General features: G+C 72.2%; 47 protein-coding genes and 5 pseudogenes (1 of these 52 only partly in view). 25 read left to right on the forward strand and 27 right to left on the reverse strand.

Annotated features, from left to right (window positions below; all coding sequences use genetic code 11):
• Positions 1-37: 37 nt before the first annotated feature.
• Positions 38-397 carry a hypothetical protein gene (locus JHAT_RS21595; protein WP_077799897.1) on the reverse strand — a complete coding sequence of 120 codons (360 nt, stop codon included), beginning with the start codon at positions 395-397 and terminating at the stop codon, positions 38-40.
• A gap of 193 nt (positions 398-590) precedes the next feature.
• Positions 591-1,445, reverse strand: coding sequence for an SGNH/GDSL hydrolase family protein (locus JHAT_RS21600; protein ID WP_216353437.1), 855 nt, complete (start codon positions 1,443-1,445; stop codon positions 591-593).
• Positions 1,446-1,786: 341 nt separating this feature from the next.
• On the opposite strand from JHAT_RS21600, the gene JHAT_RS21605 reads away from it, so the two are divergent.
• On the forward strand, positions 1,787-3,415 hold the full coding sequence (locus JHAT_RS21605) for a multicopper oxidase family protein (protein ID WP_077799898.1): 1,629 nt from the start codon (positions 1,787-1,789) through the stop codon (positions 3,413-3,415).
• A 208-nt stretch (positions 3,416-3,623) separates the two neighbouring features.
• On the opposite strand, the gene JHAT_RS21610 is transcribed toward JHAT_RS21605, so the two are convergent.
• From JHAT_RS21610 to hutH, 3 genes are all read right to left on the reverse strand, one after another.
• A complete protein-coding gene (locus tag JHAT_RS21610) occupies positions 3,624-5,375 on the reverse strand; it encodes a lysyl oxidase family protein (RefSeq protein WP_077799899.1) in 1,752 nt (583 codons plus the stop codon).
• Between the two features lie 545 nt (positions 5,376-5,920).
• Complete coding sequence (locus tag JHAT_RS33980; protein WP_107481982.1) at positions 5,921-6,913, reverse strand: DUF6215 domain-containing protein; 993 nt, start codon at positions 6,911-6,913, stop codon at positions 5,921-5,923.
• A 238-nt stretch (positions 6,914-7,151) separates the two neighbouring features.
• A complete protein-coding gene (hutH, locus tag JHAT_RS21620; protein ID WP_077799957.1) occupies positions 7,152-8,687 on the reverse strand; it encodes a histidine ammonia-lyase in 1,536 nt (511 codons plus the stop codon).
• 139 nt (positions 8,688-8,826) lie between these two features.
• Here hutH and JHAT_RS21625 point away from each other — a divergent pair, with 139 nt between their 5' ends.
• Entirely contained in the window at positions 8,827-9,612 is a 786-nt protein-coding gene (locus tag JHAT_RS21625; protein WP_077799900.1) for an IclR family transcriptional regulator, read from the forward strand.
• A gap of 347 nt (positions 9,613-9,959) precedes the next feature.
• Here the strand turns inward: JHAT_RS21625 and JHAT_RS21635 are convergent, their stop codons facing one another.
• The 9 genes from JHAT_RS21635 to rhaI form a co-directional block, all read right to left on the reverse strand.
• Entirely contained in the window at positions 9,960-10,628 is a 669-nt protein-coding gene (locus tag JHAT_RS21635) for a phosphoribosyltransferase (RefSeq protein ID WP_077799902.1), read from the reverse strand.
• 36 nt (positions 10,629-10,664) lie between these two features.
• Positions 10,665-11,336: a dienelactone hydrolase family protein gene (locus JHAT_RS21640; RefSeq protein WP_077799903.1), complete on the reverse strand. Its 672-nt coding sequence runs from the start codon at positions 11,334-11,336 to the stop codon at positions 10,665-10,667.
• Between the two features lie 156 nt (positions 11,337-11,492).
• Positions 11,493-12,065, reverse strand: coding sequence for a chloramphenicol phosphotransferase CPT family protein (locus tag JHAT_RS21645; RefSeq protein ID WP_077799904.1), 573 nt, complete (start codon positions 12,063-12,065; stop codon positions 11,493-11,495).
• A gap of 29 nt (positions 12,066-12,094) precedes the next feature.
• A complete protein-coding gene (locus tag JHAT_RS21650; RefSeq protein WP_253195569.1) occupies positions 12,095-12,931 on the reverse strand; it encodes an endonuclease/exonuclease/phosphatase family protein in 837 nt (278 codons plus the stop codon).
• Between the two features lie 50 nt (positions 12,932-12,981).
• Positions 12,982-13,167, reverse strand: coding sequence for a hypothetical protein (locus JHAT_RS21655; protein WP_077799906.1), 186 nt, complete (start codon positions 13,165-13,167; stop codon positions 12,982-12,984).
• Positions 13,164-13,436, reverse strand: a complete 273-nt coding sequence (locus JHAT_RS35970; RefSeq protein ID WP_077799907.1) for a heterodisulfide reductase-related iron-sulfur binding cluster — start codon at positions 13,434-13,436, stop codon at positions 13,164-13,166. The genes JHAT_RS21655 and JHAT_RS35970 overlap by 4 nt, the downstream gene beginning before the upstream one ends.
• A 42-nt stretch (positions 13,437-13,478) precedes the next feature.
• A complete protein-coding gene (locus JHAT_RS21665; RefSeq protein ID WP_077799908.1) occupies positions 13,479-14,987 on the reverse strand; it encodes a rhamnulokinase family protein in 1,509 nt (502 codons plus the stop codon).
• Positions 14,988-15,158: 171 nt separating this feature from the next.
• Positions 15,159-17,204 carry a bifunctional rhamnulose-1-phosphate aldolase/short-chain dehydrogenase gene (locus tag JHAT_RS21670; protein WP_077799909.1) on the reverse strand — a complete coding sequence of 682 codons (2,046 nt, stop codon included), beginning with the start codon at positions 17,202-17,204 and terminating at the stop codon, positions 15,159-15,161.
• Positions 17,205-17,260: 56 nt separating this feature from the next.
• Complete coding sequence (gene rhaI, locus JHAT_RS21675) at positions 17,261-18,427, reverse strand: L-rhamnose isomerase (protein ID WP_077799910.1); 1,167 nt, start codon at positions 18,425-18,427, stop codon at positions 17,261-17,263.
• Positions 18,428-18,865: 438 nt separating this feature from the next.
• Here rhaI and JHAT_RS33985 point away from each other — a divergent pair.
• From JHAT_RS33985 to JHAT_RS35395, 6 genes and pseudogenes are all read left to right on the forward strand, one after another.
• Positions 18,866-19,021 (forward strand): annotated as a pseudogene (locus tag JHAT_RS33985) (D-xylose ABC transporter ATP-binding protein); the annotation flags it as partial.
• Positions 19,021-19,341: an L-rhamnose mutarotase gene (locus JHAT_RS21685; RefSeq protein WP_077799912.1), complete on the forward strand. Its 321-nt coding sequence runs from the start codon at positions 19,021-19,023 to the stop codon at positions 19,339-19,341. The pseudogene JHAT_RS33985 and the gene JHAT_RS21685, both read left to right, overlap by 1 nt.
• A gap of 10 nt (positions 19,342-19,351) precedes the next feature.
• A pseudogene (locus JHAT_RS21690) lies at positions 19,352-19,621 on the forward strand (substrate-binding domain-containing protein); the annotation flags it as partial.
• On the forward strand, positions 19,598-20,242 hold the full coding sequence (locus tag JHAT_RS35975; RefSeq protein ID WP_375603579.1) for a DUF3592 domain-containing protein: 645 nt from the start codon (positions 19,598-19,600) through the stop codon (positions 20,240-20,242). The pseudogene JHAT_RS21690 and the gene JHAT_RS35975, both read left to right, overlap by 24 nt.
• Positions 20,212-20,520 (forward strand): annotated as a pseudogene (locus JHAT_RS35980) (FAD-dependent oxidoreductase); the annotation flags it as partial. The gene JHAT_RS35975 and the pseudogene JHAT_RS35980, both read left to right, overlap by 31 nt.
• A 55-nt stretch (positions 20,521-20,575) precedes the next feature.
• Positions 20,576-20,698: pseudogene (locus JHAT_RS35395) on the forward strand (IS5/IS1182 family transposase); the annotation flags it as partial.
• A 675-nt stretch (positions 20,699-21,373) separates the two neighbouring features.
• Here JHAT_RS35395 and JHAT_RS21710 read toward each other — a convergent pair.
• The 3 genes from JHAT_RS21710 to JHAT_RS21720 form a co-directional block, all read right to left on the reverse strand.
• Positions 21,374-22,093 carry an SGNH/GDSL hydrolase family protein gene (locus JHAT_RS21710; protein WP_077799913.1) on the reverse strand — a complete coding sequence of 240 codons (720 nt, stop codon included), beginning with the start codon at positions 22,091-22,093 and terminating at the stop codon, positions 21,374-21,376.
• Complete coding sequence (locus JHAT_RS21715) at positions 22,090-22,557, reverse strand: cupin domain-containing protein (RefSeq protein ID WP_077799914.1); 468 nt, start codon at positions 22,555-22,557, stop codon at positions 22,090-22,092. Before JHAT_RS21715 ends, JHAT_RS21710 begins: the two co-directional genes overlap by 4 nt.
• A gap of 82 nt (positions 22,558-22,639) precedes the next feature.
• On the reverse strand, positions 22,640-23,476 hold the full coding sequence (locus tag JHAT_RS21720) for an AraC family transcriptional regulator (protein WP_077799915.1): 837 nt from the start codon (positions 23,474-23,476) through the stop codon (positions 22,640-22,642).
• Positions 23,477-23,627: 151 nt separating this feature from the next.
• Here JHAT_RS21720 and JHAT_RS21725 point away from each other — a divergent pair.
• Positions 23,628-23,909, forward strand: a pseudogene (locus tag JHAT_RS21725) (transposase); the annotation flags it as partial.
• 15 nt (positions 23,910-23,924) lie between these two features.
• On the opposite strand, the gene JHAT_RS21730 reads toward JHAT_RS21725, so the two are convergent.
• Positions 23,925-24,452 carry a hypothetical protein gene (locus JHAT_RS21730; protein ID WP_077799916.1) on the reverse strand — a complete coding sequence of 176 codons (528 nt, stop codon included), beginning with the start codon at positions 24,450-24,452 and terminating at the stop codon, positions 23,925-23,927.
• Positions 24,453-24,737: 285 nt separating this feature from the next.
• On the opposite strand from JHAT_RS21730, the gene JHAT_RS21735 reads away from it, so the two are divergent.
• Positions 24,738-25,340 carry a hypothetical protein gene (locus JHAT_RS21735; RefSeq protein WP_077799917.1) on the forward strand — a complete coding sequence of 201 codons (603 nt, stop codon included), beginning with the start codon at positions 24,738-24,740 and terminating at the stop codon, positions 25,338-25,340.
• A 384-nt stretch (positions 25,341-25,724) separates the two neighbouring features.
• Entirely contained in the window at positions 25,725-26,633 is a 909-nt protein-coding gene (locus JHAT_RS21740; protein WP_077799918.1) for an NAD-dependent protein deacetylase, read from the forward strand.
• A gap of 58 nt (positions 26,634-26,691) precedes the next feature.
• On the opposite strand, the gene JHAT_RS21745 is transcribed toward JHAT_RS21740, so the two are convergent.
• Positions 26,692-27,702 carry a LacI family DNA-binding transcriptional regulator gene (locus JHAT_RS21745; RefSeq protein WP_253195566.1) on the reverse strand — a complete coding sequence of 337 codons (1,011 nt, stop codon included), beginning with the start codon at positions 27,700-27,702 and terminating at the stop codon, positions 26,692-26,694.
• Between the two features lie 232 nt (positions 27,703-27,934).
• Here JHAT_RS21745 and JHAT_RS21750 point away from each other — a divergent pair, with 232 nt between their 5' ends.
• Positions 27,935-29,800 carry a glycoside hydrolase family 35 protein gene (locus JHAT_RS21750; RefSeq protein WP_077799920.1) on the forward strand — a complete coding sequence of 622 codons (1,866 nt, stop codon included), beginning with the start codon at positions 27,935-27,937 and terminating at the stop codon, positions 29,798-29,800.
• 161 nt (positions 29,801-29,961) lie between these two features.
• Positions 29,962-34,002, forward strand: coding sequence for an endo-alpha-N-acetylgalactosaminidase family protein (locus JHAT_RS21755; protein WP_077799921.1), 4,041 nt, complete (start codon positions 29,962-29,964; stop codon positions 34,000-34,002).
• Positions 34,003-34,100: 98 nt separating this feature from the next.
• On the opposite strand, the gene JHAT_RS21760 is transcribed toward JHAT_RS21755, so the two are convergent.
• On the reverse strand, positions 34,101-36,002 hold the full coding sequence (locus JHAT_RS21760) for a CocE/NonD family hydrolase (RefSeq protein WP_077799922.1): 1,902 nt from the start codon (positions 36,000-36,002) through the stop codon (positions 34,101-34,103).
• A gap of 226 nt (positions 36,003-36,228) precedes the next feature.
• On the opposite strand from JHAT_RS21760, the gene JHAT_RS21765 reads away from it, so the two are divergent.
• On the forward strand, positions 36,229-36,963 hold the full coding sequence (locus JHAT_RS21765) for a bifunctional 2-polyprenyl-6-hydroxyphenol methylase/3-demethylubiquinol 3-O-methyltransferase UbiG (protein ID WP_077799923.1): 735 nt from the start codon (positions 36,229-36,231) through the stop codon (positions 36,961-36,963).
• A gap of 146 nt (positions 36,964-37,109) precedes the next feature.
• The gene (locus tag JHAT_RS21770) at positions 37,110-37,559 is read left to right on the forward strand and encodes a spore-associated protein (RefSeq protein WP_077799924.1); all 450 of its coding nucleotides are present in this window, start codon (positions 37,110-37,112) and stop codon (positions 37,557-37,559) included.
• Positions 37,560-37,742: 183 nt separating this feature from the next.
• Here JHAT_RS21770 and JHAT_RS21775 read toward each other — a convergent pair whose 3' ends face one another.
• The gene (locus JHAT_RS21775; protein ID WP_307718353.1) at positions 37,743-39,137 is read right to left on the reverse strand and encodes a hypothetical protein; all 1,395 of its coding nucleotides are present in this window, start codon (positions 39,135-39,137) and stop codon (positions 37,743-37,745) included.
• Between JHAT_RS21775 and JHAT_RS21780 the strand changes: the two genes are divergently transcribed.
• Positions 39,136-39,981: an MIP/aquaporin family protein gene (locus JHAT_RS21780; protein WP_077799925.1), complete on the forward strand. Its 846-nt coding sequence runs from the start codon at positions 39,136-39,138 to the stop codon at positions 39,979-39,981. The two genes, JHAT_RS21775 and JHAT_RS21780, sit on opposite strands and share 2 nt — an antisense overlap.
• Before the next feature lie 28 nt (positions 39,982-40,009).
• On the forward strand, positions 40,010-41,527 hold the full coding sequence (glpK, locus tag JHAT_RS21785) for a glycerol kinase GlpK (protein WP_077799926.1): 1,518 nt from the start codon (positions 40,010-40,012) through the stop codon (positions 41,525-41,527).
• A 67-nt stretch (positions 41,528-41,594) separates the two neighbouring features.
• Here the strand turns inward: glpK and JHAT_RS21790 are convergent, their stop codons facing one another.
• Together JHAT_RS21790 and htpG are read right to left on the reverse strand one after the other, a co-directional pair.
• A complete protein-coding gene (locus JHAT_RS21790) occupies positions 41,595-42,038 on the reverse strand; it encodes a DUF3093 domain-containing protein (RefSeq protein WP_077799927.1) in 444 nt (147 codons plus the stop codon).
• A 98-nt stretch (positions 42,039-42,136) separates the two neighbouring features.
• Entirely contained in the window at positions 42,137-44,026 is a 1,890-nt protein-coding gene (gene htpG, locus JHAT_RS21795) for a molecular chaperone HtpG (protein ID WP_077799928.1), read from the reverse strand.
• Between the two features lie 408 nt (positions 44,027-44,434).
• On the opposite strand from htpG, the gene JHAT_RS21800 reads away from it, so the two are divergent.
• The 6 genes from JHAT_RS21800 (at position 44,435) to JHAT_RS21825 (ending at position 50,528) form a co-directional block, all read left to right on the forward strand.
• Positions 44,435-45,307: an SGNH/GDSL hydrolase family protein gene (locus JHAT_RS21800; protein ID WP_077799929.1), complete on the forward strand. Its 873-nt coding sequence runs from the start codon at positions 44,435-44,437 to the stop codon at positions 45,305-45,307.
• A 65-nt stretch (positions 45,308-45,372) separates the two neighbouring features.
• Positions 45,373-46,329 carry a GlxA family transcriptional regulator gene (locus JHAT_RS21805; protein WP_077799930.1) on the forward strand — a complete coding sequence of 319 codons (957 nt, stop codon included), beginning with the start codon at positions 45,373-45,375 and terminating at the stop codon, positions 46,327-46,329.
• Between the two features lie 108 nt (positions 46,330-46,437).
• Positions 46,438-47,436, forward strand: coding sequence for a type I glyceraldehyde-3-phosphate dehydrogenase (gene gap / locus JHAT_RS21810; RefSeq protein ID WP_077799931.1), 999 nt, complete (start codon positions 46,438-46,440; stop codon positions 47,434-47,436).
• A gap of 49 nt (positions 47,437-47,485) precedes the next feature.
• Positions 47,486-47,983, forward strand: coding sequence for a peptidylprolyl isomerase (locus JHAT_RS21815; RefSeq protein ID WP_077799932.1), 498 nt, complete (start codon positions 47,486-47,488; stop codon positions 47,981-47,983).
• Between the two features lie 172 nt (positions 47,984-48,155).
• Positions 48,156-49,634, forward strand: coding sequence for a glutamate-cysteine ligase family protein (locus tag JHAT_RS21820; protein WP_077799933.1), 1,479 nt, complete (start codon positions 48,156-48,158; stop codon positions 49,632-49,634).
• Between the two features lie 60 nt (positions 49,635-49,694).
• Positions 49,695-50,528 carry a class II glutamine amidotransferase gene (locus JHAT_RS21825; protein WP_077799934.1) on the forward strand — a complete coding sequence of 278 codons (834 nt, stop codon included), beginning with the start codon at positions 49,695-49,697 and terminating at the stop codon, positions 50,526-50,528.
• A 45-nt stretch (positions 50,529-50,573) separates the two neighbouring features.
• On the opposite strand, the gene JHAT_RS21830 is transcribed toward JHAT_RS21825, so the two are convergent.
• From JHAT_RS21830 to JHAT_RS21845, 4 genes are all read right to left on the reverse strand, one after another.
• Positions 50,574-50,789: a hypothetical protein gene (locus JHAT_RS21830; protein WP_077799935.1), complete on the reverse strand. Its 216-nt coding sequence runs from the start codon at positions 50,787-50,789 to the stop codon at positions 50,574-50,576.
• 72 nt (positions 50,790-50,861) lie between these two features.
• Positions 50,862-51,848: an MASE1 domain-containing protein gene (locus tag JHAT_RS21835; RefSeq protein ID WP_077799936.1), complete on the reverse strand. Its 987-nt coding sequence runs from the start codon at positions 51,846-51,848 to the stop codon at positions 50,862-50,864.
• Positions 51,849-51,899: 51 nt separating this feature from the next.
• The gene (locus JHAT_RS21840; RefSeq protein WP_077799937.1) at positions 51,900-52,730 is read right to left on the reverse strand and encodes a PP2C family protein-serine/threonine phosphatase; all 831 of its coding nucleotides are present in this window, start codon (positions 52,728-52,730) and stop codon (positions 51,900-51,902) included.
• 176 nt (positions 52,731-52,906) lie between these two features.
• Positions 52,907-53,836, reverse strand: a complete 930-nt coding sequence (locus tag JHAT_RS21845; RefSeq protein ID WP_077799938.1) for a GNAT family N-acetyltransferase — start codon at positions 53,834-53,836, stop codon at positions 52,907-52,909.
• 206 nt (positions 53,837-54,042) lie between these two features.
• Here JHAT_RS21845 and JHAT_RS21850 point away from each other — a divergent pair, with 206 nt between their 5' ends.
• Positions 54,043-55,530, forward strand: coding sequence for an NCS1 family nucleobase:cation symporter-1 (locus tag JHAT_RS21850; protein WP_077799939.1), 1,488 nt, complete (start codon positions 54,043-54,045; stop codon positions 55,528-55,530).
• A 26-nt stretch (positions 55,531-55,556) separates the two neighbouring features.
• A protein-coding gene (locus JHAT_RS21855) for an aspartate/glutamate racemase family protein (RefSeq protein WP_077799940.1) crosses the window boundary here: on the forward strand, positions 55,557-56,238 show its 5' portion. Its footprint extends 44 nt past the window's final position; the window shows 682 of its 726 coding nt (coding positions 1-682); its start codon is at positions 55,557-55,559; its stop codon lies beyond the right edge, outside the window.

The raw sequence follows: 56,238 nt of genomic DNA on the forward strand, positions 1-56,238 counted from the left end.
CCGGCCGGGGCGGTCCCGGCCGGCGCGCGGCCGCGGATCAGTCGTCGGAGTAGCTGAAGTCACCCACGGTCCAGGCACTGACGTCCTCGATCGCGACGCGGTACATCCCGCCCGTCTCCGGGATCCCCACCGTGCCCTGCAGGATCCGGGCGACGTGGAAGTGGAGATGCGTGGGTGGCCCGTCCTTCTTCGCGGGAGCGTCGAAGACGGCGGAGAACTGGCTCAGTTGGGAGGAGTCCGTCAGTACTTCCGACACCCTCTGCCGCCACACGGCTTCGGGAGCCAGGCGACCGGTGACGACGGCACCGCCGGTGACCACGGTCAAGGACATCTGACTGCTCTGCCCCGACTCCACGAGGGCGGCGATGTCAACGATCAGCTCGTCAGGCTTCGGCATGAGACCGGATTCTATGCGCCACGAGCCGTCGCCATGCGACGCCGCTGCAGGAAAGGCCCCTGCAGGCGGGCCCGCACGCATGCCCCGGCTCCCCGACGACCGGTACCGGCCCTCTCCCCGTGGCCCCGTCGTCCGTCCCGGACCTCGATCGTCGTGCCGTCCGGGAACGCCGGCGTCACCGGGCGGGTCCCGGTCAGGCGCGGACGGCCGCGGCGAGAGCGTTGCCGATGGCCCGGGCTCCCGAGGCGTTGGGGTGCAGGGGCGCGGCCGGGCGGGTGGGGAGCAGCCCCTCGAAGTAGCGGTCCGCGGGGTCGGCGCAGATGTCGTGCCCGATGCCCGGGGTGTAGGTGTCGACGAAGACCGCGCCGTGCGCTTCGGCCGTCTGCTTCAGTACGGCGCCGAGGTGGTTGATCGCCCCCTGGAGGTGGTTGGCGTCCTGCTTCCAGTAGGGCTGGGTGGGGTAGCAGCCGTCGGGGCGGAGGTAGTTGCCGTAGCCGACGACGAAGATCTCGGCGTGCGGCGCCCGTCGGGCGATGCCGTCCAGGGCGGTGGCGAAGGTCGGCGCCCAGGCGTCGATGCGGGCCCTGATCCTGTCGGTGCCGCCGGCGGCGTTCTCCTCCGCGCAGCTGGTGCCGTGGGGCGGGGGCAGGACGTTGATGCACTTCAGCGCTTCGCCGAAGAGGTCGGTGTCGTTGCCGCCGATGGTGATGCTGACGATGTCGGTGTCGGGGGTGAGCGCGGCGTACTGGGGCGCGGTCCCCGGATACTGGGCGGTGCTCAGATGGGCGGTGGTGGCGGCGGAGCAGCTGACGTCGGTGAGCTTCGCGCCCAGGGCCTCGGCCGCGATGCGGGGGTAGCCGGCCAGGGAGCGCAGACACGCGGGGTCGTGCGGGTCGGTGGGCGGTACCAGCGGCGCGGCCGCGTAGGAATCGCCGAGCGCGACGTACTGCAAGGGGTCGGCGGCCGATGCGGCCGTGACCGGTGCCGTGGCCGATGCGACTCCGGCGGACAGGACGACGGTCAGGAGCATGCGCAGGGCGGTCTTCAAGGATGCCTCCTTCGGCACACACGCGTGCGGGATCCTTTCCTACTACGGACGGGGCCGGGCAGGTCCGCCGCCGCACTGAGGCGTCATCCCTCTGCGCCGCGGCGGGGCGGGTCCGCCGTCCGCGTGCTCCGCTTCTCGCCGGAGCCGGTGATGTCGCGCGCGGGACCCGGAGGTCTCCTCGCCCCCCGGCCGGCGGCGGGGCACCGCGCCGCCCGGGAGCACGAGGACACGGTGAGCCGTTGCCCGCGGCCGTCCGCCTGCCGGTGGAATTCGTGCCCTGCGCTTCAGCCGTTCGGTCCCACCGACGGGCTGTCCGATCATCCGGCATGTCTTATTCAGTCATGATCAAACCTTCTCGGCGTACCCTGCTCCGCGTCCCGGTCGCCGCGGCCGGCGCGGGTCTCCTGGCAGCTTGCACGAGCCCCGGGCCGGAGCCGAACTCCGGCCCTCGGGGAGTGGCCGGTGGGACGGCGTTCGTTCCGGCCGGCCCCCCGGGCTACGTCAACCCGTCCGACCCGGAAGTCCTCGCGGCGGAACGGAAGCGCGGGGCGGGGCCGGTGCGCACGTACCGGTTCACCGCCGCCGAGACGACGCTGGACCTCGGCGGGCTCTCCGTGCCGAGCTGGGCGTACGACGAAGCGCTTCCGGGCCCCTTGGTGCGGGTCACCGCCGGCGACGTGCTCGACCTGACGCTCGTCAACCGGCTGCCCGCCGACACCACGCTGCACGGCCACGGGGTGCGGCTGCGCTGCGACATGGACGGCGTTCCGGGCCTCACGCAGGCCGCCATCCGTCCCGGGTCCGATTTCCGTTACCGCTTCACCGCCGAGCACCCGGGAACGTACCTGCTCCACTCCCACGTCGGGATGCAGGCGGACCGGGCCCTGTACGCGCCGTTCGTCGTCGACGACCCGCGAGAGCCCCTGTCCTACGACAAGGAGTGGATCGTGGTCCTGGACGACTGGCTCGACGGCGTGGAGGGCTCCACCCCCGAGGAGGTCCTGGACCAGCTCAGGCCCGAGGGCTCCATGGACATGGGCCACATGGCCATGGGCCCCGGCCGCGGCGGCGCGAGCCCCGGCCGGCCGGCGACGCCGCTCCCCTCGCCGACCCGGAAGTCCGCGGGCCCCTCGCGCGTGCTGCGCACCTCCCACAGCCGCATGCTGCACGGCGAGGGCGGCAGCGTCGCCCATCCCCACTACCTGGTCAACGGACGCCGGCCCGCTCATCCCGAGGTGTTCCGCTGCCGCCCCGGCGACCGGGTCCGGCTGCGCATCATCAACGCCGGTTCCGAGACCGCCTTCCGGGTCGCGCTGGGCGGCCACAGGATGACGGTCACCCACACCGACGGCTATCCGGTGAAGCACGCCCGGACCGATGCCCTCCTCGTCGGCATGGCGGAGCGGTACGACGTCGTGATCACCGCCCGGGACGGCGTCTTCCCCCTGGTCGCGCTGCCCGAGGGCAAGAAGGGCAGGGCCCTCGCCGTCCTGCGCACCGACAAGGGGAGCGGGAACCTTCCCCCGGCCGACGCCCACCCGGACGAACTCGACGGCATGACCGTTCCCGCACGCCGTCTCGTGCCCGACGACTCCGTGGCCCTGGACGAGCGTGAGCCCGACCGCGAGATGCACATCAGGATCACCGGCACCATGGAGAAGTTCGACTGGGGGTTCGACCACAAGGCCTACTCGGCGCAGGAGCGCCGTCCGGTGCGCGCCGGTGAACGGGTACGGCTGACCCTCATCAACGCCACGGACATGTGGCACCCGATGCACCTGCACGGGCACACCTTCGCGATCACCGGGCTGGACGGCGTGGGCGCGCGCAAGGACACCGCGGCGGTGCTGCCGCACCGGAAACTGGTGCTCGACTTCGACGCCGACAACCCGGGCCTGTGGATGCTGCACTGCCACAACCAGTACCACTCGGAGAGCGGGATGATGACGATCCTGGGATACCGCAGATAGGACGCGGGGCCGTGACTCCTCGTGGGGCCGCGGGGAGGGACGGCTTCCAGGACCTCTCGACCGGACCGGCCTTCCTGCCTCTTCGGCCTCGAGGCCCCGCCGTCGGCCCGGTCGCCGATGCGGACCGGTCGTGCCGGGAGCCCGGTGTGACCGGCTCGCCACCGGTCACACCGGGCTCCCTCACTCCCTCAGACGACCTGACGGGCGGTCAGTTCGCGTTCACCAGGTCGTGCGCCGGCACGGTCACCGTCCGCTTGCCCGGCTTGCCGCCGAGCACGATCTTCCGCAGGGCGCTGTTGTTGTCGAGGTTCGTCTCCTTCAGGCGCTTCTCCGGGTTGGCCAGCACCTGGATGTAGTACGTGCCGTTGGGCACGCCGGTGATGTCGAAGGACTGGCCCGGCAGGTCCTGGGTGTACGTGTCCCCGGAGCCGACGTCCAGCACCTCACGGACGGAGATCGAGTTCTCCTGGCCGCAGGCGGTCGCCAGGTCGGTGTTGAAGGGGTGCCAGTTGGCGTTCTTCACCGTGTAGTCGATCGCGTCGGTGTTGGCCAGGCAGAAGGCCTCCTTGCCGCTGCGCACGGCCTCCTTCTTGTCCGCCTTCAGCAGCCGGTAGCTGGCGAAGTCGGTGAAGTGCCAGTGCACGTGGCCCGGGCGCGGGTCCCATTCCATGGTGCCGGTCGGGGTGTAGCCGACCTGCTTGCCCTTGGCGTCGTAGAAGTACTGGTAGGCGTCCATCTTGTCCTTGCCGGGCGTACGGAAGCCGTCCACCACCAGCTGCGCCGGACCGGCGTTCCACACGTTGGCGCTGAAGGCCAGGTAGTCCTTGCCGGGGACGTCCTCCTCGCCGTCGCTGATGACGATGCCGTAGGCCGGCAGCGAGCGCAGGTCGGGCTTGGGGACGTCCGGGACGGAGGCCTTGCCGGTGGGCCGCTTCGACAGCGGCTCCAGCGCCGGCGCCTTGCGCGAGCCGTCGGTCCGTCCGCCGGTGTCGCCGATCCGCATCGAGCGTGCGGCCTGCTCCTTCTTCACCGCCCAGGGCAGGGCCGGGGGCGCCGCCTTCAGCGGGCCGTGGCCCACGTTGTACGAGGGGCCCGCGCCGCTCGTCGCCGGCGCGGCGGCCTGGGCGGGGGTCGGAGCGTGCCCCGCGTGCCCGGTCGGCGCCCGGTGGCCGGCTTCGTGGCCGGAGTGCTCGCCGGCTCCGGCGGTCTGCGCGGAGCGGAGCGCCGACCCGGCGACGCCCTGCTCGTCCTCGTAGCTCCGCTCCTCCACCTTCACCTTCACCGTGGCCGGCTTGTCGGCGATGCCGAACAGGTCGCGGTACTTCTTGGCGACGCCGATCCTGGCGGTGTACGTACCGGCGGCCAGCTGGACCGAGTCGGTGTAGGAACCCGCGTAGGTGTTGGCGGCCCAGCCCTTCTCGACGCCCCACACCGATCCGAGGGTGAACGGGTTGGTGGGGCAGCTCTCCGGATACTTGGAGGTGGCGGGCGCGTCGGGGCGCACCCGGCCGCTGGCGTTGTTCGGACAGAAGTCCTCGGTGCGGCTGAGGACCTTCTTGCCCGCCTTGTCGGTGAGCGTGATCTCGGCGAAGCCGGGCAGGCCGGAGAAGTCCTTCACCGTGCCCTTGGGCAGCGTCCTGGTCCTGGCCTTGCCGCCCTCGTACACGGTCTGGGTGACGGTCACCGGGTCCTTGTAGGACTTCCGGGTCACCTTCAGCTCCAGCGGCGTCCCGTCGGCGGTGAGGTAGGTGCCAAGGTCGAGGTAGACGCCCGGGTCCTCCTTCCAGGAGGTGAGCGTGATCGAGCCGGTCGCGGCGATGAGGCTCAGCTCGGGGCCTGTCGCGGCCTCCGCCGGCTCCGACGTGGCGGCCACGAGCCCGGCGGTCACGGCCAGGGCGGCGACGGCCGTGGTGCCGGCGAGCAGCGGACGCCGCAGCCGGGTGGTGCGCGTTCTGGTCATCGTTCCCTCGTTCTCCGGATGCTGTGAGAAGGAGACAGGCGGCGGGCGGCGCGTCTCGTCGGCGACGACGGCCGCGGGCCGACGCTGTGGGGCCCGCTTTCCGTGCCCGCGCTGTGAGAGGAACGGGTCCGATGCCCGGTTGTCCGGGGAGCGGAAAAGGACGGGAGGTTGGCCGGATAGCTCCGTTGTGGAGGAAAACGGGTCATTCTCACGGGCACGAACCGTCCGGTGACGGGTCTTCTGGTATCAGGGGCGCCGGGTTCTCCCGGCCGGACCGGTGCGAGGGGCGGCGCTTCCGGCCCTTCCCCGGCCCTTCCCGGGGGCGGGGACCTGGACCTGGTCCCGGTGACCGACGGCGGGGCGGGCGTCCGCCGGTCGTTCGGGGCGTACCGAGCGCGTTCGGGAAGCCGCGGTCGTCAGCGGCCGGCCTCCCGTGCTCGTCGTCCTCGTGCTCGTCGTCCTCGTGCTCGTCGCCCTCCTGTTCGTCGCCCTGTCCTCGTCGGTGACGTGGGGGCGGGTGAGCCCGCGGTGGCGCGGGCGCCTCGTCACACGGCTCGTCCGGGGAGCGTCGCGAGGACCTTCTCGGCGATGTTGAGGAGGACGCTGTCGTCCGGGAGGGTTCCGGACGTGCTCCACACCGTGAGGTCGTAGTAGCCGCCCCGGTCCTTCTCGTCGAAGGCCACGGACAGCGTCCTGGCCAGGGGGCCCTGCTCGACCGGCCCGCCGGATCCGCCCCCGAGGGATATCTCGAGCTTCATGGTGTGGTCCGAGGAGAGGACCGCGGGCCGGCCGAGGACCGTGAGCGTCCTGGTGTCCTGCTCCTCCCCGAACTCCATCAGCTTCACGTACTGGGCGATCGACAGTTCGTTGTACGTGGCCGAGACGTGCACGGTGTACGTGTCGAACCGGACCTCGGCCTCCGGCTGGGCGATCTTCCCGTCGGTCAGGGGGGCCGTGTTGTTACTGCCGGACGCGGCGGTCGCGGTCTCCGCGGGCGTTCCGAGGAGCTGGGCCAGGTCGGACCGGTTGAGCGCCTTGCACAGCTCGTCGCCGGTCGCGGGCCGGGGCGTCCCCCTGTAGGCGCTCGGCAGCTCCTCGTGCTCCCCGCTCGGACACGAGACGGCCCGCGGCGTGCCGTCGTCGCCGGAGGGCAGCACCTTCGGGGCCAGCCACAGCGCGGCCCCGAGTGCCGCGAACACGGCCACGGCCGCGGCGGCCTGGCCCCACGCGTTGGGCTCCTTCTCCGGAGCGGCCGGGGGCTGGGGCCGGGACTCGGGCAGGGGGCGGGGGGCGGCTTCGGCCACCGCCCCGTCCGCGGAGGCCGCCGGACCCGGGTTCCGGCGTGCGCGCAGAGCCCGGACCACCTCGCGGACGCGCACCGCGGTGAAGACGAGGAACAGCGTGCCGAAGCCGGCTGCCCCCCAGTGCCCGTCGCGGAAGGCGAGATACATGAGGCGCACGCCGAGAACGGAGCCGGCCACGACGAGCAGGGGCTCGCGGACCCAGAACGGCAGGAGGCGGAGGAGGAATCCGAGCATCCGGCGATCTCACCAGGACAAGATCACCCCCGGCTGTGATGGAGGCCACAGTTCCGGGTCAAGGGTGCATAACGTGTCCGGTCCGCGGGTAGGGGCTTTCGCCGCCGTCGTTCTTCCACGGTGCGGGCGTCCGCTCCGGCGCCCGCGGAGTCCGTGGCGCCGCGAGGTCTTCCTTCGGGGAAAAGCCGCGCGTCTCCCGGGCCCGCGGGCCCGGGAGACGCGCGGGACGGCGGCCCGGTCAGGCCAGCGGGCCGGTGACGGACTCCGCGGCGGCCAGGGCGCGGCCGGAGGTGACGTACTGGACGGTCGCCTCGATCTCGGGGGCGAGCCAGCGGTCGGTGCCGGGGCCGTCGACCGTCTCGCGCAGCCCGTCGCGCACCGCGGCGGTGGCCGGCGCCGGGCTCAGCGGGGCCCTCATGTCGAGCGCGCGGGCCGCCGTGTAGATCTCCACCGCGAGGACGCGGCCGAGCCCGTCGATGGCGCGGCGCAGCTTGCGGGCGGCGGACCAGCCCATGGAGACGTGGTCCTCCTGCATGGCGCTGGAGGGGATGGAGTCGGTGGAGGCCGGTACGGCGAGCCGCTTGAGCTCGGAGACGATCGCGGCCTGCGTGTACTGCGCGATCATGTGGCCGGAGTCGACGCCGGGGTCGTCGGCCAGGAAGGCGTTGAGGCCGCGGTTGCGGGCGGGGTCGAGGAACCGGTCCGTGCGGCGCTCGGAGATCGAGGCGAGGTCGGCGACCGAGATGGCCAGGAAGTCGAGGACGGCGGCCACCGGGGCACCGTGGAAGTTGCCGTTGCTCTCCACCCGGCCGTCCAGGGTGACGACGGGGTTGTCGACGGCGCTGGCCAGCTCGCGGGAGGCCACCAGTTCGGCGTGGGTGAGGGTGTCGCGGGCCGCGCCGTGGACCTGTGGCGAGCAGCGCAGCGAGTACGCGTCCTGGACGCGGGTGCACTCCGGGCCCTTGTGGCTGGCGACGATCGCCGAGTCGGCGAGCAGGGCGCGCAGGTTGCCGGCGCTGTCGCCCTGGCCCGGGTGCGGGCGCAGCGCCTGGAGGTCGGCGGCGAACACGGCGTCGGTGCCGAGCTGGCCCTCGACGCTCATCGCGACGGCGATGTCGGCCGTGCGCAGCAGCAGGCGCAGGTCGTGGGCGGCGAGGACGAGCATGCCGAGCATGCCGTCGGTGCCGTTGATGAGGGCGAGGCCCTCCTTCTCCTCCAGCACGACCGGGGTGATGCCCGCCTCGGCGAGCGCCTCGGCGGCGGGCTTGCGCACGCCGTCGGCGGTGCGGACCTCTCCCTCGCCCATGACGGCGAGCGCGCAGTGGGCGAGGGGGGCGAGGTCGCCGGAGCAGCCGAGCGAGCCGTACTCGTGGACGATCGGGGTGATGCCGGCGTTCAGCAGCGCGGCGTAGGCCTCCGCGGTCTGCGTCCGTACGCCCGTACGGCCCGTGGCGAGGGTGGACAGGCGCAGCAGCATCAGCGCGCGGACCACCTCGCGCTCGACCTCGGGCCCCGAGCCCGCGGCGTGCGAACGCACCAGGCTGCGCTGGAGCTGGGCACGCAGTTCGGTGGGGATGTGACGGGTGGCCAGGGCGCCGAAACCGGTGGAGACGCCGTAGTGGGGCTTGGCGTCGTCGGCGAGGGCCTGGATGACCTCGCGGCTGCGGGCGATCTCCTTGAGCGCCTCCGGGGCCAGTGCCACCGGGGTACCGAGACGGGCGACGGACACGACTTCGTCGGCGGAGAGCGCGCCGACACCAACAACAACGGTCATGCCCCCATGAAGCCGCACGCGGAAGGGGGGGCGCGAGAGGTTGTGGATCATTAGTGTCTGGGATCCGAGACACTGGATCCTGTGGACGTCTGGGATCCCAGACACTTGGCCTGTCCCTCCACTGGTTTACTCTCGCCCCATGAGCATCGTCCCGGCCGCCGCCCAGGTGCTGGCCGTGCTGCGCTACCTGGCGCGGCAGGCCGCACCGGTGCCGGCGGCCGCCATCAGCCGTGACGTGGGGCTGCCCCGCTCGACGACCTACCACCTGCTCGACACCCTCGCCGCCGAGGGCTTCGTGGTCCACCTGCCGGAGGAACGGCGCTACGGCCTCGGCGTCAGCGCCTTCGAGCTGGCCTCCGGGTACGAGCGCCAGGCGCCGCTCCAGCGGCTGGCCCGGGTGCCGCTGGCCACGCTCGTGGACCGCACCGGGCACAACGCGAACCTCGCCGTGCTGCACGGCCGCGAGGTCATCTACGTCATCGAGGAGCGCGCCCCGGGCCGGGCGCCGCTCGTCAGCGAGGTGGGGGTGCGGCTGCCGGCCCATCTGACCGCCAGCGGCCGGGCGGTGCTGGCGCTGCTGCCGCCCGCGCAGGTACGGGCGATCTTCCCGGACCGGTCCGCCTTCGTGCTGCGGCACGGTGTAGGTCCCGCGTCGCTGACGGCCCTGCGGGCCCTGCTGGCCCAGGTGCGGCGCCGGGGATACGCCACGGAGGAGGGCGAGGTCACGCCCGGCCTCTCCTCCGTCGCCGCGCCCGTGCTGGACCACCATGCCCACCCGATCGCGGGTGTCTCCGTCACCTTCCCCGGCGAGTCGGCCGACGAGTCGGAACGCGGCCGGATCGCGGACCACGTGGCGCAGACCGCGCGGGAGCTGACCCGGCGCGTGGGCGGCGTCACCGCCGTGCGGAACGGGCGGGGGTGGTGACGGCCGCGGCGCAGTCGGGGTTGTGGCACCGGCCCGGGTACCAACGGGGAACGAAGATTCCGAGACTCTTGTGCCGTCTGATCTCGCCGTGGACGGGGTGGTGGCACACCGGACAGACCTGTTCTGTCGGCGGCTTGGTCCCGCCTGTGTGACTGGTCATGTCTTCATGGTAGGCGGAAGCGAGGTCGAGAAAAGCCCTTCGTGTCGCTTTGTCCGTTTCCGTTCCGCACGGCACGTCGGGCCTGTGGACCTCACGACGAGCCGTGCGGGCGGATCCCCGGTGCGGACGGACCTCCGGTGTCGCGTCCGCGCCACCGGGCCGTGAGCGGCGCCGCGGGGGAAGACCGTCAGTACGTGCCGGGGGGCGAGGCCACCCGGTGCGCGTTCAGGATCTCGATGACCTCGTCGTCGCCGACCTGCTCGAAGTCGTCGTACCAGAGGCCGACCGCGAGGAAGTCCGGCGGCCGGCTCAGGCACAGGACGTCGTCGGCCTCCGCGCGCATCTCCGCGGCGCTCTCGGGGGCGCCGACGGGGACGGCGAGGATCAACCGGGCGGGGTTCCGCCGCCGGAGGTGGCGGAGGGCGGCGCGTGCGGTCGCGCCGGTGGCCAGGCCGTCGTCGACGAGGACCACGGTGCGGTTCCCGACATCGGGCGGGGGCCGGTCGCCCCGGTAGAGCAGGGCGCGGCGTCTCAGTTCCGCCCGCTCCCGGGCCACGTCCCGGGCGAGGCGGTCCTCGGTGAGGCCGAGCATCGCCAGGGCCCGCTGGTCGAACAGGGGCGGTTCGTCGCCCACGACCGCGCCGATGCCCGTCTCCGGCCTGCCGGGCAGTCCGATCTTCCGCACCACGAGCACGTCCAGTGGTGCCCCGAGGGCCCGGGCGACTTCGGCGGCCACCGGCACGCCGCCGCGGGGCAGCGCGAGGACGACGGGACGAGGCAGCTCGCCGTCGGACGCCCACTCCATGAGCCGCAGCCCGAGTTCCTGACCGGCTGCCCGGCGATCGGGGAATCGCATGATCTGATGCCTGCCTCTCTCAGGTCCGCCGCGGTGTCAGCGGGTGCGGTCGCCGTCGGCCGCTTCCCCCAGGTGGTCACGGAACCAGGCGGCGGCGACCTCGGTGACTTCCTCCAGGGCGCCGGGCTCGGGGAAGAGATGGGTGGCGCCCGGCACGACGTGGATCCGGTGGAGCGGCGCAAGCCGCCGCGCGGCCTCGCGGTTGAGAGCGAGAACCGTCTCGTCGCCGCCCCCGACGACGAGCAGGACCGGTGCGGCGACCAGGGGAAGGGCATCGCCCGCCAGGTCCGGTCTGCCGCCCCGGGACACCACCGCGGACACCGCTCGAGGCCGCTCCGCCGCCGCGACCAGGGCGGCCGCCGCTCCCGTGCTCGCCCCGAAGAGGCCGACGGGCAGACCGGCCGTGCCCGGCCGCCGCCCCAGCCAGTCCACGGTGTCCGCCAGGCGGCGGGCCAGCAGGGCGATGTCGAAGCGGTGCCGGGCCGTGGCGACGTCCTCGCGCTCCTCGTCCTGTGTCAGGAGGTCCAGCAGCAGCGTCCCGAATCCCGCTCCGCGCAGACCGGCGGCGACCGCGCGGTTACGGGGGCTGAGCCGTGAGCTGCCGCTGCCGTGCGCGAACAGGACCATGCCCCGCGCGCCGGGGGGCACGGTGAGATCGCCGTCCAGAGTGGTGCGGTGCGAGGGCACCTTCACGGTTGCGGACGCCATGCCTGGTCATCTCCCTGGGGCTGTCCGACGGCCGGGAGGACCGGGTACCCCGGCCGTGCCGCGCCGTACCGGCAGCGCATCGCCGTCAGCCGTTCGGTGAGCGGGCGACGGCGGGCTCCCCTCTCGTTCCGTGGGCCCTCCCGGTGCCCGGCGTCGTCACGCGGGAGCCGCGCCGCCCGCCACGTGACGGTCGCGGAGGCGGGCGAAGGCGGTGCGGCGGGGAAGGTGCGGGAGGAAGTCCTTGATCCGCTCGGCGCATTCCCGCGGAGTCGCGGTTCCGGTGTCGCACTCCAGGTCGTAGTCGCCGTGCCGGTGGACGAGGTCGTACTGCTGAGCCGCGAGGCCCACCGGGCGGTCTCCGCGCGCCCGCTCCCGGCGCGCGAGTTCCTCCGGCGGGCAGTGGACGCCCACGAACAGCACGTCCTCGGGGCGCAGGACGGACAGGCAGTCGAGCAGCCGCCACGGCTCGCTGAGCACATGATCCACGATGACGTCGTTGCCCACCTCGGCCATGGCCGCGACGGAGCGGTGAAAGCCCATCCTGGTCCGCCGCAGCGCCGTGTCGAGCTCCTCCTCGCCGAGGGCGCGCCTGGTGCGCATCGCGTTGAAGCTGTCCACCGCGAGGTGGAAGAAGACCCCGTCGTCGAGGATGTCGAGCAGCTCGCGGGCGATGCTCGACTTGCCCGAACTGGAGGTGCCGTTGAGGAAGATGATCCGGCCTGGCGTCATCCGGACATGGTGCCAGGGGGTCGGCCGGGTCACGTACGCAGGTCGGCGAGCAGCAGGTGGTGGTCCGAGTACGGGGTCGGGTGCACGCGGTGCCGGAGCGGGGCGATGCCCCGCAGGAAGACGTAGTCGAACTTGCTCTCCCAGTCGGTGGTCGGCTCACAGGTGCCGGCGGACGAGGAACGGCATCCGGGGTCCACGTCCGCGGCCAGTTCCCCGAGCGGGTCGAGTTCGGGAGTGCCCGGCACGGCGTTGAAGTCGCCGAGCACGACGGCGCGGTCGTACCGGGCGACGGCCGCGGCGAGCACGGCGGTCTGGCCCGCCCGGACCGCCTCCTGACGCCTTTGGGCGAGGTGCGTGTTGAAGACCCGGACGGACCGGCCGCCCACCGTCGTGGTGACGGCCATGTACCCGCGGTCCTCGGACCCGCCGTCGGGGTACTCCACGCTGACGCGGTCCGTCATCGGTGCCGCCGAGAGGAGCGCCTGGCCGAAGGCCCCGGGGTTCCACGGCCACCCGCCGCACCGTCCCCGGTCGTGCAGGACCGACCCGTACTCGACGTGGTAGACGAGCCCGTAGACGCCCTTCAGGTGATCGCGGATCTTCTCGACGTCACGTACGCACGCCTCCTGCAGGCCTATGACCTGCGGCGCGTACGCGGCGATCTCTGCCGCCCGGTCGGCGTTGCTCTTGTCGCAGGGGTTGCAGATGTTCCACGTCATCACCCGGTTCGGTACGACGTCCTTCACGGCGGCGACGCGCGGTGTCCCGGCCACGGGGCCGTCGTTCGGTGCGTTGCGTCCGACGATCAGCAGGCAGGCCACCGCCAACGCGCCCGCGAACAGCCAGGTGTTCCTTCCGCGCACGATCGCCTCCTCGCTGTGCCCGCACGTGCGGTCCGGCGGACCCCCGCACGAGGTTAGGCGACGGACCCGGCCGACGGCACGGGCTTGCGGTCCTTCACCGGCCCGTGCGGCCGTCGGTCCACCGGCAGGACGACCTCCAGGGTCCGGGGTCCGTGGACGCCTTCGACCCGGTCCGGTTCGATGTCGCTCGTGGCGGACTGGCCGGCCGGATGGCCGAGGAGCCACGTCGCCGTCCTCATCGCGGCCCTCTCCAGCCGGTGCCCCTTGCCGCCCTGGTCGGCCGCCTCCTCCCGTAGGTGGACGAGGACTTCGGGGATGTCGATGGCGACCGGGCAGACGTCGTGGCAGGCGCCGCACAGGGAGGAGGTGTAGGGCAGGGAGGAGTCGACGGGGTTGTCGGTGCCGCGTAGCCGGTGTCGTACGGGGGCCGGCCGCAGCAGGTCCGGGCGGCGGGGAAGTCCACCTCGACTCCGAGGCGTTCGAGCACCTTGACGGTGGCGATCGCCATGGACGGGTGGAGGGCGTCGTCGACGCAGGTGGCGAAGAAGGGCTACGCGCATCGGGGTTCCGTCCGGGCAGGAGCGAGCCTGGCGGCCGCCGCGTCCCAGGCGGCGCTGTCGCCGCGGGGGGTGTAGCGCCTGAGGTGCTGGGTGGAGGCGACGAGCCGGCGCATCGCGGCGAGGTCGGCCACCGGTCCGGCCGCTCTGGCCTGGACGAGGATGTTGCCGAGGGCGGTGGCCTCGGTGGGCCCGGCGATGACGGGCAGACCGGTGGCGTCGGCGGTGAGCTGGCAGAGCAGGTCGTTGCGGGAGCCGCCGCCGACGAGGTGGACGTGGGTGATGTCGCGGCCGGTGAGTTCGGCGGCCTGTCGCAGGGTGCGGCGGTGGGCCAGGGCGAGGCTCTCCAGGATGCAGCGGACGACGGCCCCCTGGCCGTCGGGGGCCGGCTGGTCCGTGCGGCGGCAGTGGTCCCGGATGCGTTCCGGCATGTCGCCGGGGGCGAGGAACTCCGGGTCGTCCGGGTCGACGACCGCGCCGAACGCGCGGCAGCGGGCGGCCTCGGCGAGGAGTTCGGGCATGTGCGTGGGCAGTCCCTGTGCCTCCCAGGTCCGGCGGCACTCCTCCAGCAGCCACATGCCCATGATGTTGCGGAGGTAGCGGACGGTGCCGTCCACGCCCAGTTCGTTGGTGAAGTTCGCGGCCCGGGACGCCTCGGTCAGGACCGGGGCGTCCAGCTCGAGGCCGGCCAGGGACCAGGTGCCGCAGGAGATGTAGGCGAAGTGCGGCTCGGTGGCCGGGACGGCGGCGACGGCGGAGGCGGTGTCGTGCGAGGCGACGGTGACGACCGGGGTGCTCGCGTCGAGGCCGGTGTGGTCGGCGACGTGCGGCAGGAGGGTGCCGGCCGGGTCGCCGGGGCGGCGCAGCGGCGGCAGCAGGCCGGGGTCGATCGAGAGCCGCTCGAGGAGCCGCGCGGACCAGGTGCCCGTGCGGGCGTCGAACAGCCCGGTGGTGGACGCGTTGGTGACCTCCGCGCCGATGGATCCGGTCAGCCAGTGGACCAGCAGGTCCGGGATCAGCAGCAGGGTGCGCGCGGCACGCAGCTGACTGCTGCCGACCGCCGAGGCGAGCTGGAAGACGGTGTTGAACGGCAGGTGCTGCAGCCCGGTGATCCCGTACAGCTCCTCGGGACCGACCCGGCGGTGGACCCGCTCGGCGGCGTCGTCGGTGCGGTTGTCCCGGTAGTGGTACGGGGTGCCGAGGAGGACGCCGTCGGCGTCGAGGAGCCCGTAGTCCACCGCCCACGTGTCCACTCCGACGGAGACGACTCCCCCGGCCCGGGCGGCTTCCCGCAGTCCGTCGACGGCGCCCTGGAAGAGCGCGAGCAGGTTCCAGTGCAGCCCGTCGGGCAGGCGGACGGGCGTGTTGGGGAACCGGTGGGCCTCGGTCAGGTCGAGGTCGTCCGGTCCGACACGGCCGAGGATCACCCGTCCGCTGGTGGCCCCGAGGTCGACCGCGGCGAACGCCGAGGGGGAGGCCGAGGAGGCCGGGGTGGTGGTCACGTGGTGGTACCTCCGCTGTGCGCGGCGAGGAGTGGTCGGGCGGGAAGGGAGCCGGAAGGAGGAGGGGGACGGGAGAGGAAGGCGGGGCGGAGAGGCGGGGCCGCTCCGCCGGTCCCGCTGCGCCCTGGTGCCGTTGCGCGTGCCGCACCGGCATCAGGGCGTGCCGCGGGGTCAGCGCAGGAAGGCCGCGGCGACGCCCGCGTCCACCGGGATGTGCAGTCCGGTGGTGTGGGTCAGGTCGCCGCCGGTGAGGGCGAAGACCGCGTTCGCCACGTGCTCGGGCAGGACCTCGCGCTTGAGCAGCGTGCGCTGGGCGTAGAACTCGCCCAGCTTCTCCTCCTCCACGCCGTACACGGCGGCCCGCTCGGCGCCCCAGCCGCCGGCGAAGATGCCGGAGCCGCGGACGACGCCGTCGGGGTTGACGCCGTTGACGCGGATGCCGTGCTCGCCGAGCTCGGCGGCCAGCAGGCGCACCTGGTGGGCCTGGTCGGCCTTGGTCGCGCCGTAGGCGATGTTGTTGGGGCCGGCGAAGACGCCGTTCTTGGACGCGATGTAGACGATGTCGCCGCCGAGCTTCTGGGCGGTCATCACCCGGGCGGCCTCGCGGGAGACCAGGAAGGAGCCGCGGGCCATGACGGCGTGCTGGAGGTCCCAGTCCTCGGCCGTGGTCTCCAGCAGCGGCTTGGAGACGGAGATGCCGGCGTTGTTGACGACCAGGTCGACGCCGCCGAAGGCGAGGACCGCCTCGGCGAACGCGGCGGTGATCTGCTCCTCGCTGGTGACGTCCACGGTGACGGCCACGGCCCGGTCGGGTCCGCCGAGTTCCCCGGCGACGGCCGCCGCGTTCTCGGTGTCGAGGTCGGCGACCACGACGCAGGCGCCCTCGGCGGCGAGCCGGTGGGCGATGGCCTTGCCGATGCCCGAGCCGGCGCCGGTGACCAGGGCGACGCGGGTGGCCAGCGGCTCGGGCGCGGGCATGCGGCGCAGCTTGGCCTCCTCCAGCTCCCAGTACTCGATGCGGAACTTCTCCGACTCCTCGATGGGGCTGTAGGAGGAGACGGCCTCGGCGCCGCGCATCACGTTGATCGCGTTGACGTAGAACTCGCCGGCGACGCGGGCGGTCTGCTTGTCCCTGCCGAAGGAGAACATGCCCACGCCGGGCACGAGGACGATGGCGGGGTCGGCGCCGCGCATGGCGGGTGAGCCGGGGACGGCGTGCCGCTCGTAGTAGGCCCGGTACTCGGCGCGGTACTCGGTGTGCAGTTCCCGCAGGCGGGCGACGGCCTGCTCCAGCGGGGCGTCGGCCGGCAGGTCCAGGACCAGCGGGCGGACCTTGGTGCGCAGGAAGTGGTCGGGGCAGGAGGTGCCGAGGGCCGCGAGGCGCGGGTGCCCGGCGCGGGAGAGGAAGTCCAGCACGACGTCGTCATCGGTGAAGTGGCCGACCTGGGGGCGGTCGGCGGACGCGAGGGCGCGGACGTGCGGGGCGAGCGCGGCGGCGCGGGCGCGGCGCTCCTCGCCGGGCAGGGGTGCGCAGCCCTCGGTCACCGGTCCGAAGGGTTCGGGACGGCCCTTCTCGGCGAGGAAGGCCTCGGCGGTGCGGATGATGTACAGCGAGTTGGCCTCGCACTCCTCGGAGGTGGTGCCCCAGGCGGTGATGCCGTGGCCGCCGAGGACGCAGCCGACGGCCTGCGGGTTGGCCTCCTTGACGGCGGCGATGTCCAGGCCGAGCTGGAACCCGGGGCGCCGCCACGGCACCCAGACGACCTTGTCGCCGAAGCACTCGGCGGTCAGCTTCTCGCCGTCGGCCGCGCAGGCCAGGGCGATCCCGGAGTCGGGGTGCAGGTGGTCCACGTGGGCCGCGTCGACCAGGCCGTGCATGGCGGTGTCGATGGACGGTGCGGCGCCGCCCCTGCCGTGCAGGCAGTAGTCGAACGCGGCGACCATCTCGTCCTCGCGCTCGACGCCGGGGTAGACGTCCTTCAGGGCGTGCAGCCGGTCGAGACGCAGTGCGGCCAGTCCCTCGGCCTTCAGTGTGCCCAGGTCCCCGCCGGAGCCCTTGACCCACAGCAGCTCCGTCTCGCCGCCGGTGACCGGGTCGGTGGCGGTGCCCTTGGCGGACGTGTTGCCGCCCGCGTAGTTGGTGTTGCGCGGGTCCGAGCCCAGGCGGTGCGAGCGTGCCAGGAGCTCGGCGACTTCGGGGTGGGCGGCGGGTGCCATGGTGATCTTTCCTTCGGGAGGGGACGACGACGGGGGGTGCGGGGCTCCGGGGACGGTCACGCGCCCCAGCCGGCCTGTTCGCCGCCCACGCGTTCGGCGACGATCCGTTCCTGCCAGCCGCTCGCGCGGTAGGCGGCGACCGGGTCGGGGTGCAGGCCCCGCTCCTCGCGGACCTCGGCCAGCAGCGGGCGCACGTCGGTGTTGTAGGCGTCCATGAGCACGGCGTTGGCGGCCAGGACGTCGCCCTCGGCCTGTGCCGCGGTCAGCGCCTCGGCATCGACGAGCAGGGCCTTGGCGGTGGCTTCCTGCACGTTCATCACGGAGCGGATGACGGCGGGGATCTTGGCCTCGATGTTGTGGCACTGGTCGAGCATGAAGGCGACGCCGGCGGCGGGGTCCAGGCCGCCGTTCCTGACGACCTCGTGCATGATGCGGAAGAGCTGGAAGGGGTCGGCGGCGCCGACCATGAGGTCGTCGTCGGCGTAGAAGCGGGAGTTGAAATCAAAGCCTCCCAGTTTCCCCTCGCGCAGCAGGAGGGCCACGATGAACTCGATGTTGGTGCCGGGCGCGTGGTGGCCGGTGTCGACGACGACCTGCGCGCGGTCGCCGAGCTTGAGGCAGTGCGCGTAGGCCGTGCCCCAGTCGGGGACGTCGGTCGTGTAGAAGGCGGGCTCGAAGAGCTTGTACTCCAGGAGGATCCGCTGGTCGTCGCCGAGGCGCTCGTAGACGGCCCGGAGGGCTTCGGCCAGGCGGTCCTGGCGGGCGACGACGTCGTCCTGGCCGGGGTAGTTGGTGCCGTCGGCGAACCACAGCTTCAGGTCGCGTGAGCCGGTGGCGTCCATGATGTCGACGCACTCCATGAGGTGCGCGAGCGCCTTGCGCCGCACCGCGGCGTCGGGGTGGCAGACGCTGCCGAGTCTGTAGTCGTCCTCCTGGAACACGTTGGCGTTGACGGCGCCCAGTTCCAGGCCGCGGTCCTTCGCGTGGGCGGCGAGCGCCGCGTAGTCGTCCACCCTGTCCCAGGGGATGTGCAGCGCCACCCGGGGGGCGATGCCGGTGAACTCGTGCACCTTGGCCGCGTCGTCCAGCTTCTCGTGAGGTGTGCGCGGCACGCCGGGCTGCGCGAACACCTTGAAACGCGTCCCGGAGTTGCCGTAGCCCCAGGAAGGCGTCTCGACCCGCTGGTCGGCGAGTGCGGCTTTCACGGCAGTGATGTCGGGCATGTCCACCTCTGGATGCGCGGGTCGCCCCGTCGCGGGGCGTGTGACGGGACCGTCGTGTGAATCGATTCAGGGCGTCGCTGAAACTAGCCCGCGCCCGTAACCCCGTCAAGGGTCGCGGAGGGTCCGGTGGGCCGTGCCACCGGATCGCCGACGCGGCGCCAGGACGGGGTCAACAGCAGGTCGTTTTCCAGTTGGACAAGGCTTGTTGGCGTTCTCGTCCGCCGCGCACGCGGCTTCCCCGACCGCGTGGCGCTCAGACTCTTGACGCCCCGGACGGGCTGGGACTAACTTCCGGGCATCTAGTTGAAACATTTCATAGTGCGGTTTCCGCCCGGCACACGTACTGGAGAGAGCCCATGGTCCCTCCCGGGCCGGAGAACCCTCCGGTGCTCGCCCTGGAAGGAGGGAGCAGATCCTTCGGCGCCGTCCGGCCTCTTCTCCCGTCCCGGCGCCGCCCTCGACCCCGACCGGTCGACGCGCGGCCCGTCCATCGCCGACCAGCAGTTCGTGGAGATCGCCGCGGTCCCGTCCTTCGACGCCCGCGTGCTGATCATGGACGAACCGGCGGCGCTCACCGGCAGCAAGGTGATCCGATGCAACGTGTCTGTTTCCTGTTGAAGGTCCGCTCCGAGAAGGTCGCCGAGTACCGTGAACGCCACCGGGACGTGTGGGCGGACATGCGTGCGGCCCTCACCGAGGCGGGCTGGCGCAACTACTCCCTCTTCCTGCGGGAGGACGGCCTGCTCGTCGGCTACCTCGAGACCGACGACTTCGAGGCGGCCCGCGCGGCCATGGGCGCGACCGAGGTGAACGCCCGCTGGCAGGCCGGGATGGCGGAGTTCTTCGAGGAACTCGACGGGCAGGCGCCCGACGCCGCCATGCGCCCCCTCACCGAGGTCTTCCACCTGGCGTGAGCCGGCGGCCCGGCCCACCGCGGTCTTCTGCGCCGTCGACCTGCCGTCCCTCGGCGCGCTCCGGTTCATGGACACGGCCGGCGTCGAGGTCCCGGACGACGTGGCCGTCGTCGGTGACGACGACATCGGGTTCGCCGCCGCGGCGACCGTCCCGTCGACGTCCGTCCGCCGGCCCGCCCGTGCCATGGGGGCGACGGCGGCGGACCTGCTCCTCCGGGAGGCCGGTGACCGGGCGGACGAGCACCGGCACCGGCACGTGGTCCTCCGGCCCGAGCCCGTCGTCCGCGGTTCGCGCCTGCCCACGCGCCGGCCCCCGGCGCCTCGGTGCCGGGTCCGCGGTGCCGGGGCGGCGTCGCCTGCCGGACAGCGCTCGGGTAGGGTCCGCATGCGCCGGCCCGGCCACGGTCGCACGGCCGTCCGGCGGACATGGGTCCTGACAACGAGCACGGGGGTGTCCACCGCCATGAACGCGCTGTTCCACCTGACCATGGTGGTTCTGCTGGTCGCCACGGTCTGGTCCGCGGTCGCGCTGGTCCGCCGGACGCGGCAGCGGCGCGAGGCATGGGAGAGCGGACTGACCGCCCCGGCGCGGGTGGTGCGCGCCTGGGCCACGACCCAGATGGTCAACAACGTGGCCCGGCGCGTGCAGTGGCACGAGTACGACTACACCACCCGGGACGGCCGCGCGATCCGGTTCAAGGAGAGCGGCGGCCCCCGGGACCGGGCCGAGGGCGACACGGTCCCCGTCCACTACTCCCCGCAGGAGCCGGACAAGGCCACCGCCGTCGCACCGCAGTCCGGCAAGGACGCGGCCGCGTTGGTGTTCTGGCTGCTGCTCCTGGGCGGTTGCGCCGTTTTCCTGCTGTACGAATGGGTGAGCCTGTCCACGGCCCTGAGCTGAGGCACCGCCGCACGACGGGCTTGTTCGACCGCTACGACCTGGGCGACGGTCACCTGCTCGTCGGTTGCACCGCCCCCGACTTCCGCTTCGAGGACGGCACCCGCCTGGGTGACCTGCTGCGCCAGGGCCGGGGCGTCCTGCTGGACTTCCGCGGCGACGGCGCGCTGCAGCGCGCGGCCAAGAGGTGGGAAGGCCGGATCCGGTACGCGGCCGGTCCTGCACGCGACGACCTCGGCTTCCCCGCCGTACTCGTGCGGCCCGACGGCGTCGTGGCCTGGACCGGCGGGCAGGACCTGGATCCCGTCGGCTTCGGACGGGCCGCCGCGCGCTGGTTCGCCCAAGGCGTACCCCTCCCGCGCGATTCGCGAGCACCTACGCAAGCGCGGCATCCGAGCAGCGGCCCCCACCCCCGCAGACCAGCAACATCACCGGCTGCGTCGCGGCAGCCAGGGCGGTCTGGGACGGGGGGCTGCGCACCTGGTCGAAGGTGCGGCCGAGGGCCAAGGACAGGGCGACTTCGGTCTGGGTGTCGGCGTAGCGCCGCTTGAGGCCTTCCAGGTGGTTCTCGGCGGCGTTCAGGTCGTGGGCGGTGGCGTGGTCCTGGCCGTAGTGGGGCCCGTGTCCAGGCGGGTGCCGAGTTCGGTGCAGGTGCGGCATCACGTGTCGATGAGCAAGGCCAGTGTGTTGAGGTCCTGGCGCAGCAGGCCCAGGGGGCCAGGTGGATATCGAACACGCGCGCCGGACGCGATGCTCACCGCCGAGCAAGTCGACGCGCTGCGGGAGCCGGTTGGTGGGGTGGGCTCAGCCGGCGATATGGCTTCGCCGCCTCACCTCGGCCCCGCCTGCGCAACCACGGGGGGTGTGCTGGGGGCATCGGCTGTGTGGGCTGCCCCGGTCAGCTTGTCCACCGCGGTGTCCCCGGCGAACTCGATCACCACGTCGGGTACGACCGGCCGGTGGTCGATCGTCCAGCGCGTTCTCCCGTCGGCGGCGCGTCCAGCAGGATCTGGTACGTGCACAGCATCCATGCATAACGGCGCGCAGTCCGGGAGGCGTTGTCTGGTCATGCCCGTGTGCGGGAGCACCCGTGCTCCCTGTTCGCGGATCCGACTGGCCGGGCGCCGGAACCAGCTACGCCTTCCGGGTCAGGAGACCGGCGTCGATGACCTCAGCGATAAGGGTGGCGCCGCGGCTGTTCTGGTGGATGTGGTCGGTCGTGAGCACGAGGTCTCGGCGCCGCGAGATCGTGTCGAGGCTGCGGCGAAGCACGGCGTGTTGGACGAATACGCCGAGACCCGCTGCGGGGGTCACCTCCCGGTAGGGAATCGGCGGTGGGTCCGCTCGACGCAGTTCCTCGATCTGGCGTTCGTGGAGTGGAAGGTAAGCCACCTCGCTGGTGGTGGCGACTTCGGCGATCATCCGACTGTACCGCTGCGATGCCTGCGCCGCTGCTCCGTCGAGTTGTTGGCCGAGAACCGGGAGTGACAGCAGACCGATCGTCGCGTCGGTCTCCGCTCGCAGTCGTTCGACGACGGCTCCCAGGCACTGCTGGAACCAACCGGCCGACGGGCGTTCGGGGAGCTGTTTGCGCTTCATGACCTTGTCGACGCGGTAGCCGGCAAGGCTCGCTCGGGCGTCGTTGGTCCCGATCAGCACGGTGATGACATCGGGCGGGTTCGTGACGACGGCGTCGAGGCTCCGCAAGAGGTTGTAGGCGAAGTCACCGTTGGCGCCGAAGCGGGCAAGCTGCAGATCACCGGGAGGGTGACGTCGTTCGAGGATGTCCAGGTAGTCGACGCTGATCAGCGCGCGGGTGAGGCTGTCGCCGAGGCAGGCGATACGCGTCGTCATGATGCTTCCGGTCCCGGCACGCCGACGCGTTCGGTCGGGTGGGTGTCGGCGCGAGGACGGTGGTCGGTGCCGAGGCCCGCGGTGATGGTCAGGACAGAGGTCGGCCCGGTCATGTCGACCGCGTGCCACACCCCGGCCGGGTTGATGGTGGCCTCGCCGGGCCCGAGCAGAACGCGGTCGGGTACTCCGTCCACATCACGGGTGACCGTCACCGACCCGCCGAGGCAGACGACCGGTTCGTCGCCGGCGGGGTGGCGCTCCCCATGGTCGCCGGGGCCGTCGCCGTCGAAGATCATCACCATCCGGCCCTCGGCGCCGTCTGCCGCAACTGCGGCGGTGTACGCCTGGAGCGCCTCCGGGTCCCACGTGAAACCCTCGACGGGTTTCGCTGTCGATCCCAGTCCGAGGTGCACGGGGGTGGTCCGCAGGTCCACGGCGTTGCGTTCGTGGTTGACGGGTCTCATGCCGACGATCGTCCACGACAGCGATCGGGCGGTCTTGAAGAAAAGGGAGGAGATGCCGACGTGAAGGGCGGACGGCCGGCGGCTACCCGGCTCCGAGGAGGACTTCGCTGCGACGCCAGGCCGTCGGCGATCGGCCCGTGAACTCGCGCCAGTCCCGGACGAGATGGGCCTGGTCGGCATAGCCGGAGACGGCCGCCACATCGCCCCACGGGAGCGGGTCCCGTGCCGCCGCCAGTTCATGCGCGTGCTCGAAGCGCAGGACTCGGGCGAAGGTCTTCGGCGACAGGCCCACCTCACCGCGAAACCGCTCGGTGAGGTACCGACGGCTCCAGCCGAGTTCCGCGGCGACCGCACCGACCTGGACGCGACCCCGTGCGGCGACGAGGCGGCGCCATGCCTCGGCTACCTCGGGGCGCACCCCATGCACATGGTCGCCGCAGGCGCCACGGCCGACCGCTCGGAGGAGCGATTCGTCCAGCACGGTGAACCGCGCCGCCCATGTCGTCGCCGACCGGAGCCGGTCGACCAGCTCGATGGCAAGCGCTCCGAGAAGCTCGTCGAGTGGGACCAGTCGGTTGGCGAGCTCGGCGGACGGCATGCCGTAGATGGCCCGGGCCCCCAGCGGTGTCAGCGATACCTGAACACCTTGCTGGCGTCCGTCATGATGAATTGCGACGGACCGGCACATCAGACCGCCGGCCACGCTGTTGAATCGGGTGACCGGTGACCCGTCGTCAACGCCCGCCGCCACCTCCAAAGGATCTGACAGGCTGATCACCGCGGTGAGCGCGCGGCTCGGCGGGCCGCAGTGCACCCCCGCCGCGAACCCGCGAAGGTCGAAACCGATGTACGAGTCGACGTACCGCCGCAAGACAGGCGCCGGACGTGCACCGATCCCGGTGGCCGTGTGGTCCCCCATTTTCGTCAGTGTACGAGCCGCCCGGTCAGGAAGGTCACCATCCAGGGTCTCTGTTTCCCTACACCCGAGCATGGGCTCAAAAAGTTCTGAGACAGGGACAGCCTGAAGCTGCGCAGGCCACGATGCTCGAACCGGCTGCGTCGGCATTGCGGCATACTCGTCCCGCGCCATCCGGGCCCATCCGCGCCGACGCGGGATCCGCGCGGTGATCCCTCAGCCCTCCGATCAGATCACCAAGCGCAAGAAGAGGGGTCGGTCCGGCGGCCGCCCACCGGCCTTCGACCGCGAGGCGTACAAGCAGCGCAACACCGTCGAGCGGTGCATCGACAAGCTCAAGCAATGGCACGGCCTGGCCACCCGCTACGACAAGACCGCCACCATCTACCTTGCCGCACTCCACCTCGCCGCCATCTTCACCTGGTCAGCCAGATGACCCGAAGGAAACGGCCTAGCCCACCCAACTCCGCAGCAGTCTCTCCCGCTCCGCGCCCCGGGGGGTCCCGCCCTCCGACGTGCGGCCCCACTCCGACATCGCCGCCAGGGTGGTCTCCATCGTCGCGGCGCCCTCGGTCAGGCGGGACAGCAGGGCGCGGGAGAGCTCGACCTCGGTCGGCGAGTAGCCGACGGCCGCGGCCGCGTAGACCGACAGCTCGTGGTCGGCGTCGGGTGACGTGACGCGCAGCGTCATCAGCGCCGGGGCCTCGTCCGCTCCGTCCGGTCCTACGGGCATGGCCAGGTTCACCACCATCGTCACGGCGAGGTCCTTGAGGAGGCCGGCCTGCCGTGCGAGGGACCTCACCGGGACGTCCGCCATCGTCAGGGCGCGCACGTCCTCCCACAGGTGGACGCCGGACTGCCGCTCGCCGAGCGCCACCACGCCCTGGGGTGTCAGGCGTACCCCGGGCGCCAGGCCGGACGGCTTCGCGCCCACGTACACGTCGCCCTCGGCGATCCAGAACAGGCCCACCATGGCCATGCGTTGCTCACTTCCCCCCACGACGGCACCGCCGCCGGATCTCCCATCGGAACGATGATGACTTCTCCGCAACGCGCCGAGGGGGCAGGGAAGTTCCCGCCCACGCCCACTCGTCTCCCCGGCCGGCGTACCGGCCGGTTCCGGGGACGTTCGTCCGGCGCCCACGAGGTGGCCGTGAGGATTCCCCGATCCGCGAACGGACCGACGGCGCGACCGGGGTGCGGCTCCGCCGGGTCCGCCGTATCTGGGTCGCCCGGGCGGGACGGACCTGGCAGGGTGTCGGCCATGAGTTCCGCGTCCGCCCACTCCGCACCGGTCCGCCATCACGACCACGGCACGTGGCTCGTCCGGTTCACCGGTCGGGTGCTCGTGGTCTGTCCGAGGTGCGGTGGCCGCGCGCTCGTCGCACCCGTGCCCGGTCCGGCCGAAACGAAGTACGTCAGCTCCCTCCTCTTCCGGCCCCGCCGTCTCAGCTGCACCGGCTGCGGCGCGGTCGCCGACTGGACCGCCGAGCAGCGGGGCAGGGCTCTGATCGGCGCGGTTCCCGGCGGCACCGAGGACCCCTTCTTCCGGCGGCCGCTGTGGCTTCAGACCCGCTGTGCGGGACGGATCCTGTGGGCGTACGACGAGGAACACGTCGACGCCCTCGCCGCCTACGTGAGCGCACGGCTGCGGGAGCGTCACGCCTCCCCGACGCTGTCGATGTTCGCCCGGCTGCCGGTCTGGATGAAGTCCGCGCGTCACCGCGACACGGTGCTGGCCGGCCTGGCGGCCCTCCGCGACCTCGCCGGGCGCTCGGCCCCCGCCGACCGCTCCGACGCGGCCCACGAACGCGGCGACCGCCCGCGCCACCACAACAGTCTGCTGTTCCGGGGCGGCGCGTACTGAGACCGGGAGGAAGCGCACATCTCCCTCGACCGGGTGACCGGGCGTGGTGGTCCGGTCCGGGCCGCCCCACCCGTCGACCTGAGGGATCGAGGTGGACCCAGGCCGATCGGCTCCGAAGCCGCGGTCCTGACACGGGCGGCGGGGAGCGTCCTGCGAGGAGACGAGGAGTCCCCGAGCGTGCCGCCGGCTCACCGTCGCGGCCGGACCCGCACGAGTCACTGCGGGAACTCCACGAGGTCGTCATCGCCTGGTGAGGGGCCGCCGAGCGACGGTCCGGACCGACGCCGCACCCGGGAACGCGCCGCCCCCCGCACTCTCCGTCACCATGCGGGAACCCTACGGCCGCGACCGCCCTGGGCCCAGGGCTTTCCGTACCCTGGCGGCATGCGTATGCGCCCCACCCTGAGCTGGACCCCCACCGAGGACCTGCCGCCGGGCACCGTGGATCCGGAGCCGGTCGTCGACGCGCTGCGCGCCGGCGGTGTGCTGGTGCTCAGCGGGGCGGGCATCTCCACGGAGTCGGGCATCCCCGACTACCGGGGCGAGGGCGGGAGCCTGAGCCGGCACACCCCGATGACCTACCAGGACTTCACCGGCTCCGCCCGGGCCCGGCGCCGGTACTGGGCGCGCAGTCACCTCGGCTGGCGCACCTTCGGCCGTGCGCTGCCGAACGCCGGGCACCGGGCCGTGGCCGCGTTCGGGCGGCACGGGCTGCTGTCGGGGGTGATCACGCAGAACGTCGACGGCCTGCACCAGGCCGCCGGCAGCGAGGGCGTCGTGGAACTCCACGGGAGCCTGGGCCGGGTCGTCTGCCTCTCCTGCGGCGCCCTCAGCCCGCGCCGCGAGCTGGCCCGGCGGCTGGAGGAGGCCAACGCGGGCTTCGAACCGGTGGCCGCCGGCATCAACCCGGACGGTGACGCGGACCTCACCGACGAGCAGGTCGGGGACTTCCGCGTGGTGCCCTGCGCGGCCTGCGGCGGCGTCCTCAAACCGGACGTGGTCTTCTTCGGCGAGGCGGTCCCGCCGCGGCGCGTCGAGCACTGCCGCCGGCTGGTCCGCGAGGCCACCTCGCTGCTGGTCCTGGGATCCTCACTGACGGTGATGTCCGGTCTCCGGTTCGTCCGCCAGGCGGCCGAGGCCGGGAAGCCGGTGCTGATCGTCAACCGGGACCCGACCCGGGGCGACCGGCATGCCCTCACCCGGGTCGCGCTCCCGCTCGGAGCGGCCCTCACCACCGTGGCCGACCGTCTGGACGTCCCCTTCGACGGCCCGGCGGCGGACGACGGGAAGTAGCGCCCGCGGCCTCCGGCGCCGCCCGGACCGGCCGCCCCGGCGCGTGCCCCGCGCCCCGTTACGCCGGGGTCCCGGACGCCCGGCCGCCGGGCGGCGGTGCCGTGCTGGCACGCACGATCAGCGTCGGCTCGACGGACGCCGGTTCGGGTACGGCGTGCGGGTCCGCGATGTGCCGCAGCAGATGGGCGACCGCCAGCGCACCCATCTCCGTGAACGGCTGGGCGACCGTGGTGAGCGAGGGCGAGCAGTACTCGGCCAGCGCGATGTCGTCGACGCCGACGACGGAGATGTCCTCGGGCACCCGCCTGCCGAGTTCGTGCAGGGCCCGGATCACGCCGAAGGCCATCTCGTCGCTCGCCACGAACACGGCGGTGACGTCGGGGATCTTGCCCAGGATCAGCCCGTTGCGGTACCCGGCCCCGGGTGTCCAGTCGCCCTCCAGCACCGGTGGCGCGGTCAGGCCCGCGGCCTCCAGGGTGTCGCGCCAGCCTGCGCAGCGGCTGGCGGCGTCGAGCCACTCCTCCGGTCCGGCGACGTGCCACACGCTGCGGTGCCCGAGCTCGATCAGGTGCCGTGTCGCCAGGCGGGCCGCGAGGGTCTGGTCGACGGCGACGACCTCGGTCGCCGGGGTCCGCGACCCGTCGACGGTGACGGTCGGCACCGCACGGGTGAGCTGCTCGATCCGCGGACTGACGTGGACCAGCGGCACGGACAGGACGACCCCCTCGACCCCCTGTTCCGCCAGGCGGGACAGGGCTTCCTCGATCGCGGCCGTGTCCAGGGAGGCGGTGGTCGCGGTGCTGACCTCGTAACCGGCCCGCCGCGCCGCCGTCTCGATGCCGAACGTCAGGTTCGTGCGCGAGTAGAAGGTAGTCTGCAGGGTCACGACGCCGATCGTCCGGCTGCGCCCCGAGGACAGCATCCGTGCCGCGTTGTTCTTGCGGTAGCCGAGCTGTTCGACGGCGGCGAGCACCTTGGCCCGGGTCTTCGCCTTGACGTTGGGGTGCCCGGCCAGCGTCCGGGACACCGTCTGCGCGGAGACGCCGGCGAGCCGGGCCACATCGGTCATGCCGGGCTGCCGTGCGACGCCGTCGCCCGCCGCACGCGTGCGTGGGGGTGCCTCACCGGCTGCCGGTGTCTCCGATGCCATCGTCCGCTTCTCCAGGAGAACCGCGGCGTCGGCCGCGTCGTCGCAGGTACCGCTGTCGGACGCAGTCTACCCACACCCACCCCATTGGCATCGATAACAACGTCTGCCATAGTTCCCGCGGTGCGCCTGTCGAGGCCGAGGGGAAAAGATGATGTCATCGATAACATCAGGGTCTGCCGCAGGCGGGACGACGGACGGCCGGGCGGGCGGTGCGCCCTCCGGACGGCCCGCGTCCGCGCCGGGGCCCGTCCTGTCCCATCCGCACGGCACGCTCCTGCGGGCCGGCCGGCCGCACCGCGTGCTGGCCGGTTCGCTGCACTACTTCCGCGTCCACCCCGGTCAGTGGGCGGACCGGCTGGAGCGGGTCGCGGCCATGGGCCTGAACACCGTGGACACCTACGTGCCGTGGAACTTCCACGAGCCACGGCCGGGGCAGTACCGCTTCACCGGCGGACACGACGTCGAACGCTTCGTCCGCACCGCCCAGGACACCGGCCTGGACGTGATCGTGCGGCCGGGCCCGTACATCTGCGCCGAGTGGGACAACGGCGGGCTGCCCGTCTGGCTGACCGGACGGCCCGGCATGCGGCTGCGCTCGTCCCACCCTCCCTACCTGGCGGAGGTCGCGCGCTGGTTCGACGAGCTGATCCCGCGCCTCGCCGCGTTGCAGGCGGGGCGGGGCGGGCCGGTGGTCGCCGTCCAGATCGAGAACGAGTACGGCAGTTACGGGGACGACCGGGGCTACGTCCGGTGGGTACGGGACGCCCTCGTGGAGCGCGGTGTCACGGAACTGCTCTACACGGCGGACGGCCCCACCGAGCTGATGCAGGACGGCGGCACCCTGCCGGGACACCTGGCGGCGGCGACGTTCGGCTCCCACGCCCGCGAGGCGGCCGAGCTGTTGCGCGCCCGCCGCCGCGACGAGCCGTTCCTGTGCGCCGAGTTCTGGAACGGCTGGTTCGACCACTGGGGCGAGAAGCACCACGTCAGGTCCGTGGAGAGTGCGGCCCGGACGCTCGACGACATCCTGGACGCCGACGGCTCGGTCAGCCTCTACATGGCGCACGGCGGCACCAACTTCGGTCTGTGGGCCGGTGCCAATCACGACGGCGGCGCGCTCCAGCCGACGGTGACCAGCTACGACTCCGACGCGCCGATCGCCGAACACGGCGCGACGACCCCGAAGTTCCACGCGTTCCGCGAGCGGCTGCTGGCCGTCACCGGGGCGCCGGCCCGCCCGCTGCCGCCCGAGCCGGCGCTGCTGGCCCCCCGCACGGTCCCCGTCCACGCCGAGGCCCCGCTGCTGGAGGCGTTGCGTGCCGCGTCCGAGCCGGTGGCCTCCCCGCACCCACTGAGCTTCGAGGAGCTGGAGCAGGCGTCCGGTCTCGTCCTCTACCGTGCCGAACCGCTCCTGCCCCGCGGCGGCCACGTCCTCACGGTCACCGGGCTCCACGACCGCGCCCAGGTCTTCCTGGACGGCGCGCCGCTCGGCGTCCTCGACCGCGGGACCGCCTCGCTGGAGGTCCACGGCCGGGGCGAACGGGCGGTCCTGGAGCTCCTGGTGGAGAACCAGGGGCGCGTGAACTACGGGCCGCTGCTCGGCGGGCACAAGGGCATCCTCGGCGGTGTCTCGGTCGGCCGGCGGCTCGTGCACGGCTGGACCATGCACCGGCTGCCGCTCGACACGTGGACGCGGGAGGACCTGGCACGCGCCGTGTCGGCCGACGGGCCGGGCGCGACCGCGGGGTTCGCCACGGCACGGTTCACGGCCCCCGAGCCCGCCGACACCTTCCTCGCGTTCCCCGGCTTCGCCAAGGGCTTCGTGTGGGTCAACGGCACCCTGCTCGGCCGTTACTGGGAGATCGGCCCCCAGCGGACACTCTACGTGCCCGCGCCCCTGCTGGTTCCGGGCGAGAACACCGTCACCCTGCTGGAGCTCGAGCGGCTGGGTGACCGGTTGGAGCTGTGCGAGGAGCCCGAGCTGGGGCCCGCCGAGGAGTACGTCGAGACCTTCTGACCCTCCCCTGGCGACTCACCCCCGACCCACCGCCGTCCACCCGCTCTGCGATCCACCGGCAGTCCCGTCCCCGGCCGCCGTTCCCTCGCGGCCACCGTCACCGTCTCACGGTCGTCTCCCGTCCCTCACCCGATCCGAGGAGGAAGTACCAGGTGGAAAACATGACGTCCCCGTCGCCCCGCCCGCCCGGGCGCAGACGCGGCCCGCGTCCCGCCGCCGTGGCCGCGGCCCTGGGCCTGTGTCTGGGCATGCTGTCGACCGCGGCCGTACCCGCCGGTGCCGCGCTGCCCCGAGTCCTGTCCGCCCCCGCGCCGGCGGCGGCCACGCCCGTGCAGCTGAGCCGGGGCGGGCTGACCGTCACGGTGGCCGAGGAGTTCCCGCAGGTCATCTCCTACCGGCTGGGCACGCGCACCCTCGGCGGACAGGCGTCCGTCCTCGACACCTTCACCGTCAACGGCACCCCGCACCGGGCCACGACCACCATGAAGGCGGAGGGCAGCAGGGCCGTCTACACCTCCACCTTCGCGGACCTGCCCGGTCTGACGATCACGTCGGCCATCACCGTGACCGAGGACGCCACGGTCGTCTTCGCCGTGGAGAAGATCTCCGGCGAGGCCGCCTCCACCGTGCGGACCCTCGCGATCCCCGGCCAGTCCCTGGTCTCCGTCGACTCCTCCGCACCGGGCGCCAACCTCGCCCGGACGAAGATCTCCACGAACTCGACGACGACCGCCGACCGGTTCATCCCGATCACCGACGGCACCGCCCCGGACACGGAGCCCGTCGGCACCCCGTACGCGTTCGTCGGCAACGCGCAGCTGTCCGCGGGCATCGTCACCAACGCCACCGAGGACTCGCCGCAGAACGACAACAGCAACTGGAACACGCGTCTGCAGTCCCGCATCGTCGACGCCGGCGACGGCAGGCGCCGGGCGGAGCTGTCCGTCGGCACCTACACCCACCACCCGCAGGGCGCGACCGACCCGCGGGTCGACACCTACGAGCTGCCCCGGGCGACCGTGGTCCTCGCCGCCGACGCCAACGGCGACGGCACGGTCGACTGGCAGGACGGCGCCCTCGCGCACCGGGAGCACATGCGTCGCCCGCTGGGCGCGGACCGGGTGCCCGAACGGGTGGTGCAGCGCATCCCGTTCAACTTCGCGAGCCAGGCCACCCATCCGTTCCTGAAGACGCTGGACGACACCAAGCGCATCTCCATGGCCACCGACAACCTCGGGCAGTGGGTGCTGGAGAAGGGCTACGCGAGCGAGGGCCACGACTCGGCGCACCCCGACTACGGCGGCAACGAGAACGTGCGCGCGGGCGGACTGAAGGACCTGAACCGGCTCACCGGGACCGGTGCCGGTTACAACGCGGACTTCGCCGTGCACGTCAACGCCACCGAGGCGTACGCGCAGGCGAAGACCTTCAGCGAGGAGCTGGTCGCGGGGCAGCCGAACGGGTGGGACTGGCTCAACCAGGCCTACCACATCGACCAGCGCAAGGACCTCGGCACCGGCGCCGTCCTGGACCGGTTCGCGCAGCTGCGCAAGGAGGCCCCGCAGATCAGGACGGTCTACATCGACGCCTACTACTCCAGCGGCTGGCTGGCCGACGGACTGGCCGCCGGGCTGCGGAAGATGGGCTTCGAGGTCGCCTCCGAGTGGTCCTACAAGTTCGAGGGCTCGTCGGTGTGGTCGCACTGGGCCGCCGACAAGAACTACGGCGGCGCCACCAACAAGGGCATCAACTCCGACATCGTCCGGTTCATCGCCCACTCCGACCGCGACGTGTGGAACGTCGACCCGCTGCTCGGCGGCGCCAGCGTCGTCGAGTTCGAGGGCTGGACCGGCCACGACGACTGGAACGCCTTCTACCGCAACATCTGGACCGACAACCTGCCGACCAAGTTCCTCCAGCACTACCAGCTGATGGACTGGGACCGCGGCACGTCGGCGACGCTCACCGGCGGTGTGCGCGTGAAGGCCGTGGACGGCCGGCGCGTGATCTCCATGGGGGACGCGGTCGTGCTCGACGGCGACACCTACCTGCTGCCGTGGGGCGACTCCCCCCGGGGCAACGGCACCACCTCACCGAGCGACGCCGACAAGATGTACTTCTTCAGCGCGTCCGGCGGCACCCACACCTTCGAGCTGACCGGTCAGTTCGCGAGGAACAGGAACTTCACCCTGTACGCCCTCACCGACCAGGGCCGGGTGAGGAAGGCCCGGGTGAGGGCCGAGGCCGGGAAGGTGACGCTGACCGGGGCGAAGGGGCAGCCCTACGTCCTGGTGCCGAACGGCGGCAAGGCACCGCACCAGGACGTGGACTACGGCGAGTTCACCGGGCTGACCGACCCCGGGTTCAACGGCGCTGACCTGGACGCCTGGAACCCGCGGGGCGGCGCCGCGATCACGCGGGCCGGCAACGGCGACAACATCGTCCGCCTCGGCAGCGCCGCCTCCGGCATCTCCCAGCGGGTCTCCGGTCTGGTGCCGGGCAGGCGGTACACGCTCGGCGCCGACGTCGAGATCGGCCCCGGCGAGCGCCGGGACACCACGCTCCGGGTACGCGGCGCCGCCGAACCGGCCGTGAACGCCTTCGACACCACCCCGGCGCGCAACTGGATGGCGGCCGACGAGAAACGCGACACCTACTCCCAGCGGGCCTCCGTCGCGTTCACGGCTCCGCGCGGCGGCGAGGTCACCGTGGAGCTCGGCGCCGGTGCCGGCGGGGCGGCCGTCGTGCTGGACGACGTGCGCGTGATGGCGGACACCACCGCACCGCTCCCCCGCGCCGGGGACGGCACCGTCGTCGCCCACGACGACTTCGAGGGCAACCAGCCGGGCTGGGGCCCGTTCGTGAAGGGCGACGCCGGCGGCGTCACCGATCCCCGTACGAGCATCAGCGACCTGCACGAGCCGTACAGCCAGAAGGCGTGGAAGAACACCTACTCCCCGTACGACACCGGCACGTTGAAGGGCAAGGCGGTCGACGACGTGCTCGCCGGCCGGCACTCGCTGAAGTCCCACGCGGAGAACACGGGGCTGGTGTACCGCACGACGCCCGCGACGGTGCCGTTCGAGGAGGGCCACAGGTACCGGGTGTCGTTCTCGTACCAGACCAACCTCGAGGGGCAGTGGGCCTGGGTGACCGGCGCGGACCGGGTCGCGGACGGGACGACGACCTCCCGGGACATCAGCCGTGACGTCCTGGAGCCCGCCCTGGACACGGCGACGTACTCCCGCGAGATCGTCGCGGGCTGTGGGGACACCTGGGTCGGGCTGCGCAGGCTCGGCGGCGCCCAGGGCACCGACCTGGTCGTCGACGACGTCACCGTGACCGACCTGGGCGAGGCGGAGACCGGGGCCGCCTGCGCGAACGTGGGCGTGCCGGCCGGCGCCGAGCTGAGCCCCGGAGTGCCGGGCGAGTTCGTCACCACCTTCACCAACAACGAGTCCACCGACGCCGTGAACGTCGGGATGACGCTGCGCGGACTGCCGGAGGGCTGGAAGGCCGAGGTCGAGAAGAAGGACGGCAACCTCGTCGGGACCGTGAAGCCGGGCGCGAGCGTGAGCACCACCTGGCTGCTGACACCGCCCGCCGGCGCGGCCGGCACCACCGTCACCTGGCGGGCGACCGCCACCTACGCCCACGCCGGGGCCACCAAGTCCGTCTCGGCGGACGCCCGGGCCGCGGTCACCACCGAGCCGTTGCTCTCCCCCGGCTCGATGACCGCCACCGCCGACTCGGAGAACAGGTCCTCCGGCGCCGGGGAGGGGCCCGTGTCGAACGTCCTCGACGGTGACCCGGGCACCATCTGGCACACCGACTACACCGGTACGCCCGCGCCCTACCCGCACCGGGTGACGCTGACGCTCGGCGGCGCGGCCGACGTGGACGGCTTCGGCTACCTGACCCGGCAGAGCGGCGGTCAAAACGGCCGGGTCGGCGGCTACGAGGTCGCCGTGTCGCAGGACGGCACGAACTGGACGACGGTGGCGAAGGGCACGCTGGAGGACGTGCCGCAGATGCAGCGCGTCTCCTTCGACCGGGTCCGGGCCTCGCACGTGCGGTTCACGGCGCTGAACGCCCTCAACGGGCAGCCGTTCGCGGCAGCCGCGGAGATGCGGGTGTACGGCACGCCGGTGGACCTGCCGACGGGGTATCCCCCGGGTGAGCGGCCCACCGACCGGGGCTGAGCCGGTCCGCCCCCGGCGTGGTGCGCCGGGGGCTGCCGGGCCGGCCCGGGGGGTGGGGGCTGGCCCCGGCTGTTTCGCCGCCGGGGCCGGCCGGGGGGTCAGAGCCGGCCGCCCGGAACCACCGTGAACGTCGCCGGACCGGCCGGCAGGTTCACCGTGTACTGGCGCAGGTACGTGTCCAGGAACGGCGAGCGGTCTCCGGCGGTGGCGACGTCGTCGGCCGGGTCGTCCAGGGCCAGCCCGAGCTTCGCGCCCTTGACCCGGATGGTCTCGCCCGACGGGGTGTCACGCCACGAGCCGGTCCGGATCGAACCGATCTCCACGGCCAGGACGTGCCCCGCCGCCAGGGTCCAGTCGGTGGCCTTCAGGTCGACGGTCAGCCGGCCCGAGTCCACCAGGGAGACCTGCTCGTCGAACATGACGGCGGTGCCGTCCGGGGCGACGTCGTACAGCTTGAGCATCACGTTGCCCTCCCCCTTCGCGGTCAGTGAGACCTGCGGGGTGCCGGTGACGCGCACGGACTTCTTCAGCGGTTTCGACCAGACGAAGAAGCTGGACGTGACCGCACCGGCCTGCTGACGCTGCGCCAGTTCCCGGGCCAGTCCCCGCGGTGCCGCCTGCTCGGTCGCGGGCGCGTGCTCCATGTCCCACGTGCCGGTGGGCCGGGCGGGCGGCTGCGGTACCGGGTCGCCGGAGGCGGTCAGGGCCGCGCGGGCCGAGGCGCCGCCGTCGTCCACGTAGGAGCCGCCGCCGAGCGGAAGGGTGACCGTCCGTTCCGTGACGGGCCAGGTGCGCTGGGCGCGCCAGGCGCCGGTGGAGTCCTCGACGGCGTAGTTCGGGTAACGGACGGACGGCCTGACGCCCTTGAGGTACTGGTCGTAGAAGGCGAGGGTCTCGTCGTACCAGCCCTCACGGCCCATGGCCAGGCGTCCGTCGCCGACGCGGTCGCCTCCGCGCACGTGGTCCCACTGGCCGAGCCAGCCGCGCTCGGGGCCCCGGTGGTTGTCGAGGTACTCCTCCATCTCCTCGGGCTTGGTGTTGTTCTCGACGAAGCCCTGGGTGACGAAGAGCGGGGTGTCGCTGCCCCGGGCCATCCTCGCCAGGTCGCGGGAGGTCCAGTACGGGTCCCGCTGGTCGGATATCCGGTATCCGGCCGAGTTCTCCGTCAGGCACTGCGGGTGGGTCTCCTCGTACCGGGCGTTGGCCTGGTAGCGCGGGTCGTCGTCCGCCATAGGCGGCATCGTGGCGATGGAGTTGTACGCGTCGGCGGTGCCGGTCACGTTCGGGCGGGGGACGCCGTTGGAGTAGATGTACTGGTACATGTCCCACAGGGGTTCCTGGGCGACGACGGCCTTGAGGGCGCGCTGGTCCAGGTTGTTGCCGATGAGGCCCGTGACGGCGTCGTACGACTTGCCGTACATGCCGACGGCACCGGTGGACCACGGCTGCTTCGCGGCCCAGTCGACGGCGGCCTTCACGTCGGCCTGTTCACCGGGGCCGCCCCAGTCGAGGCAGCCGGTGGAGCCGCCGAAGCCGCGCAGGTCCACCATGACGAAGGCGTAGCCCCGGTCGAACAGGTCGGTGCCCTCGATGAAGTCCTGGAAGCGGGACGAGGGGCCGGTGTGGGACCAGCCCTCCGGGCCGGTCTGTCCGGAGTGGGCGAAGTAGGGGCCGATCGACAGGATGACCGGCACCTTCGCGTTCTTCTTCCCGGCCAGTTCCTCCGGCAGCAGGACGTCGGCGTGCAGTTGGGTGCCGGAGCCGTCCGAGGACGGGAAGTAGTGCTGGGTCCAGACCGAGCCCTCGGGGACGCGGTCGTTCTCCTCGTGGGTGACGGGGTCGGTCGCGGTCGCCACCGCCCCCGTCGCGGGCCGGGGTTCGGCGGCCGGTCCGGCCTCCGTCCCGTGCGCCGCGACGGCGGGACCGGTCAGTCCGGCGGTCAGCGCGAGGGCGGCGACAAGTGCCGAGGCGGTCCGGGTGGCCGCGCTACGGGCTCTCACATGCTCCTCCTTGAACGGTGGGTGCAGGGGGTGCGGGTGGTGCAGGTTTAGCAGCGATACCGGCCGCGCGTCGATGGGGCGTGCACCGTGTCCGCATATGCCGGACGTCGGCCGTCGGCCGCGCGGCCCGCGGGGACAACCCGGCGTCCCCGTCCGGAGGGAGACGATCCGTCACGGCGGTAGGACCGGGTGGTCCCGCGGGCCGGGGCGCCGTACGGTCGGCTCCATGGCTGACGAGTGCTTCGGACATCCGCGGCTCGCCGCGATCCACGACCCGCTCGACCCCGATCGGAGCGATCTCGACGCGTACGTCCGCGCGGCCGAGGAGCTCGGGGCGCGCCGGGTGCTGGACATCGGCTGCGGGACCGGTGTGTTCGCCCTCCTCCTCGCCGACCGCGGGATCGAGGTCGTCGGGGTCGACCCCGCCGCGGCGTCGCTCGACGTGGCCCGGGGCAAGCCCGGCGGCGAACGGGTGCGGTGGGTCTGCGGTGACGTGAGGGCGCTCCCGCCCCTGCGGGTCGATCTGGCGACCATGACGGCGAACGTGGCCCAGGCGGTCGTGGACCCGGGAGTGTGGCGCGAGACGCTGCGGCGGACGTACGGATCGCTGCGGCCGGGCGGGCACCTGATGTTCGAGACCCGGGATCCGGCCCGGCGCGCCTGGGAGGAGTGGGACCGGGAGCACTCCCACCGCGTGACGGACGTCCCGGGCGTCGGCGCGGTCGAGAGCTGGGTCGAGGTGACCGACGTGAGCCGGCCGCTGGTGACGTTCCGCTGGACGTACGTCTTCGCCGTGGACGGGCAGGTGCTGACCTCCGAGTCGACGCTGCGCTTCCGTGAGCGCGAGGAGGTCGAGGCGGACCTGCTCGCACAGGGGTTCGCGATCGACGACGTGCGTGACGCCCCCGACCGCCCGGGCCGGGAGTTCGTCTTCCTCGCCCGACGCCCCCGGACGGAATGAGCGGGATGCCGCCGGAAGTCGTGGGCCACCGGGGAATCTGGCGGCCACCGGAACCAATTGCCGACGGTGACGCAACCATTCCGGTACGTTACGGGTCACACCAGGCGGGAGCACCGAACAGCTCCCGGACCACGCAAGGGGGAAGAATGTTCTCAACCCGTTCCAAGCTGGCCGCGGCCGCACTGGTGGCGGTGTTCGTCGGGGGCGCCACCGCCCTGGCCGCACCCGCCTCCGCCGCCGCGAGCGTCACACCGCAGGCCGTCTGCGGCAGCGGCTACAAGACCGTCAACTCCGCGCCCATCGGCTCCAGGGGGACCGTCTACCTGACCTACAACTCCGCCAACGGCAACAACTGCGTCGTGACCATCCGCAACACCACGGGCACGGCCGTGGACATGTCCGCGCACCTGTACGTCCCCGACACCGGCCGAAGTGACGGGGACTACGGGAGGTACACGTCGTACGCGGGTCCGGTCCGCGCCTACGGCAAGGGCCACTGCGTCGACTGGGGCGGCAGCATCGGTGGCGTCTCCGTCCAGGTGACCGGCTCCAACTGCACGCTCCTCGAGGATCACCGGGTCACCGTGACCCGGTGATCCGCTTCCGCCTCCCGCGGCCGTCCGTCGCAAGGAGGTGAGCCCGGTCGGCCCGCGACGTCGTCCGGCCGGGCCCGGGACCGGCACGGAGACCTCCGGTCGGACGAGCCGCCCCCCACGGCCGCACCCCTGCGGCCGCTCACCGTACGGGTGCGGCGTCCGCTCCGGACGTGTCCGACACGGTCAGAACTCGTCCTCCGGGAAGTCCGGGCCGGCCAGGCCGCTCTCGTCGAACTCCTCGTCGTCCATCGCCCCCAGGCCGGCGAAGAGACCCCCCGTGAGCTCCGCCAGGTCCAGCTCGGTGGCACCGGCCGGGGCGGTGGGGCGGACGCCGTCGCTGATCCGCAGGGTCAGGCCCAGCTTCTTGACGTCGGCGTCCTCCGCCAACGCGGCGAGGTCGAGGTCCACCTCGGTCAGCTCGCCGTTCTCGAGCGTGAAGTCCGCCGTCACGTCGGTGTCGGGCGCGTCCTTCAGGTCCTTGTCCGTCGGCAGGTCCATGCCCGGCGGCAGGTCCTCCGCCAGCGGACGGATCTCGTCCAGCAGCTCGGTGATCAGCGTGCGGAAGGGGGCCGTGGCGGTGACGTGCTCGGCGCCGCCCTCGCCGTCGGACGTCTTCAGCTCCACCTCACGGGCGACGACCCCGCGCAGCGCCTTCACGAGCTTCTTCTGCGTCTTGGCGTCGAGGCTCGGCTCGGGCGCGGGGGCGTCCCCGCCCTCCTCCCCCTCGGCGGCGAGGTCCTCCATCTCCTTGATGCTGAACTTCACCCACTTGCCCTCGAAGGCGTTCTTGAGACCCCCGGCCTCCGAGGGCAGGTCCTCGACGGACGGCATGGGGCTGCCCATCGCCTTGCCGAGGTTCTCGACGTCGGAGCGGATGTAGACCTGGTCGTCGACGACCCGGTACTCGACGAGGTCGCCGTCCGGGCTGCTGATCTTCATGGCCATGCCGGCGAAGTCCTCCTCGCCGGAATCCTCGAGCGGCTTCTTCGACTCCACGGTGATCGAGACCTTCACGCCGCTCAACAGCTCGGCGACCTCGTCCGGGATCTCCTCGCCGGGCTCGGGGTCGGACTTCGCGTCCAGTGCCTTCAGCGTCTTGGCGTCGGTGTCCAGGTCCAGCTCGAAGGAGACCGACTTCTCCTTGCCGAGCTTGTCGAAGGCCTGGTCCAGCTTCTGGCCGGCGGAGAGCTGCTCCGCCGTTCCGCAGGCGGCCGGGCCCGCGAGGACGGCACCGACGACGGCGGTGGCGGTCAGGGTCTTGCGTATGGCGCTGATGATGGTCTCCTCGTGAGTCGGATCACGGTGTGATCGAACAGGAGACTCACCAGAACCCCACAGGGTTGCCCCGAGACCGGGGCCGTTCCGGAAACACGTATGGAGCAGCGTGCGTGAGCCCTTGTCACCCCTCCCGGCCGTGCCGCGTCCGCCCCGGAACGCGGCACGACGGGGCGGGGTCCGCCGTCCGCGGCCCGCGGCGCCGCCGCGCCGGACGTGCGCGCGTCCGCGGCCGGCCCTAGCGTGGCAGACGTCGCTCGGGTGATCGACGGCCGGCCCAGCCGGCGGAAGGCGAGCTGTCATGGCTGAGCGGAGCAAACGGTCTTCTCTGGCCGGTGAACTGTCGGCGGAGTTCGCCGGCACGATGGTCCTCATCCTCTTCGGCTGCGGCGTGGTCGCCCAGGTGGTCGCGGGCGGGGCCCTCACCGACCCGGCAGGGGGCCTCGGGGACCACGACAGCATCTCCTGGGCGTGGGGTCTCGCCGTCACCCTGGGCGTGTACGTGGCGGCGCGGCTCAGCGGCGCCCACCTCAACCCCGCGGTGACCGTGGCCCTCGCCGCGTTCAAGGGGTTCCCGTGGCGCAAGGTGGTGCCCTACGCGCTGGCCCAGACGGCCGGCGCCTTCGTGGCCGCCCTCCTGGTCCGCTGGAACTACACCGAAGCCCTGGCGAAGGCGGACCCCGGTCACACCATCAAGACGCAGTTCGTCTTCTCCACGCTTCCCGCCAACGGGAACACCGCGCTCCCGGTCCACGAGTGGGGCGCGTTCCGCGACCAGGTCATCGGCACCGCGATCCTCCTGTTGCTGATCATGGCCCTCACCGACCTGCTGAACAATCCGCCGGGCGCGAACCTGGCCCCCTTCGTCATCGGCCTGGTCGTGGTCGCGATCGGCATGGCCTTCGGCACCAACGCGGGATACGCCATCAACCCGGCCCGCGACTTCGGCCCCCGGCTGGCCAGCTTCGTCACCGGGTACGGCGGGGCCTGGCGGGACCAGTACGGGAACTTCTACTTCTGGGTGCCGATCGTCGCCCCACTGATCGGCGGCCTGCTCGGCGCGGCCCTGTACAAGGTGTTCATCGGCCGTTTCCTGCCCACCGCCGAAGCCGAGCCCCCGGGGCGCGTCCCGGCGTCCGCGGACTGACCGAGACCGGCTGGAAAGGCGGCGAATCATGGCGGACTTCATCGGCGCGGTGGACCAGGGGACCACCAGCACCCGGTTCATGATCTTCGACCACGGCGGCAACGAGGTGGCGAAGCACCAGCTGGAGCACGCCCAGATCCTCCCGCGCTCCGGGTGGGTGGAGCACGACCCGGTGGAGATCTGGGAACGCACCAACTCGGTGATGCAGAACGCCCTGCGCTACGGCGGTCTGTCGGCGACCGACCTGGCGGCGATCGGCATCACCAACCAGCGCGAGACCACGGTGGTCTGGGACCCCCGCAACGGCCGCCCCTACTACAACGCCATCGTGTGGCAGGACACGCGCACCGACGCGATCGCGGCGAACCTGGAGCGCTCGGGCAGGGGCGAGGTCATCCGGCGCAAGGCCGGCCTGCCCCCGGCGACGTACTTCTCCGGCGGCAAGATCCAGTGGATCCTGGAGAACGTCGACGGCGTGCGCGAGGCGGCGGAGCGGGGACACGCGCTCTTCGGCAACACCGACGCGTGGGTCCTGTGGAACCTGACGGGCGGTCCCGACGGCGGCATCCACGCCACCGACGTGACCAACGCCAGCCGCACCATGCTGATGAACCTGGAGACGCTCGACTGGGACGACGAGCTGCTGGGTTTCTTCGACATCCCCCGGGCGATGCTGCCGGCCATCAACGCCTCCTCGCACCCGACGGCGTACGGGGTGACACGGACGACCCGGCCGCTGCGTACGGCCCTGCCGATCGGCGGGGTGCTCGGTGACCAGCAGGCGGCCACGGTCGGGCAGGTGTGCTTCCGTCCGGGCGAGGCCAAGAACACCTACGGCACCGGCAACTTCCTGGTGCTCAACACCGGGACGGAGCTGGTCCGTTCCCGGCACGGGCTGCTCACCACGGTGGCCTACCGCTTCGGCGACGAGCCCGTCGTGTACGCGCTGGAGGGCTCCATCGCGGTGACCGGCTCCGCCGTGCAGTGGCTGCGCGACCAGATGAAGATCATCGGCAGCGCCGCCGAGAGCGAGGACCTCGCCCGCACCGTCGACGACAACGGCGGCATGTACTTCGTCCCCGCCTTCTCCGGCCTCTTCGCACCGTACTGGCGCTCCGACGCCCGCGGGGCGATCGTCGGCCTCGCCCGGTACAACGACAACGCGCACCTGGCGCGGGCCACCCTGGAATCCATCTGCTACCAGAGCCGCGACGTCGTGGAGGCCATGGAGCAGGACTCCGGGGTCCACCTCGACGTGCTCAAGGTCGACGGCGGCGTGACCGCCAACGACCTCTGCATGCAGATCCAGTCCGACGTCCTCGGCGTACCGGTCAGCCGTCCCGTCGTCGCCGAGACCACCGCGCTGGGCGCCGCCTACGCGGCGGGACTGGCCACGGGGTTCTGGCGGGACACCGACGAACTGCGCACGCACTGGCACGAGTCCAGGCGGTGGGAGCCCCGGTGGACCGACGAGCAGCGCGCGGAGGGCTACGCCGGCTGGAAGAAGGCGGTGGAACGCACGCTCGACTGGGTGAAGATCCCCTGAGCGGCCGGCCCGGCGGCCCCGCGTCCTCTCCCTGGGGACCGGACCTCACCGGCGCGGGCGGCTCCGGTCAGCGGCGGGCGAAGGACAGCACGGCGAGCAGAGTGGTCGGTTGGCGGGTGGAGAGGTAGAGGTAGGGGGCGGGGCAGTCCGGGTCGTCGATCTCGATGCGCAGGGCCGTCGGGACGTGACTGCGCAGCAGCATCCTCGCGCGTACGTCGGCCCGTCGGGTACGCCAGAGGAACGCCTCCTCGGCGTCGAGGATCTCCGCCATGCCGAGGGCGGTGAGGGGAAACCGGATCGAACCGGCCGTCAGGTGGCGGTCCGTCACCACGATGGCGGCGGCGCCGTAGGCGTGCAGCCCCAGAGCGGTGAGGGCCGCCACGACCACCAGTCCGGTGACGGCGGCCACGGTCCCGAAGGGCAGCAGGACGACGGCGGCCATCACGCTCAGCAGGGCGGCGAGCCAGAACGCGGCTCTCGGGACACCGAGACGTTCTTCGTACAGACGCATGCCCTCACCCTCTCAGCCCGGTCCGGCGGCCCGCGCACCACCCGCCTCGTCGGGCGGCCGGGCTGTGGGTTCCCGGCCGCCGCGCGCCTCCGGCGGGCCTACAGGGTGCGCTCCAGGCGGTCCGCCACGAGCTTGACGAACCGGGCCGGCTCCTGCGGCCGGCCCCCCTCGGCGAGCACCGCGAGGGTGTGGAGGAGTTCGGCGGTCTCGGTGACCTCCGTGCGGTCCTCGCGCTCGGTGTAGGCCCGGTTCAGGGCCTTCACCAGCTGGTGCTCCGGGTTGAGTTCGAGGATGCGCTTGGCCCGGGGGACCTCCTGGCCCATCGCCCGGTACATGTTCTCCAGCGCGGGCGTGAGGTCGTCGGCGTCGGAGACGACGCAGGCCGGGGAGACCGTGAGGCGGGAGGAGAGGCGGACCTCCTTGACGTCCTCGCCCAGGTGCTCCGTCATCCAGCCGAGCAGCCCGGCGTACTCCTCGCCCTGCTGCTCCTTCTCGGCGTCGGTCTGTCCGTCCCGGTCGCCGTCGAGGTCGACCTCGCCCTTGGCGACCGACCGCAGCCGCTTGCCCTCGTACTCCCCCACCGCGTCGACCCACACCTCGTCCACGGGGTCGGTGAGCAGCAGGACCTCGACGCCCTTGGCCCGGAAGGCCTCCATGTGCGGGGACGCCTCCATGGCCTGCCGGGACTCGCCCGTCATGTAGTAGACGGCGTCCTGTCCGTCCTTCATCCGTTCCACGTACTGCTTGAGCGTGGTCGGTTCCTCGGCGTCGTGCGTGGTGGCGAACGAGGAGACGGCGAGGATCGCGTCGCGGTTCTCGGAGTCGGTGACCAGTCCTTCCTTGAGGACGGCGCCGAACTCCCGCCACAGCGTGGCGTAGCGGTCCGGCGCGGACGTCATCATGTCCTTGACCGTCGACAGGACCTTCTTGGTCAGGCGGCGCTGGATCATGCGGATGTGGCGGTCCTGCTGGAGGATCTCGCGCGAGACGTTGAGCGAGAGGTCCTGCGCGTCGACGACGCCCTTGACGAAGCGCAGGTACGGCGGGAGGAGTTCCTCGCAGTCGTCCATGATGAAGACGCGCTTCACGTAGAGCTGCACACCGCGCCGGTGGCCCTGGGTGAACAGGTCGTGCGGGGCGTGGGAGGGGACGAAGAGCAGGGCCTGGTACTCGAAGGTGCCCTCCGCCTGGAGCCGGATCGTCTCCAGCGGCTCGCGCCAGTCGTGGCCGAGGTGCTTGTACAGCTCGTGGTACTCGTCGTCGGACACCTCGTCGCGCGGGCGGGCCCAGAGGGCCTTCATCGAGTTGAGGGTCTCGGCCTCGCCGTCGCCACCGGTCCCCCCGACGAGGCGGATGGGCCAGGTGATGAAGTCCGAGTACCGCTTGACGATCTCCTTCACCTTCCAGGCGGAGGTGTAATCGTGGAGCTGGTTCTCGGTGTCCGCCGGCTTGAGGTGGAGGGTGACGGCGGTTCCCTGCGGCGCCTCGTCGACCGTCTCCAGGGTGTACGTGCCCTCGCCGCGCGACGACCAGCGCGTGCCCCGGGTCTCGCCGGCGCGGCGGGTCACGAGGGTGACCTCGTCGGCCACCATGAAGCCCGAGTAGAAGCCGACGCCGAACTGCCCGATGAGCCCGTCGGTCCCGTCGCCGTCCTGGGACTCGCGCAGCTCCTTGAGGAACGCGGCCGTGCCCGAGTTGGCGATGGTGCCGATGAGCCGCGTGACCTCGTCGTACGACATCCCGATGCCGTTGTCCCGCACGGTGAGGGTGCGGGCTTCCTCGTCGATGTCGAGCTCGATGTGCAGGTCGGTGACGTCGACGTCGAGGGTGTCGTCCCGCAGGGCGGCCAGGCGCAGCTTGTCCAGCGCGTCGGAGGCGTTGGAGACGAGCTCCCGCAGGAAGACGTCCTTGTTCGAGTAGACCGAGTGGATCATCAGCTGCAGGAGCTGACGCGCCTCTACCTGGAACTCAAACGTTTCGGTCGGCATGGTTGGTGACTACCTCACTGGTCCGCAGTCGTCTGCACTGGTGGAGGCCACTTTAGAACAGCCCGGGTTCTCCCCGGGCCTCGTCGGACGCCACCGGGCACGACCCCGGACCGAGCTCCGCGTCGTCCTCGCCGCCGGGCACCGGGGCGGCCGTTGTAAGAAGTTCAGTCGACAACGTTGACGCGGTGACGGGCCGCAGGCACATTACTTAACGGTAGAACCGATCGGTAACTCGCGTTCGGTACTCCGCGGTCGTCGCCGTGCGCGTTCTCGCCCACGGCGTGGCCGTCGCTCCGTTCCCCGCTCGAGCCGCCGCACTCGCACCGATCAGCACGCCTGCGCGGGCGCCCCGCGCCCGCTCCCCCCTGTCCGCTTTCCCGTGCCCGCTTTCCCGAGAAGAGAGAGCACATGCCGAAGCATGCCGTGCGCCGTGTCATGACCGCGACCGTCGCCGTGGTCGGCACGCTGGTCCTCGGTGTCGACGCCGCCGCCGCCGACACCACACCGTCCCTCGACTACGTCGCCCTCGGCGACAGTTACAGCGCCGGCTCCGGCGTCCTGCCCGTGGACCCGACGAACCTGCTGTGCCTGCGCTCCACGGCGAACTACCCGCACGTCATCGCCTCCCGGACGGGCGCCCGCCTCGACGACGTGACGTGCGGCGCCGCCGAGACGAAGCACTTCACGCAGGCCCAGTACCCGGGGGTCGCCCCCCAGGTGGAGGCGCTCGACGCGGACACGGACCTGGTGACGCTGACCATCGGCGGCAACGACAACGGCACGTTCGTCAACGCGGTGACGGCCTGCGGCACCGCGGGCCTGCTCAGCGGCGGCAGGGGCAGCCCCTGCAAGGACAGGCACGGCACGTCCTTCGACGACCAGATCGAGGCGAACACGTATCCCGCCCTCAAGGAGGCTCTGCGCAGCGTCCGCGCGAAGGCGCCCAACGCGCGCGTGGCGGCCCTGGGTTACCCGTGGATCACGCCGGCCACCGCCGATCCCTCGTGCTTCCTGAAGCTGCCGATCGCCTCCGGCGACGTGCCTTACCTGCGGGGCATCCAGGCGCACCTCAACCAGGTCGTGCGACGCGCCGCCGAGGACACCGGCGTCACCTACGTCGACTTCTCGCAGGTCTCGGAGGGTCACGATGCGTGCCGGGCCGCCGGCACCCGCTGGATCGAACCGCTGCTGTTCGGCCACAGCCTCGTCCCCGTCCACCCCAACGCCCTCGGGGAGCGACGCATGGCCGAGCACACCATGGACGTCCTCGGCCTGGACTGACCCGGCGGCGCGGTGCCGGGGGTCGGCCGGGGCGGCGGGGCCCGCGCCCCGCATACCCTGTCCCCGTGTCCGCCCCCCGTCTGCGTCGTGTCGCCGTCCTCGTCCTCGAGGGTGCCAAGCCGCTCGACGTCGGCATTCCCGCGCAGGTGTTCACGACCCGCGCCAGCATGCCGTACGAGGTGCGGGTGTGCGGCGCGGCGCCCGGTCTCGTGACCGGCGGCGACGGTCTGTCCTACCACGTCGCCCACGGTCTCGACGCGCTCGCGTGGGCCGACGTCGTCTTCCTGCCCGGCTACCGGTTCCCGGACCGCGAGGACCCGCCGCCGGCGGTGGTCGACGCGCTGGTCGCCGCCCACGACGGGGGCGCGCGGCTCGCGGCCATCTCCACGGGAGCCTTCGCGCTCGCCGCCACGGGCCTGCTCGACGGCAGGCGGGCCACGACGCACTGGCACTACACGCGGGCGCTGGCGGCGAGGCACCCGCGCGTGCGGGTCGACGAGAACGTGCTGTTCGTCGACGAGGGCCGGGTCCTCACGTCGGCGGGCGCCGCCTCGGGCATCGACCTGTGCCTGCACATCCTGCGGGGCGACCTCGGGGTGGCGGCGTCGAACCACGCCGCCCGGCGCCTGGTCGCGGCGCCCTACCGCAGCGGGGGCCAGGCGCAGTACGTGCCGCGCAGCGTGCCCGAGCCGCTCGGCGAGCGGTTCGCCGCCACCCGCGAGTGGGCGCTGCACCGGCTGGGCGAGCCCCTCACCCTGGAGACGCTCGCGCGGCACGCGGCGGTGTCGCCGCGCACCCTGTCGCGGCGCTTCGTCGAGGACACGGGGTACACGCCGATGCAGTGGGTCATGCGTGCCCGCGTCGACATGGCGCGTGAGCTGCTGGAACGGTCCCAGCGCAGCGTCGAGCAGATCGCCGACGACGTCGGTCTGGGTACCGCCACGAATCTGCGGCTGCACTTCCAGCGCATCCTCGGCACCACGCCGACCCAGTACCGGCGGACCTTCGCCCAGGGCGAGTGACGCCCTCGCCACCGGCCTGGCGGGATCCTTTCGAACCGTGGCGATCGCGCCGCTGTCCCGGGTGTCCGCCGCGCGCCAACCTGGGTGGCGAGACGAAGGGACACACTCATGACTCGCATCGCCATCAACGGATTCGGCCGCATCGGACGCAACGTGCTGCGCGCCCTGCTGGAACGCGGCAGCGATCTGGAGGTCGTCGCCGTCAACGACCTCACGGAGCCCGCCACGCTGGCGCGGCTGCTCGCCTACGACACCACGGCCGGCCGGCTCGGCCGCCCGGTGACCGCCGACGGGGACGCCCTGGTCGTCGACGGCCGCCGGATCAGGGTGCTCGCCGAGCGGGAGCCGGCGCGGCTGCCGTGGGCCGAGCTGGACGTCGACATCGTGCTGGAGGCGACCGGCCGCTTCACGTCGGCCAAGGCCGCCCGCGCGCACCTGGACGCGGGCGCCCGGAAGGTGCTCGTCAGCGCGCCGTCGGACGGCGCCGACGTCACGCTCGCGTACGGGGTCAACACCGACGCCTACGACCCGGACGTGCACACCGTCGTCTCCAACGCCTCGTGCACGACCAACGCGCTCGCGCCGCTGGCCGCGGTGCTGGACGAGCTGGCCGGCATCGAGCACGGCTTCATGACGACGGTGCACGCCTACACGCAGGAGCAGAACCTCCAGGACGGTCCGCACCGCGACGCCCGCCGCGCCCGGGCCGCCGCCGTCAACATCGTGCCGACCACGACGGGCGCCGCCAAGGCGATCGGCCTGGTGCTGCCGAACCTCGACGGCAAGCTCTCGGGCGACTCGATCCGCGTGCCGGTGCCGGTCGGGTCGATCGTCGAGCTGAACACCACCGTCTCCCGGGAGGTGACGCGCGAGGACGTGCTGGCGGCCTACCGCGCCGCGGCCGAGGGCCCGCTGGCCGGTGTCCTCGAGTACTCGGAGGACCCGCTGGTGTCGTCGGACATCACCGGCAACCCCGCCTCCTCGATCTTCGACGCGGAACTCACCCGGGTCGACGGCCGCCACGTCAAGGTGGTCGCCTGGTACGACAACGAGTGGGGCTTCTCCCACCGCGTCATCGACACGTTGCTGCTGCTCGCCACCCGTTGAGGGGACAGCCGGTTACCGGTCCGCGGACCTCACCCGTCACAATGGTGGGATGAGCAATTCCAAGGTTTTCTTCGACATCGACATCGACGGCAAGGACGCGGGCCGCATCGTCTTCGAGCTCTTCGAGGACGTCACGCCCAAGACCGCCAAGAACTTCATCGAGCTGGCGACCGGCGAGCACGGCTTCGGCTACAAGGGCTCCCCGTTCCACCGCGTGATCCCGCAGTTCATGCTCCAGGGCGGTGACTTCACCGAGGGCAACGGCACCGGCGGCAAGAGCATCTACGGCGAGAAGTTCGCGGACGAGAACTTCCAGCTGAAGCACACCGGTCCGTACCTGCTCTCGATGGCGAACGCGGGGCCGAACACCAACGGTTCGCAGTTCTTCATCACCACCGTCCCCACCCCCTGGCTGGACGGCAAGCACGTCGTCTTCGGCAAGGTCGTCGAGGGCACGGACGTGGTGGACAAGATCGAGGGCTACGGCTCCTCCCCGTCGGGCCGCACCTCCGCGACCATCACGGTGCGGGAGTCGGGCAAGCTCTGAGCCCGCACCGGCCGTCTTGATCCGAACGACAGGCCCCAGGGCCTGTCGGACACGGCGCTCGCCGCACTCGGTGCGGCGGGCGCCGTCCCTTTCCCCGCCCCGCGTGGTGCGGCTCGCCGCTCGGTGCGACGCTGGGGTGGAGAGGCGTCCGAGGAAGGGAACGGGAGGGCCGATGGGACGGGACGTCCCGGCGCTGGTCTTCACCCGCGAGGACCGCCGCCGGTACCGGATCAAGATGCAGGAGTGCCTGGAGGCCTTCGCGCAGATGCTGCGCGAGTCGCGGTTCGAGACCGAGCGGCCCCAGGTGGGGCTGGAGATCGAGCTGAACCTGGTCGACGACGAGGCCGAGCCGGTGATGTGCAACAGCGACGCGCTGGAGGCCATCGCGGACCCCGCCTGGTCCACCGAGCTGGGCCGGTTCAACCTGGAGATCAACATTCCGCCGCGCCGGCTGACGGCGGGCGGCCCCGACTCCTGGGAGACGGAGATCCGCGGCGCCCTGAACCACGCGGAGGACCGGGCGAAGTCCGTCGGCGCGCATCTGATCATGGTCGGCATCCTGCCCACGCTGCGGCAGTCGGACGTCGGCGAGGGCGCGCTGTCGGAGAACCCCCGCTACCGCATGCTCAACGACCAGGTGTTCGCGGCGCGCGGCGAGGACCTCCACATCGAGGTGGACGGCGTCGACCGGCTGCGGACCTACGCGGACACGATCACTCCGGAGGCCGCGTGCACCAGCACCCAGTTCCACCTCCAGGTGGCCCCCGAGGAGTTCGCCGACTACTGGAACGCGGCGCAGGCGATCGCCGGGGTGCAGGTGGCGCTGGCCGCGAACTCGCCGTTCCTGCTCGGCAAGGAGTTGTGGCACGAGAGCCGCATCCCGCTGTTCGAGCAGGCCACCGACACCCGGCCGCAGGAGATCAAGGCGCAGGGCGTGCGGCCGCGGGTGTGGTTCGGTGAGCGGTGGATCAACAGCGTCTTCGACCTGTTCGAGGAGAACCTGCGCTACTTCCCCGCGCTGCTGCCCCTGTGCGAGGAGCAGAATCCCGTGGAGACGCTGGACCGCGGTGACATTCCCGAACTGGGCGAACTGACCCTCCACAACGGCACCATCTACCGCTGGAACCGCCCGGTCTACGCCGTCGCCCACGACAAACCGCACGTCCGGGTGGAGAACCGGGTGCTGCCCGCCGGGCCGACCGTCGCCGACACCCTCGCCAACGGCGCCTTCTACTACGGGCTCACCCGCGCCCTGGTGGAGGAGGAGCGGCCGGTGTGGTCACGGATGTCGTTCTCCGTCGCCGAGGACAACCTGCACACCGCGGCCCGGCACGGCATCGAGGCGCTGCTGTACTGGCCCGGCATGGGAGAGGTGCCCGTGCCCGAACTCGTCCTGCGACGCCTGCTGCCGCTGGCGCACCGGGGACTGGAGCTGTCCGGCATGGACGCGGCCTGGCGGGAGCCGCTGCTCGGCATCATCGAGCAGCGGTGCGTCACGGGGCGCAACGGCGCCGTCTGGCAGAAGGAGATGTTCCATCACATCGACGACTCCACCCACGTCGGCCGGCACGAGGCCCTGCGGCGCATGACCCGGCAGTACATGGACTACATGCATCTCAACGCCCCGGTCCATACCTGGCCGGTCGACTGACGTGCGGCGCTCCGTGCGGCACGTGTCCCATGACCCCCAGGACGAGGGAGGCGGCAGACGATGTGCCGATGGCTCGCCTACTCGGGTACGCCCATGCTGCTCGAGACCCTCCTGTACGAGCCGGACCACTCGCTGATCGACCAGAGCCTGCACTCCCGGCTGGGGGTGGAGACCACGAACGGGGACGGGTTCGGCATCGGCTGGTTCGGTCCGGAGATGGAGACGCCCGCGATCGTGCGGGAGACCGGCCCGGCGTGGAGCAACCGCAATCTGCGGGAGATCGCCGGGCATGTCCGTTCGTCGCTGTTCTTCGCGCACATCAGGGCCTCGACGGGCAGCGCGGTCCAGCAGACCAACTGCCATCCGTTCCGTCACGGCCGCTGGATGTGGATGCACAACGGCGCGATCGCCGAGTACCACCGGGTCCGGCGCGACCTCGCGCTCGCCGTCGACCCGCGGCTCTTCCTCGACATCGAGGGCTCGACGGACTCGGAGATGATGTTCTTCCTGGCCCTCACGTTCGGTCTGGAGGAGGATCCGCCGGGGGCGGTGGCGCGGATGGCGGGGCTGGTGGAGGAGATCGGTCACGAGCACGGCGTGGAGCACCCGCTGCAGATGACGGTCGCCGTGACGGAGGGCCGGCGGCTGTGGGCGTTCCGCTACTCCAGCCAGAGAGCCTCGCGGTCGCTGTACTACAGCTCCCGCGTGGAGACGCTGCGCGCGCTGCACCCCGGGATGCCGTTCCTGCGGAAGGCTTCCGACGACACCCGTCTCATCGTCTCGGAGCCCCTGGGCAACCTGCCCGGTGTCTGGAACGAGGTTCCCGAGGGCAGTTGCGGGGTCGTCCGGCCCGAGGGCGACAAGCTGTTCCCCTTCGCGCCGCAGCCCGTCTGACGCCGTCGCCGGCCCCGGCCGCCGGACGGGCCGGGCGGCATGCCGTCATCGCGGGAAGGCGTGCGGTCCGCCGCCGCGCCATTCGATCCACTCCGCGGCCTCCACGTCCGGCGCCTCCACGTCCTCCATGCCGGCGAGGCGCAGGAACTCCGCGATGTCGACGAGTGTGTAGGCCATGCCTATGAAGGCGCCGTCGAAGCGGACGCGTCGGCCGCCGTCCGGGGCGGGCGGATAGACGACGACGGCAGTGTCACCGGACATGTTCCCAGGGTGGGGCGGATGCCGTCGCCGCGCACCCGGACAGCGCCGGCGGCGCGGTGCGGGAAGCGGGGGTCAGCGGTCCTGCTCCTCGGACGGCCGCCTGCGCCCGGGCTCCCCGGCGGACAGGTGCTGCAACGCCTCGACCAGCTCCTGGCAGGCCCGTTCCACCGAGCGCCGGGTGTTGAGCTGTTCGGTGATGACCGCCGACAGCAGGAGCGCGGTCAGGCCGATGGCGCCGTTGAAGGCCTGGAGCCTCATCATCACCTCGACGTCGGACAGCCGGGCGAAGGAGCCGGTCCGGTCCGTGGCGGCGGCGGTGGCCAGGACGGAGGCGACGAGCGCGCACGGCAGGCTGCCCGCCAGTTGGAAGCGCAGCGCCGCCCAGATCAGCAGGGGGAAGACCAGGAACAGCAGGCTGACCGGGCTCCGTTCCAGCGGTACCAGGGCGCAGACGGCGAGGGTCAGGGCCGAGGCCTCCCGCCACCGGGTGCACGGGGGTGGTCGGCGGACCCGCTGCAGCAGCAGGAGCAGCGGGGTGACGAGGACGACGCCCACCGCGTCGCCCGCCCACCAGGCGAACCAGACGGGCCAGAAGCGGTCCGGGGAGAGTTCGTCGGTGAGGACGGCCGTGCCGGCGCCGGCACCGGCGCTGATCAGCATGGCGGTGAACGCGCCGAGGAACACCAGCGCCAGGCCGTCCCGCAGGCGGCTCAGGTCCGTGCGGAAGCCCACCGCGCGCAGCAGCAGGTACGCGCAGACGGGGGCGGCGGTGTTGCCGGCGAGGACGCCGAGCGCCGAGGGCTGGAGCGTGGTGAGGGACATGACCACCAGGAGGGCGCCGAGGGCGATGCCGGGCACGCAGCGCGGGCCGAGGATCAGCAGGCAGGCCACCGCGACGCCGCTGGGGGGCCACATGGGGGCGACCACCGTGCCCTCCACGACCAGGTGCCGCAGCAGCCCGAGCCGGCCCGCCGCGTAGTAGCAGCCCGCGACGACCAGTGTCTCCAGGACCCGGACGAGCGGGCGCGGCCGACCAGCGATACCCACCACAACAGCCATCAGACACCGGCGCCGCCCCGGCGGCGAGGCGGGAGGCGTGCGGTTCCCGCCCTACGGCTGAACGGTCCGCCCGTCGTGGCCGACGACGAGCACGGCCGCGTCGTCCTCGTGTCCGATCAGCGCCGCGTTCTTGATCACGGCGGCCGCCAGCGAGGTCGCCTCCATGCCCGCGACGGCCGCGATGCCGGCGAGCCGCACGACCCGTTCGAGGCCCTCGTCGACGGGCAGTGAGGGGCCTTCCACCACACCGTCCGTGAGCAGGAGGAAGACGCCGCCCGTGGTGAGCCGGTAGCGGGTCACCGGGTACTCCATGCCCTCCTGGACGCCGAGCGGCGGTCCCCCTTCGTCCTCGGAGACCCCGGATCTCCCGTCCGCCGTGGCCCACACGCAGGGGATGTGTCCGGCCCGCGCGCTCTCCAGGGTGCCGGTGGCGGGGTCGAACCGCATGAAGGTGCAGGTGGCGAAGAGGTCGGTGCCCAGGGACAGGAGCAGCTCGTTGGTCCGGGCGAGCAGTTCGCCGGGCTCGCTGGTGACGGAGGCGAGCGCCCGCAGGCCGACGCGGATCTGCCCCATGAAGGCCGCCGCGTCGATGGTGTGGCCCTGCACGTCCCCGATGGACAGACCCACGCGGCCGTCGGGCAGCATGAAGGCGTCGTACCAGTCACCGCCGACGTTGAGCCCGGCGTAGGCGGGCGCGTACCGGGCGGCCAGGTGGAAGCCGGGGACCTCGGGCATGTCGGCCGGGAGCATGCCGCGCTGCAGGGCGATGGCCAGCTCCACCTGGGAACGCTGCAGCTCCGCGAGCTCGCGCGCCCGTGCGGTCAGCGATCCGAGCCTGGCCAGCAGATCGTCGCCGTCGGGTACGGGGCGCTTGCGGAACATCGACCGCTCCAGCTCCAGAGAATGAGCCCGCGGGGAACACGTATCACTATGGCACCGTTCGCCCCTCCGTGCGCCGGCCCGGCCGTCCCGGGGCGGTCCGTCCGCCGTCGGCGGTGACGGGAGCGCCGGCGGCGGACGCGGCGGCGTGGGCCGTCCGGGTGACGGACCGCCCGGTGTCAGGCGAGCACCGCCTCCCAGGTGTCGACGGCGAAGTGGACCGTCATGCCGTTGCGGCCGTACAGGCGCGGCGCGCCGGTGGCGTTCTCGGTGTCGACGCCGAGGCCCACCGTGTCCCGTCCGCGCGCGGCGAACTCGGCGAAGGCCTGCCGCAGCAGGAAGGTGCCCAGGCCGCGGCCGCGGGCCTCGCTCAGGACCCCGAGGCTGCGGACCCAGCCCATGGCCTCGCGGTCGTCCCGGGCCAGCAGGAATCCGGCGTCGCCCAGGTCCTCGGTCCCGGCGATCCACACCAGGGACCAGTCCAGCCGCTCGGCGCCGATGTCGTGCAGCCAGTGGTCGTAGTCGCGCGGCTGGAAGTCGAAGTGGCCGGCGAACGCCGACTGGTACAGCTCGTGCACCCGCAGCCGGTCGGCCTCGGTGGCGCAGGCCCGCACCCGCACGCCCGGCGGCGGGACGGGCGGCAGGTCGCCGACGGGGTCGACGGAGCGGCGCAGCACGTGGTAGCGGCGCACGGTTCTCCAGCCGCGCGCCTCGAGCAGCGCGGTGTCGGTCGTGGGCCGGGCGTTGAGGTGCAGGTGGACGACGGCCCGGTCGGCTCCGTTCGCGCGGGCCTTGGCCAGTGCGCGCGTCTCCATCGCCGCCAGCAGGCGCAGCCCGGTCTGCTGGTGGTCGGGCAGCACGTAGTGGTCGATGTCGACGCGCTCGCCGCCGGACTCGTCCCACAGCAGGCCGTAGGCCACCATCCTGCCGTCGTCGAGGGCCACCCACGAGTCGTGCTCGAGGTCCGTGTCCGGACGCTTCAGGTCGGCCTCGACCTCGTGCAGGTCCGTCTCGGGACGGCCGATCTCGATCCGGTCGACCTCGTTGAGGAGTTCGGTGATGGCCGGGGCGTCGCAGAGGGAGGCCGGGCGCAGCAGTGCGGTGGACATGAGGGCAGCGTGGGGGGCTCCGGCCGCCGGCCGCAACGGGTTTTCCCGGAGGCGCTCCCTGGTCGACGCCATCCACAAATGGTATTCCATTTACCGCTCACCTCTTGACGGTGTCGTTCGGCGAAAACTACGTTCTGGGGCACGGAATCCCGCTTCCGCCTCGCGGAAACCACCAGCTCCCCGCCCCCCGAACCAGGAGTCCCCGCATGACTGCCCTGGAAGACCGCCGTTCGTCCGTGCCGACCGGCGACACCGCCACCAGCTCCGCCCTCTACACCTACGACCTGGCCCCGACGAAGAAGGAGGGCCGCCGCTGGGGCGCCTACAACGTCTTCACCCTCTGGGCCAACGACGTGCACAGCCTGGGCAATTACGCGTTCGCCATCGGCCTGTTCGCCCTGGGGCTGAACGTGTGGGGCATCCTGGCCGCCTTCGCGCTCGCGTCCGTCCTGCTCTTCCTCCTGCTCACCCTGTCCGGGTTCATGGGGCACAAGACGGGTGTCCCGTTCCCCGTCATGAGCCGCATCGCGTTCGGCATCAAGGGAGCGAAGATCCCGGCCGCCGTGCGCGGTGTCGTCGCCATCGCCTGGTTTGGTATCCAGACCTATCTGGCGTCCGCCGTTCTCAGCGCTCTGCTGGTGGCGCTGTTCCCGGAGCTGGGCCGTCTGGACACCGGCTCCCTGCTCGGCCAGTCCACCCTCGGCTGGATCACGTTCCTGGCCCTGTGGGCCCTCCAGGTGCTCATCGTGAGCTACGGGATGCAGATGATCCGGCGGTACATGGCCTTCGCGGCACCCGTCACGCTGCTCACCATGTGCGCGCTCGCGGTGTGGATGTTCGTCCGCGCGGACGGCTCGATCTCCCTGTCCGCCGGTGACCCGCTCACCGGCGGCGCGATGTGGCTCCAGGTCCTGCAGGCGGCCGCGCTGTGGGTGGTGATCTACGGGACGTTCGTCCTGAACTTCTGCGACTTCACGCGGTCCGCGAGGAGCCGCGGCTCGATCGTCCGGGGGAACGTGGTCGGCATCCCGGTGAACATGCTCTTCTTCGCCTGCATCGCGACGGTCCTGAGCGGGGCCCAGTTCAGCCTCGACGGACGCGTCATCACCGGTCCAACCGACATCGTCAGGTCCGTCCCGAACATGTTCCTGCTGGCCGTCGCCTCGCTCGCCCTCATCGCCCTGACGGTCGCGGTGAACCTGCTGGCCAACTTCGTGGCGCCGATCTACGCCCTGGTCAACCTCTTCCCCCGCCGGCTCGACTTCCGCCGGGCCGGTCTGGTGAGCGCCGTGCTGGGCCTGGTGATCACGCCCTGGAACCTCTACGACAGCCCGGTCGTCGTGAACTACTTCCTCGGCGGGCTCGGCGCCCTGCTCGGGCCGCTCTTCGGCGTGATCATGGCCGACTACTGGCTGCTGCGGAAGGCCCGGGTGAACGTCCCCGCCCTCTACACCGAGGAGGCGGGCGCCGAGTACCACTACCGCCGCGGCTACAACCCGCGCGCCGTCGCCGCGTTCGTCCCCGGTGCCGCGATCGCCGTCGTGGTCGCCCTCGTGCCCCTCTTCCACGCCGCGGCCGGATTCTCCTGGTTCATCGGCGCCGTCGTCGCCGCCGCCCTGTACGCGGTCGTCGCCGACCGTGCCGCGCCGATCCGCGACGTGGACGGCGAGGCCATCGCCGTCGCCGCCGAATGACCCACCCGAGCAGAAGGCCCCACCCCATGCGCATTCTCGTGGTCAACGTCAACACCACGCAGTCCATCACCGACGCGATCGGCAGGCAGGCGGCCGGCGCCGCCTCGCCCGGCACCGAGATCGTCCCCCTCACCCCCTCCTTCGGCGCGGAGTCCGTCGAGGGGAACTACGAGAGCCACCTCGCCGCGGTGGCCGTCATGGAGACCGTCCGCGCCCATCCGGAGCCCTTCGACGCGGTGATCCAGGCCGGATACGGCGAACACGGGCGGGAGGGACTGCAGGAACTGCTCGACGTCCCCGTCGTCGACATCACCGAGGCGGCGGCGAGCACCGCGCAGTTCCTCGGCCGCCGCTACTCCGTCGTCACCACCCTCGACCGAACGGTGCCCCTCATCGAGGACCGGCTGGAGGCGGCCGGGCTGAGCGCCCGGTGCGCGTCGGTGCGGGCCAGCGGGCTCGCCGTCCTGGAACTCGAACGCGACGAGAAGGCCGCCGTGGACGCCATCGCCCGGCAGGCCGTCCGCGCGGTCGAGGACGACCGGGCCGAGGTGATCTGTCTGGGCTGCGGAGGGATGGCCGGCCTCGCCGAACGCGTCGTGGACCGTACCGGCGTCCCCGTCGTCGACGGGGTGACGGCCGCCGTGACGATCGCGGAGTCACTGGTCCGTCTCGGCCTGTCCACCTCCAAGGTCCGCACCTATGCGGCAC

This window comes from Streptomyces sp. JHA26, assembly GCF_002005565.1.
Taxonomy (GTDB): Bacteria; Actinomycetota; Actinomycetes; order Streptomycetales; family Streptomycetaceae; genus Streptomyces.

Bases quoted from the DNA above. Each gene is read 5' to 3' on its own strand.
- JHAT_RS21640 (WP_077799903.1), bottom strand. From the start codon at position 11,336: ATGGCGTCCGCAACCGTGAAGGTGCCCTCGCACCGCACCACTCTGGAC.
- JHAT_RS21780 (WP_077799925.1), top strand. From the start codon at position 39,136: ATGGCTGAGCGGAGCAAACGGTCTTCTCTGGCCGGTGAACTGTCGGCG.
- gap (WP_077799931.1), top strand. From the start codon at position 46,438: ATGACTCGCATCGCCATCAACGGATTCGGCCGCATCGGACGCAACGTG.
- JHAT_RS21595 (WP_077799897.1), bottom strand. From the start codon at position 397: ATGCCGAAGCCTGACGAGCTGATCGTTGACATCGCCGCCCTCGTGGAG.
- JHAT_RS21670 (WP_077799909.1), bottom strand. From the start codon at position 17,204: ATGGCACCCGCCGCCCACCCCGAAGTCGCCGAGCTCCTGGCACGCTCG.
- JHAT_RS21755 (WP_077799921.1), top strand. From the start codon at position 29,962: ATGACGTCCCCGTCGCCCCGCCCGCCCGGGCGCAGACGCGGCCCGCGT.
- hutH (WP_077799957.1), bottom strand. From the start codon at position 8,687: ATGACCGTTGTTGTTGGTGTCGGCGCGCTCTCCGCCGACGAAGTCGTG.
- glpK (WP_077799926.1), top strand. From the start codon at position 40,010: ATGGCGGACTTCATCGGCGCGGTGGACCAGGGGACCACCAGCACCCGG.
- JHAT_RS21800 (WP_077799929.1), top strand. From the start codon at position 44,435: ATGCCGAAGCATGCCGTGCGCCGTGTCATGACCGCGACCGTCGCCGTG.
- JHAT_RS21715 (WP_077799914.1), bottom strand. From the start codon at position 22,557: ATGAGACCCGTCAACCACGAACGCAACGCCGTGGACCTGCGGACCACC.
- JHAT_RS33980 (WP_107481982.1), bottom strand. From the start codon at position 6,913: ATGCTCGGATTCCTCCTCCGCCTCCTGCCGTTCTGGGTCCGCGAGCCC.
- JHAT_RS21750 (WP_077799920.1), top strand. From the start codon at position 27,935: ATGTCATCGATAACATCAGGGTCTGCCGCAGGCGGGACGACGGACGGC.
- JHAT_RS21710 (WP_077799913.1), bottom strand. From the start codon at position 22,093: ATGACGACGCGTATCGCCTGCCTCGGCGACAGCCTCACCCGCGCGCTG.
- htpG (WP_077799928.1), bottom strand. From the start codon at position 44,026: ATGCCGACCGAAACGTTTGAGTTCCAGGTAGAGGCGCGTCAGCTCCTG.
- rhaI (WP_077799910.1), bottom strand. From the start codon at position 18,427: ATGCCCGACATCACTGCCGTGAAAGCCGCACTCGCCGACCAGCGGGTC.
- JHAT_RS21850 (WP_077799939.1), top strand. From the start codon at position 54,043: ATGACTGCCCTGGAAGACCGCCGTTCGTCCGTGCCGACCGGCGACACC.
- JHAT_RS21635 (WP_077799902.1), bottom strand. From the start codon at position 10,628: ATGCGATTCCCCGATCGCCGGGCAGCCGGTCAGGAACTCGGGCTGCGG.
- JHAT_RS21610 (WP_077799899.1), bottom strand. From the start codon at position 5,375: ATGACCAGAACGCGCACCACCCGGCTGCGGCGTCCGCTGCTCGCCGGC.
- JHAT_RS21605 (WP_077799898.1), top strand. From the start codon at position 1,787: ATGATCAAACCTTCTCGGCGTACCCTGCTCCGCGTCCCGGTCGCCGCG.
- JHAT_RS21825 (WP_077799934.1), top strand. From the start codon at position 49,695: ATGTGCCGATGGCTCGCCTACTCGGGTACGCCCATGCTGCTCGAGACC.
- JHAT_RS21830 (WP_077799935.1), bottom strand. From the start codon at position 50,789: ATGTCCGGTGACACTGCCGTCGTCGTCTATCCGCCCGCCCCGGACGGC.
- JHAT_RS35970 (WP_077799907.1), bottom strand. From the start codon at position 13,436: ATGGCGATCGCCACCGTCAAGGTGCTCGAACGCCTCGGAGTCGAGGTG.
- JHAT_RS21770 (WP_077799924.1), top strand. From the start codon at position 37,110: ATGTTCTCAACCCGTTCCAAGCTGGCCGCGGCCGCACTGGTGGCGGTG.
- JHAT_RS21820 (WP_077799933.1), top strand. From the start codon at position 48,156: ATGGGACGGGACGTCCCGGCGCTGGTCTTCACCCGCGAGGACCGCCGC.
- JHAT_RS21845 (WP_077799938.1), bottom strand. From the start codon at position 53,836: ATGTCCACCGCACTGCTGCGCCCGGCCTCCCTCTGCGACGCCCCGGCC.
- JHAT_RS21625 (WP_077799900.1), top strand. From the start codon at position 8,827: ATGAGCATCGTCCCGGCCGCCGCCCAGGTGCTGGCCGTGCTGCGCTAC.
- JHAT_RS21745 (WP_253195566.1), bottom strand. From the start codon at position 27,702: ATGACCGATGTGGCCCGGCTCGCCGGCGTCTCCGCGCAGACGGTGTCC.
- JHAT_RS21775 (WP_307718353.1), bottom strand. From the start codon at position 39,137: ATGACAGCTCGCCTTCCGCCGGCTGGGCCGGCCGTCGATCACCCGAGC.
- JHAT_RS21815 (WP_077799932.1), top strand. From the start codon at position 47,486: ATGAGCAATTCCAAGGTTTTCTTCGACATCGACATCGACGGCAAGGAC.
- JHAT_RS21730 (WP_077799916.1), bottom strand. From the start codon at position 24,452: ATGGCCATGGTGGGCCTGTTCTGGATCGCCGAGGGCGACGTGTACGTG.
- JHAT_RS21765 (WP_077799923.1), top strand. From the start codon at position 36,229: ATGGCTGACGAGTGCTTCGGACATCCGCGGCTCGCCGCGATCCACGAC.
- JHAT_RS21645 (WP_077799904.1), bottom strand. From the start codon at position 12,065: ATGACGCCAGGCCGGATCATCTTCCTCAACGGCACCTCCAGTTCGGGC.
- JHAT_RS21655 (WP_077799906.1), bottom strand. From the start codon at position 13,167: ATGAGGACGGCGACGTGGCTCCTCGGCCATCCGGCCGGCCAGTCCGCC.
- JHAT_RS21685 (WP_077799912.1), top strand. From the start codon at position 19,021: ATGCAACGTGTCTGTTTCCTGTTGAAGGTCCGCTCCGAGAAGGTCGCC.
- JHAT_RS21740 (WP_077799918.1), top strand. From the start codon at position 25,725: ATGCGTATGCGCCCCACCCTGAGCTGGACCCCCACCGAGGACCTGCCG.
- JHAT_RS21835 (WP_077799936.1), bottom strand. From the start codon at position 51,848: ATGGCTGTTGTGGTGGGTATCGCTGGTCGGCCGCGCCCGCTCGTCCGG.
- JHAT_RS21720 (WP_077799915.1), bottom strand. From the start codon at position 23,476: ATGGGGGACCACACGGCCACCGGGATCGGTGCACGTCCGGCGCCTGTC.
- JHAT_RS21840 (WP_077799937.1), bottom strand. From the start codon at position 52,730: ATGTTCCGCAAGCGCCCCGTACCCGACGGCGACGATCTGCTGGCCAGG.
- JHAT_RS21790 (WP_077799927.1), bottom strand. From the start codon at position 42,038: ATGCGTCTGTACGAAGAACGTCTCGGTGTCCCGAGAGCCGCGTTCTGG.
- JHAT_RS21735 (WP_077799917.1), top strand. From the start codon at position 24,738: ATGAGTTCCGCGTCCGCCCACTCCGCACCGGTCCGCCATCACGACCAC.